Source organism: Pseudomonas sp. PHC1, from assembly GCF_046487845.1.
Classification (GTDB): domain Bacteria; phylum Pseudomonadota; class Gammaproteobacteria; order Pseudomonadales; family Pseudomonadaceae; genus Aquipseudomonas; species Aquipseudomonas sputi.
Genome location: NZ_JBJXHJ010000020.1, coordinates 1 through 57495, shown reverse-complemented (window position 1 = coordinate 57495; position 57495 = coordinate 1). Strand labels below are relative to the sequence as shown.

The following is a 57495-nucleotide window of genomic DNA, read 5'->3' as shown; positions in this document are numbered from 1 at the left end:
TCATGCCAGGCGTCAGCCGTGACGAAGCCATCCTCGGCAAGGACAGTGACACCAGCGTGACCACGCCTGCTGAAAACGTCGAGCAGCCGAAACCGGAAAAACCGGCCAAGCCTGGCTCCTTGCTGGATCAGATCCAGAAGGACGTCGATGGTGTGGAAACCGTTCCGGTTCCAACGCCAGAACCGCTGGACACCTCGCCGCAATAATGTGCGACGCAATAAAAAACCCGGAAATTCCGGGTTTTTTATTGCCTGCTGTTTGACCAGCCTACTGATTTCGCGCCTTGGCTTCGGCAGCCTTGGCGGCACGCAGACGGCGCACCTCTTTCGGATCAGCCAACAACGGTCGATAGATCTCGATGCGATCGCCGTCCTGAACCCGCCGGGCATCAGGATCAGCGATCACTTTGCCGAAGATCCCCAAAGGACAACTCTTCAGATCCAGCTCCGGAAATTCCGCATCAATACCGGACGCCATCAGCGCCGCACGCACCGTCGTACCCTCGGCAACACTGATTACACGCAAAACCTGACGATCAACGGCGGCATACACCACTTCGATTTCGATCACCGGCTCAACCATGCATCTGCTTGGCACGCTGGCAGAACGCGTCCACCAATGTATTGGCTGCCTGATTGAACAAAGGACCGAGCGTCGCGCGGACCAGCGGCCCGGCGTAGTCGAAGGACAGATCCAGACTGATCTTGCAGGCTTTCTCGTTCAGTGCCTTGAACACCCAGACGCCGTGCAGTTGATTGAACGGCCCCTCCTCCAGGTTCATCTCGATCGACTGCCCCGGCACCAGCGTATTGCGCGTCACGAAGTGCTGACTGAGACCACCCTTGGCCACGCCGACACTGGCGCGCATGTGCTCAGGCGAGCTTTCCAGGACTTCAGCAGACGAGCACCACGGCAGAAACTCCGGGTAACGCGCCACGTCATTGACCAGGTCGTAGAGAAATTGCGCCGGATAAGGCAGCAGCGCCGATCGTTGAATATGTGTCGTCATGTAAGCGTCACTTCCAGAGCTGGGCGGCAAACACTACAAGAATGCCGATGGGCGCCACATAGCGCATCAAGAACAGAGACAGGGCAAACAGCGCCGGGCTGCGAATCGACAATTCGTCTCGCACCGCCTCACGCCCCATCACCCAACCGGCAAACAGCACGAAGCACAGCCCGCCGAGCGGCAACATGATTCGCGAGGTGAAGAAGTCAATCACACCAAAGAAGTCCAGACCACCGGCCGCACCCCATTGGTAGAGATGGAACACCCCGCCATCGTTCACGAAAAATTTGGCCTCCTTCCAGATATTGAAGGAAAACACCGTGCCCAGGCCAACGAACCAGCAGGTGAACGCCAGCCAGAATGTCACCCAAGTACGACTGATTTTAGTCCGCTCGACCAGATAGGCGACCATTGGCTCCAGCAGGGAAATCGCCGAGCTCCAGGCCGCAATGGCCACCAGAACGAAGAACACCACGCCCATCAACTGGCCGAAAAGCACATTACCGAAAGCAAACGGCAGGCTGACGAACATCAGCCCCGGGCCTTCACTCGGGTTCAAGCCACCGGCGAACACAATCGGAAACAAGGCCAGACCGGCCACCAGCGAAACAAAAGTATCGAGCAGCGCCACACCGACGACCGTGCCGGACAGCGAAGCTTCCTTGGTCATGTAGGCGCCGTAGATCATGATCGAGCCCACGCCCACGCTCAGGGAGAAGAATGCGTGCCCCATGGCCGGCAGCAAGCCGTCGAGGACTTTCTCGGGGTGGAAGTCGAACATGAAATGCACGCCCTCCATGAAATGCCCGGTGGTCATGCTGTAACCCAGCAAAACCAGCACCATCACGAACAGCAGCGGCATCATGATCCGCAGGCTGCGCTCAAGCCCGGCAACCACGCCTTTGGCGATCACCACCGCCGACAGCAGCATGAAAACCGTGTGCCAAAGTGTCAGGCGCCATGGGTCGGAGATGACATTTCCAAAATAGGCCCCGACCTGATCGGCCGTAGCGCCCTGAAAATCTCCGCGCCCCATATCAATGATGTAATCCAGCGACCAGCCGCCGACCACACTGTAAAAAGACAGAATCAGCAACGCCGTGATCATCCCGGCGAACGCGCCCCACGACCATTTTCCCGAGTGTCCGGCTTCCCGCGCCAGCACCTTCAGGGCATTCGCCGGACTCTGACGGGCACGCCGGCCGATCAGGGTTTCAGCGAGCATTACCGGGATGCCGATCAGCGCGATACACGCCAGAAACATCAGCACGAAGGCGCCGCCACCGTAGACCCCGACCATGTAGGGGAATTTCCAGATGCTGCCCAATCCCACGGCCGAACCGGTCGCGGCGAATATGAAAACCCAGCGGCTAGCCCAACTGCCGTGGACAGAAACCTTGTCTGTCGACATCGTTTATCACGCCCAAGCGTTAGAAAAAGAGGCCGCATTGTCCGGGATTCACTCAACCTGCTCAAGCACGCAGCATCACCGTAGCCGACAGCCGTTTATCTCCATATAATGCCGCCCCTATGGCTAAACAGAAGAAACACCCAACAGGGACCATCGCGCAAAACAAAAAGGCGCGACACGATTACTTCATCGAGCACAAGTTCGAGGCTGGTCTGGTCCTGGCCGGCTGGGAAGTAAAAAGTCTGCGGGCAAGCAAGCTGCAACTGGTCGACAGTTACGTGCTGCTCAAGGATGGCGAGGCCTGGTTGCTCGGCAGCCACATCACGCCTCTGATGACCGCCAGCACCCACGTCATTGCCGACCCGGTGCGTACCCGCAAGTTGCTGCTCAACCGCCGCGAGCTGGACAAGCTCGCCGCCGCCGTGCAGCAGAAGGGTTACGCCTGTGTGTGCCTGTCCTGGTACTGGAGCAAGCACATGGTCAAGTGCGAGATCGCACTGGGCAAGGGCAAGAAGGAATACGACAAGCGTGATACCGAACGCGAACGCGACGCCGGTCGCGAGTTGCAGCGTGCGGTGCGCAACAAGGGCAAGGAAGACTGATTCTTCTGCCTGAATGACCGTTCCCGCGTTCTGCACGGGAACGGTCATTTCTACATTCCTTTGCGTCGCTCGGCGCGAGCCATGCGCTGCACTTCCTGACGCACCTCTTCCAGCACTTCCTGCACATACAGAATGTGTCGGCTGGACACCTCACGCGCCTGTTCCGCGCGCCCCTCGATAATCGCCAGATACAATTCCCGATGCTGCGTGATCAGCATGTCGCGGGTTTCCGTGCGCTGTTTGTACATGCCACCGATGTTGGTCACCACGTTGCGCTTGAGCAGATCGAACAGCCCGCGAATGGTGTGCAGCAACACCGCGTTGTGACTGGCTTCGGCAATCGCCAGGTGGAACTTGGCATCCGCCGCCCCCTCTTCCGCCCGGCTCACTTCGTCGTGACGCGAATAGCAGTCCTGTAACTCGTCAAACGCCGCCGTCAGCCGCTCGCGATCCACATCCGTGGCGCGCAATGCCGCGTAATAGGCACACGATGCCTCCAGCGTGTGGCGAAACTCCAGCAGATCGCGCTGGGCCTCGGGATTGCTTTCCAGCAACTGCAGCAGCGGATCGCTGAACGTCGAACCGAGGCTTTCCACGACATAATTGCCGCCGCCCTGCTTGCTGACCAACAAACCCTTGGCCGCGAGCTTCTGAATTGCCTCGCGCAACGATGGCCGGGAAACACCGAACTGTTCCGCCAGTGTCCGCTCGGCCGGCAGACGTTCGCCGGACTTCAGCGTGCCCTCGAGAATCATCCCTTCCAGTCGCTCGACAATGTCGTCAGACAAACGGCGCTGACGTATCTGATCAAACCCCATCACTCAATTCTCCACCATCCCGACCGCTCGCCGGGCTCTCTATTCTGGCCTATCGAGGCTGCGCCGACACCTGCCAGATGACGCCCATTCAACCGGTGCAAGCCGCCTGGCCGTCCGGTTGTTCGACAAAAGTTTTAGGGCGGCAAATTGACACACCGATATCAAGGCTTTTACCCTAGCCAACAGCACTTGTAAATTGGTCTTACCAATTAACCAAGAACGCTGACAGTGCCTGACCAACAACAATTAGGGGCCACCCCATATGCAAACCTGGCAACAGCTCTACAGCCCGCTCGGCAGTCTCGGCGTGTCCGCACTCGCGGCCGTCATTCCCATCGTTTTCTTCTTTCTCGCCCTGGCGGTGTTCCGCCTCAAAGGTCATGTGGCCGGCAGCATCACGCTTGCCCTGGCCATCGCCGTGGCGATCTTCGCGTTCCAGATGCCGGTCGACATGGCGTTCGCCGCCGCCGGGTATGGCTTCGCCTATGGTCTGTGGCCGATTGCCTGGATCATTGTGGCGGCGGTGTTCCTGTACAAACTGACGGTCAAGAGCGGTCAATTCGAGGTCATCCGCAGCTCGGTGCTGTCGATCACTGACGACCAGCGTCTGCAGGTGCTGCTGATCGGTTTCTGCTTCGGTGCATTTCTGGAAGGTGCCGCCGGGTTCGGCGCGCCGGTGGCGATCACGGCAGCATTGCTGGTCGGACTGGGCTTCAACCCGCTGTACGCCGCCGGCCTGTGCCTGATTGCCAACACCGCACCGGTGGCGTTCGGCGCACTGGGGATTCCGATCATCGTGGCCGGCCAAGTCACCGGCATCGACGCGTTCAAGATCGGCGCCATGACCGGCCGCCAACTGCCGCTGCTGTCGCTGTTCGTACCATTCTGGCTGGTGTTCATGATGGACGGCCTGCGCGGTGTGCGTGAAACCTGGCCGGCGGCGCTGGTCGCCGGCTTGAGCTTCGCCGTGACTCAATACTTCACTTCGAACTTCATCGGCCCGGAACTGCCGGACATCACGTCGGCCCTGGCCAGCCTGATTTCGCTGACGCTGTTCCTGAAGGTCTGGCAGCCAAAACGTGCCGCCGGCCAGCACATTGCCGGCGCCGTTTCCGCTTCGGTGGTCTCCGCCAGCGTCGGCGGTTTCGGCCAGAAGCGCACCACCGTCGCTTCGCCTTACAGCCTCGGGGAAATTTTCAAGGCGTGGTCGCCGTTCCTGATCCTCACCGTGCTGGTGACCATCTGGACCCTCAAGCCTTTCAAGGCCATGTTCGCCGCCGGCGGTTCGATGTACGCCTGGGTGTTCAACTTCGCGATTCCGCACCTTGATCAACTGGTCATCAAGACCGCGCCGATCGTTGCCGCCCCCACCGCAATCCCGGCCGTGTTCAAACTCGACCCGATCTCCGCGACCGGCACGGCGATTTTCTTCTCCGCGCTGATCTCCATGCTGGTGCTCAAGATCAATATCAAAACTGGTCTGACCACTTTTAAAGAGACCTTCTACGAACTGCGCTGGCCAATTCTGTCGATCGGCATGGTGCTGGCGTTTGCCTTCGTCACCAACTATTCCGGCATGTCTTCGACCATGGCCCTGGTGCTGGCCGGTACTGGCGCAGCGTTCCCGTTTTTCTCGCCATTCCTGGGATGGCTGGGCGTGTTCCTGACCGGTTCCGATACGTCGTCCAACGCCCTGTTCAGTTCGCTGCAAGCAACCACCGCACACCAGATCGGAGTCAACGACACCCTGCTGGTGGCCGCCAATACCAGCGGCGGTGTGACCGGCAAGATGATCTCGCCACAATCGATCGCCGTGGCCTGCGCCGCGACCGGGCTGGTGGGCAAGGAATCCGACCTGTTCCGCTTCACCCTCAAGCACAGCCTATTCTTTGCCACGATCGTCGGCCTGATCACTTTGGCCCAGGCCTATTGGTTCACCGGCATGCTGGTGCATTAAACCGACAGGCAACATGGAAATAACCGACGCCGGTTCGTGATTCCGGCGTCAGCAATTCACAACCCGGTCTGTAAGGCTGCTGAAAGCAACGCGCTCTATATTCGGCAGCCTCAACAGACGGATAACCGGGCCCACCCGGAGACACGCCTGATGAGCGAGCTTTTTTACAACGCTGTGCCCAACGCCACTCGCGTCGCACCGCCCCTGCCCGAACCCCGGCAATACCCCAGCGAAAAACCGTCGCGGGTCTACCTGTTCGGCACCTGCGTGGTCGACCTGTTCTACCCGGAAGCCGGGATGGACGCGATCCACTTGCTGGAGCGCGAGGGCATCCGGGTCGACTACCCGCAAGGGCAGAGCTGCTGCGGACAACCGGCCTACACCTCGGGTTACACCGAGCAGGCACGGACGGTGGCGCGCTCGCAACTGGCGCTGTTTGCCGGGGACTATCCGGTGGTGGTGCCGTCGGGTTCCTGCGCCGGGATGATCCGCGAGCATTACACCGACTTGTTCAAGGACGAGCCGGAAACGTTGAAACAGGTTCAGGCCCTCGCGGCCCGTACCTATGAGCTGGCCGAGTTTCTGCTGTTCGTCTGCAAGGTGCAGCTCAAGGACAGCGGCGAGCCGGTCAAAGTGGCGCTGCACACCTCGTGTTCGGCGCGACGGGAAATGAACACCCACCTGCACGGCCGCGAGTTGTTGGCGCAGTTGAGCAACGTGGAACGGGTCAACCACGATCACGAAAGCGAATGCTGTGGCTTCGGTGGGACATTCAGCGTCCGTATGCCAGACATTTCCGGCGCGATGGTGGCTGACAAGACCCGGGCGTTGAAGGAATCCGGCGCGCATCAGGTACTCAGTGCAGACTGCGGCTGTCTGATGAACATCAACGGCTCGCTGGAAAAACAGCAGGAAGCACTGCGCGGGCAACACCTGGCGAGCTTTCTCTGGCAACGAACCGGAGGTGCCCGATGAGCACTTCCACGATTATTCCTACGGTTGCCGTAGAAGAAGATTTCCGCACCCGGGCGCACAACGCCCTGGGCGATTCGCAGTTGCGGAACAACTTCCGCACCGCGATGGATTCATTGATGACCAAGCGGGCAGCGGCGTTCAGCGATGCCCACGAAAGAGAACACTTGCGCGCCCTGGGCAACTCGATCAGGGCGCGTGCGCTCTCCAAGTTGCCCGACCTGCTCGAGCAACTGGAACAGAACCTGACCCGCAACGGTGTGACAGTGCACTGGGCGGAAACGGTGGACGAGGCCAATGGCATCGTCCTTTCGATCATCCGCGCTCACGAGGCGCGGCAAGTGATCAAGGGCAAATCGATGGTCAGCGAAGAGATGGAGATGAACCATTTCCTCGAGGCTCGGGACATTGAATGTCTGGAGTCCGACATGGGGGAGTACATCGTCCAGCTCGACCACGAGAAGCCTTCTCACATAATCATGCCGGCAATCCACAAGAATGCCGGTCAGGTCGCGTCCTTGTTCCACGACAAACTTGGCGTGGAATACACCAAGGACGTTGACCAACTCATTCAGATCGGTCGCCGGGTCCTGCGGCAGAAATTCTTCGAAGCGGACATCGGCGTCTCCGGCGTCAACTTCGCCGTGGCCGAAACCGGCACCCTGCTGCTGGTGGAAAACGAAGGCAACGGCCGCATGACCACCTCCGTGCCACCGGTGCACATCGCCGTCACCGGCATCGAAAAAGTCGTGGAAAACCTGCGCGACGTGGTGCCGCTGCTGTCATTGCTGACCCGCTCGGCGCTGGGCATTCCGATCACCACCTACGTCAACATGATCTCAGGCCCGCGCAAGGAACATGAACTCGACGGCCCGCAGGAAGTGCATCTGGTGCTGCTCGACAACGGTCGCAGCCAGGCCTTCGCCGACAGTGAGTTGCGCCAGACCCTGAACTGCATCCGCTGCGGCGCCTGCATGAACCATTGCCCGGTTTACACCCGCGTCGGCGGCCATACCTACGGCGAGGTCTACCCCGGCCCGATCGGCAAAATCATCACCCCGCACATGGTCGGCCTGGCGAAAGTCCCGGATCACCCAAGCGCGTCTTCGCTGTGCGGCGCCTGCGGTGAAGTGTGCCCGGTAAAAATTCCGATCCCCGCACTGCTGCGCCGCCTGCGCGAAGAGAACGTCAAAGCTCCGGACGCACCGCATCAAGTGATGCGCGGTCAGGGCAGCAAATATTCGCGCAAGGAACGCTTCATCTGGAACGCCTGGGCGAAGCTCAACAGCTCGCCGACCTTGTATCGACTGTTTGCGTTTTTCGCCACACGCCTGCGCGCCCTGGCGCCGAACAATGTCGGCCCGTGGACGCAGAATCACAGCGCACCGAAACCCGCCGCCCGCTCATTGCATGACATGGCTCGCGAACACCTGGCCAAACAAGGAGACCGTTGATGAGCGCCAAGCAAAACATCCTCGGCAAGTTACGGAAAAGCCTGACCGGCACCACGCCGATTGCCGACAACTTCGACGTCGATCTGGTGACCCAGCCTTACACCTACAGCGCCGAACAACGGATCCCGCAACTGCGCAAACTGATGGAAGCGGTGCACACCGAAATCCACCTGACGTCCGCTGATGGATGGCCGGCGCTGCTGGCGCAATTGCTGCGCGACCGCCAGTTGCCGAGCCTGCTGATCGCACCGACTACGCCCCACGGGCAGCGCATCACACAACACTGGGCGAACAATCCTGATTTGCCGGCGCTGAAATCCTACGACCGGCCGATGGAAGAGTGGAAAGCCGAGTTGTTCAACGACACCCCGGCCAGCCTCACCGGCACCCTCGGCGCCATTGCCGCCACCGGCAGCCTGATTCTGTGGCCGACCCGCGAAGAACCACGGCTGATGAGCCTCGTGCCGCCGGTGCATTTCGCCCTGCTCAAGGCCAGCCAGATCCGCGACAACTTCTATCAGGTGCAGCAGGAATTCGAGTGGGCACAAGGCATGCCGACTAACGCGCTGCTGGTCTCCGGCCCCTCGAAGACCGCCGACATCGAACAAGTCCTGGCTTACGGCGCCCACGGCCCGAAAGACCTGGTGGTGTTGATCCTGGAGGACCAATGACCTTACCGGCGACTTTCCTGCGCGATGCGCAGCAATTGATTCCTGCCGAACGGCGTTTCGACGATCCGCTGTCGACCCTGGCTTTCGGCACCGATGCCAGCTTCTACCGGTTGATTCCGCAACTGGTGATCCGCGTCGAATCCGAAGATGAAGTGGTAGCGCTGCTGAAACTGGCCCAGCGCGATCAGGTCCCGGTGACCTTCCGCGCCGCCGGCACCAGCCTGTCCGGACAGGCGATCAGCGATTCGGTGCTGATCGTGCTTGGAGATAACTGGAACGCTCGCGAAATCCGAGGCCAAGGCACACAAATCCGCCTGCAACCGGGCGTGATCGGTGCCCAGGCCAACGCATGGCTCGCACCATTCGGGCGCAAGATCGGTCCGGATCCGGCGTCGATCAATGCCTGCAAAATCGGTGGCATCGTCGCCAACAACGCCAGCGGGATGTGCTGCGGCACGGCACAAAACACCTATCACACACTGGCCGGGATTCGTCTGGTGCTGGCCGACGGCACACGTCTCGACACCGAAGATGCCGCCAGCGTCGAGGCGTTTCGAGTCAGCCACGGTGACTTGCTGGAACGTCTGGCGAGCTTGGGCCGCGAGACCCGCGCCAATGCCGAACTGGCCGCGCGAATCCGCCACAAATACCGTCTGAAAAATACCACCGGCCTGTCGCTCAACGCCCTGGTGGATTTCGATGAGCCTGTGGATATCTTGAGCCACTTGCTGGTCGGCTCCGAAGGCACCCTCGGCTTCATCAGCGCGGTGACCTACGACACGGTGATCGACCACCCGAACAAGGCCTCGGCGCTGATCGTTTTCCCGGACGTCGAGACCTGCTGCAACGCCGTCACCGTGCTGAAAAGCCAACCGGTGTCCGCCGTGGAACTGCTCGACCGCCGCAGCCTGCGCTCGGTGCAGGACAAACCCGGCATGCCGGCTTTCGTACAGCAGCTGTCGAACAATGCCTGCGCGCTGTTGATCGAATCCCGCGCCGCGTCTTCCACTTTGCTGCAGGAGCAACTGACGCAAATCATGGCGTCGCTCAGCGCCTTCCCGGTTGAAAAACAGGTCGACTTCACCGAAGACCCGGTCGAAAACGCCCGCCTCTGGGCGATCCGCAAGGACACCTTCCCTGCCGTTGGCGCGGTGCGCAAAACCGGCACCACGGTGATCATCGAAGACGTGACCTTCCCGGTCGAGCAACTGGCCATCGGCGTAAACCGCTTGATCGAGTTGTTCGACAAACACTCCTACGACGAAGCGATCCTTTTCGGACACGCGCTGGAAGGCAATCTGCACTTCGTCTTTACCCAAGGCTTCAACAGCGCGGAAGAAGTCGCACGCTATCAGGCGTTCATGGACGACGTGGCGCAACTGGTGGCCGTGGAGTTCGGCGGTTCGCTGAAGGCGGAACACGGCACCGGACGCAACATGGCGCCCTTCGTCGAACTGGAATGGGGCAGCGACGCCTATCAGTTGATGTGGCAGCTCAAACGCCTGCTCGACCCCAACGGCATTCTCAATCCGGACGTGGTGCTCAGCGAAGATCCGCAGATCCACCTCAAGCACCTGAAACCGCTGCCGGCGGCCGACGAGATTGTGGATAAATGCATCGAGTGCGGTTTCTGCGAACCGGTCTGCCCTTCGAAAGGCCTGACCCTGAGCCCGCGCCAGCGCATCGTGATCTGGCGCGATATTCAGGCGCGAAAGCGCGCCGGTATCGACACCACCGAACTGGAAAAAGCCTACGAGTACCAGGGCATCGATACCTGCGCCGCGACCGGTTTGTGTGCGCAACGCTGCCCTGTAGGCATCAACACCGGCGAGCTGGTGAAAAAGCTTCGCGGCCGTCACGCCACGCATACGAAAACCGCCAACTTGATCGAAGGAAATTTCGCCACCACCCTGCAAGGTGCGCGTTTCACCCTGCATGTGGCCAACGGTGCACGGATGTTGTTAGGGGCACCGCGGCTTGCGAAGCTTTCAGCGACCCTGACGCGGCTGTCCAAAGGTCAGGTGCCGCTGTGGACCCACGCGATGCCGCAGCCGGAAAAAGCCATTCGCTTCAGCCCGGCCGTGTCGGACGAACGCCCGCGCGTTGTGTACTTGGCGGCCTGCGTCTCGCGGGTGATGGGACCGGCGGCGGGCGACAAGGAGCAGATGTCGCTGTACGACAAAACCCGTGGTCTGCTGGAAAAGGCCGGTTATCAGGTGGTATTCCCGGACAACCTGGACAACCTCTGCTGCGGCCAGCCCTTTGCGTCCAAGGGCTACGCCGAACAGGCCGAGCACAAGCGTCAGGAGCTGATCGGCGCATTGCTCCAGGCCAGTCGCGGCGGGCTCGACCCAATCTATTGCGACACCAGCCCCTGCACGTTGCGACTGGTGCAGGATGTGGGAAATGTTCGTCTGGATCTGTATGACCCTGTGCGATTCATCCGTACGCACCTGATGGACCGGCTCGAGTTCACGCCGCAGGAAGCACCGATTGCCGTTCACGTGACCTGCAGCACTCAACACCTTGGGGAAAGTCAGGCGCTGATCGAACTGGCGCGCCAATGCAGCAAGAACGTGGTGATCCCGGAAGGCATTCACTGCTGCGGTTTCGCTGGCGACAAGGGTTTCACCACACCGGAGCTCAACAGCCACTCACTGCGAACACTCAAGGATGCGGTGCAACAGTGCAGCGAAGGGATTTCCACCAGCCGCACCTGTGAGATCGGTCTGACACAGCACGGCGGCATCGACTACCACGGTCTGGTGTATCTGGTGGACCGGGTGACCCGAGCCAAAGCCCCCGCAACCGCCGTCTGAAGAAAAATAGAACCCTTGCGAGCGACCGCAGTCCACAGAACAAGCCCCGAATAATCGGGGCTTTTCCTCCATTCGGTTGCCCGTCCTGACGGCCAGCGAAGTCTGGATCCCTCAGTTCAAGGAGATTCACATGAAACGTTCTGTACTGTTAGGTCTGTTCGTTACTGCCTCGATGATGGCGTCGGCTTCGTTCGCTGCCGACAAGCCCGCTGACCTGTGTGATGCCAATCTGCAAACCCTCAACAACGCCAAGGCGCAGGCAATGGCCTCACCCGACCTGAATCAACGGGTAGAAGCCAGTGTGCAAAAAGCCCAGGCACTCAAGGCCCAGGGCAAGATCGACGAATGCGTGGCTGAAACCCAGCAAACCATTCTGGAAATCCGCAAAACCAGCGGAACCAACAACTGATCGACGCTCAGGCCAACCTTCGGGTTGGCCTTGTGAGCCGTTTGGCGTACACTGCGCAGGCTTGTTGCTCATAAGCCACACAGAGCGCCAGGCTCGGGGCCGTTTAGGATTCGACGCCGGTTGCGAAACTCTAGGTGCATGCCGACTTGGTAACAGAAGTCGTAAATCCACTGTTGCAACTACTTATAGTTGCCAATGACGACCAATACGGTGCTGCTCTCGCTGCTTAATTGCAGCTGACATGCACTCCTGGTACCTTCGGGTCCAGCAATCATCAGGGGATGTCTGTAAACCCAAAATGATTGTCATATAGAACAGAATCGCCGTGCAGTACGTTGTGGACGAAGCGGCTAAAACTTACACAACTCGCCCAAAGCACCCTGCCCGTCGGGTCGCTGAGGGTTAACTTAATAGACACGGCTACGCATGTAGTACCGACAGCGGAGTACTGGCGGACGGGGGTTCAAATCCCCCCGGCTCCACCAAATGATCAATCAAAGACGTCCACGGACGTCTTTTTTTGTGCCTGAAATCCAGCAAAATCAAGGGTTTGGACGCCACTGAAATCCGCAGATACTTTTGAGTTCCGGTCGCCTGGGTATACCCAATGGTATTCCCAATCTCCCGCTGATAATTTTGGGAATACCAAAAACAGCACGGAGCCCTGCCTATGTGCGCCTACACCACCCGCCTCTCTGACCGCCAACTCAAAGCCATCAAATCAACAGACAAGGATTATGTCCTCACCGACGGGGACGGCCTGCAACTGCGAGTGAGGGTAAATCGCTCGATGCAGTGGAATTTCAATTACAGGCATCCCCTGACGAAAAATCGAATCAACATGGCTCTTGGCCCTTATCCGGATCTTTCTCTCGCGAATGCCAGGAAGAAGGCAATTGAAGCGAGGGAGCTGCTTGCTCAGGGCATAGATCCCAAAGCTCACCGCGATGAGGTGAAACAGATCAAGCTGGCTGAAACCGAACACACTTTCGAGAAAGTGGCATCGGCCTGGTTTGAGCTAAAGAAAGATTCAGTCACGCCGGATTACGCTGAAGACATCTGGCGATCCCTCACACTGCACGTATTCCCAAGCTTAAAAGCAACTGCCCTCTCTGATATCTCCGCCCCAATGATCATCAAACTCCTTCGGCCTCTTGAGGCCAAAGGAAGCCTGGAAACAGTGAAGCGACTGTCCCAACGCCTCAACGAGATCATGACCTACGGCGTGAACTCGGGAATGATCTTCGCCAATCCCTTGAGCGGCATCCGCGCCGTTTTCAAAAAACCGAAAAAGCAGCACATGCCCGCCCTTCGACCTGAAGAACTGCCAGAGCTAATGGTCGCCATCGCTAACGCGAGCATCAAGAGAACGACGCGTTGCCTGATCGAATGGCAACTCCACACCATGACCCGCCCTGCTGAAGCGGCGACCACATGCTGGGCAGATATCGACCTCGACAAGAAAATCTGGACGATTCCAGCAGAGCGGATGAAAAAAAGACGTGCTCACGTCATACCACTGACAGAACACGCGCTCGCCCTGCTACAAACGATCAAGCCCTACAGCGGCCATCGAGAGCACGTATTCCCCGCCGACCGAAATCCGCGAACTCATTGCAATAGCCAAACGGCAAACATGGCGTTGAAGCGAATGGGATTTGAAGGTCGATTGGTGAGTCATGGCATGCGCTCCATGGCCAGCACCATCCTGAATGAACACGGGTGGGATGCGGAGCTGATCGAAGTCGCGCTCGCGCACGTGGACAAAGACGAAGTCCGTAGCGCCTACAACCGGGCGGACTACATAGAGCGAAGACGCCCGATGATGGCTTGGTGGAGTGAGCATATCCAGCAAGCGGCCACCGGGAGCTTGTCGGTCTCAGCCGCTCAGAGTGCCAGGGGATTTAACGTAGTCTCGATGAGATAGACGCAATAACGCTCCTCTCGTATTCATCCCTGAGGCATTCGTGCCGAATCACCCGGGATCATTAACACAGCGTTCCAGATCACTCCCCAGGGCCCCATCGTTCCAAAGGCCAAACAATGCGTCCGTAGCAGAGATCGCATTGTTGGCTGATAAACGGAACAGTCCCATATGAGATGTCGAGTAACAGGCCGACGTGGCCCAGACCTCGGAGACACCTCATGACCAACCAACACTCCTCCCATACCTTGCAGACTCAAGACGCTCCGCGCTCTACGGTCCTATCGCTCATGGTCGATAACCGCCTGACACCTCTGGATCGCAATTGCTGGCACGTGATGCACTCGCTACGATCTGCCGGAGGTCTGTACACCCTGGCAGGAATGGGTCAATTACGCTCATACCTCGCGTGCGCCCCGCTGGCAAAACGAGCCTCCTACGAAACCGCCTCGCGAGCGCTAACCGTTCTGCGCTTAACAGGCTGGATAAGCTTGGTCGGCCAGAATAGCGACCTCATGACGGGCAACGTTCTGAACGAGCTCTACCAGATCAACGAGAGTGCCCTGAGCTTCCGCGAAGCCTGCGATTTAGACACCACCCTGCCAGCGCTACTCGAGAACTGCATCGGCCATAAGCACACCCACCTCGATTGCATCGCGAGGCACATCGAAGCTACGCGGGAGCAAACGTCCAAAGACAATCCCTCACACACGCCATCACAACGCGACGAGGACGATGAGCCGCCACCCTCACGGAAACGCCCCCCCTCCACCAGAAAGCCTGTACCGAGTCATCCGGCAACAAGAACCTCCGTCACGCAGCAGACCGACCAGAAACACCTCAGCACCGGCGACAGTACGTATAAAAACAAATATAAAAAAATACGTACGTACCGCACACGCGCACGTGAGGAACGCCATTTGACACTAGGGCCAGTGACGCTGCCGCAATGCCTGGCAAACGCCAAAGCGGATCAGCAACAAGACGTGCTGGCAGCCCTGACTCGACTGCCACCCCAGCATCGCCAGCAAGTGCTCGACGAACTCCAGGCGCGCAGTCAGCGCGGGACGGTGCGTAACGTCGTCGCCTATTTTTTCGGGTTGATAAATCGAGCATTAGCCGGCGAATTTCGACCGTGGGCAGGTCGTAAAAAAGAACAGAAAGCTGTCGATCCCATTACGCATCCCCAGGCGGTCTCGGTTGCCGTTGAGATCAGACAAAAGCCCGCCAAAAAATCGAAGACAACTCAGCAGGGCCGGCCGCACTTTGCCGAGATGCGCAAGATAATGATGGGGCCAAGGATTGCAGACGACTTGGCTGCACAGATCATGAAAAGCTTGGCCCGCCAGCCGCTACCTGCCTAAAGACCGCGTCAGTAATCCCTGCGCAACTGGTTATCAGAACACGGCGGAACATTAGGAAATCCCGAATAACCGGTTTCGGATTTACAGCGAACACCGGAGGGAGCAACGTCACATCTCGTCTCGCTGAAGTGATCAGCACCCAAAAGCCGCCAGGATCTGCGAGACGGCGCTGCGGTTTCCCGCAGGATCCTCCCAATGACCGCATCGCTTCCGGCAGCGCGGACAGTCGACATCATTGTCGATGGAAGCATGTTACTCACCCCCACCCACGACGGGCCTTTCCCGTCCGGGCAAGGCCTTTCTTGTTTATTCGGAGGCCTTAATGAACATTCGACTGGCACTGTATCAAGCACTGAAAGCGATCGACGTGCCTGAGCCAAAAATCGACGCTGTAATCCAAGCCATGGAGACTGCGTTGCAGTCATCTCCTATCGTTAAACCCGATCCAGACGTAGAACACTTTCGGACAGAGCTATCCCGCGTCGTATCTGACGTCACTCTCAACATTGGCACGATGATGTTCCCAGTGGTGGCAGTGGTCTTCGTCTTGATGGTGATGATTCATTAACGATCTACCTTGTCGGTAGTAGCAAGAACCACCTGCCCTCTGGCAGGTGGTTTTTCTTGTGAATCAGAAAGCTGAAAGCGTGTGGCGCTGCGCAAGCGAGTGAGCGACAGCACTCGCCTTTGACTTCAACCAAAGGTAGAGGGATACCCGGTTAAATCGGGCACATCAAAAATAGTCGTTCATGACATCTGCAATTACTTAATGGGCTTGCTGACTGATGGCCACTCGAAGGGATTGGGCTATGTCCATGAGAGGGACTTGCGCTGCTTCCCCTAATCGTGGTGTTCACGACATAGCTCATCTTTATCAGCGCCCTATAACCGATGCTGGGCATGGTTGGCTTCTACGGGTGACGACGGGCAGAAATCGGACAGAAGTAGCCTGTCGATGACACATGACCAGAACGCTCTCTTCACAACCCAATGCTTCTAGACGGCGAACAGGTGTACTGCCTTCAGTTTCTCCATCAAACAGCTTTCACCTTTTTAGGATTTTATTTCTTCGCAAACAATCTTGCCGTCCCCCTTTAAAGATGGAGGGTAGATCTCTATACCGCCATTAGTTTTGATTACGTGTTCGTGCTGGGCCCGTACAAAATCACGAACCTCACTCTTGGAGAATTCAGTATGGAGCCAATATTTTACCGGCCTCACATTTTGGGGCTCCAGTGTTGGATCGTAATAATTATCATCTATTTTAATTACGGCATGCCCCAGCTTTTCCCCACTCTCTATCTCCACATAGCAAAGCACATACTTCTCTGCTAACAGGTGATTGGTAACTGCGGACAAACAATTCGCATAGCACTGTTTTGGTGTAGTACACCCCGCCATAATAAGCTTCCCCAGCAAATCCTTGGGTAAAGAGGAAATTTCTAGCTGGGTAAGCTTATTTTTTTTTGAACCGAAGAGCGTCTTAAATAATTTCATATATTATCTGACAAAGAGAATAGTGGGCGAAACGTTCGGACAAAGGCTATTTTGGAAGCACTTTGCAGCAGCTATGCTGGAACATATGTCTTGAGAAATCCGTGCAGAAGGCCGTTCACCCTGATGCTGCAATCGCTGAACGCGTCGGCCGCGTTTTCGAGATCTTCTATTTCAAGAACTTTCTTAGAGCTCAAACGAGCTTCTCCATTCGGCCCGGTGCAAGGTTTGCCATGAAGAATGTCATTTCGAACTTGCACCAAACCTACAAATTCCTGGGCGACAGTGGTGAGTTCATCACGCGCCGCCGACCTAGGCATATTGCGTACTAGATCGATGAAGCGCTTCGCAATTCGTCCCGCAGTGAGCTCCTCGTTAACGATCTTCCCTAGTGCCCCAGGCTTGATTTTTTCACAGCTCCAAACTACGTTCCATTCACAGATCGAGAAACAAAATGCAGCTTGCCCTAAGGCATACGTGTAGTCCTGCTTTATGGGCTGGCGGTTTCGATCACCTTTCATAAGCGCTCAATCCTTGCTGTCTAAGAAAAATTTTGGCCGCACCTGTGAGTGGCGTTAGCTTGCATAATTTGTATGACATCCCCACGGAGCAGCCAGCCCGGAAGAGAAGTCATTGTACATTGACAATGGCACACGGCCACCATTCAGCTTTACGGACTGCTTTCAGGTGGCTGTACCCCTGAGGGGCACCCGTACCTCATGAGCAGGAGCACACCTCTTCCTTCAAGACTGTGCGAATTGCTGGGCAAGGAAACGAAGCACAGCGTGGAGATTTTCAAGCCCTTGCGGTGAGAAGATATCTTCGCCCGTCTCTGCTTTATGATAGCGCTCCGCCAGGAACAGCCCGTATTGATCCTTGCTGGGTAATGTACTCAGACCCAGCTTCCTCTGTGCGACCTCAAAGCTATCCCGGCCCAGCAAGGCTTCCAGCGCCCAAGACTCATAGGTCGCGTCGATATCTGAAAAGGTGATTACGGACGAGTCGGGTAAGAGCCATTTCTTGCGGTATCGATCACGTGCGTCTCGACCCGCCCTATCGTCATCCAAAAGGACTATAAATTTTTCGCCCCGCCCCATGAGCAAACTGATCAAGTTCCCGGACGAGCTCGAGCCGACGCCTGGGACGATGGTGAAGTTAACCGGGACGTCACACGTGGCCGATGCCGCCTTGAACGCGTAGTAGTCCGAGATCCCCTCCACGATGACGAAGGGCGACGTGCCAACGATCTCAGGAACCACATACTGCAGCCTCTCTATTACCGGCTGGAAGTGATGGCTTCTAGTCGGATACTTATCTAAAAATTGTTTGTACTTTATTGCGGCGATTTCAGCCGGTAAAAACTCAAGATCATACCCGTCAACGTCATCGTGCTTGGCAGCGCGGTTCTCCACGATGTAGGCGCCTGAGAGCCACCTGGGATCGACCATGTGATGACTGTGTGTGGAGTAAATGATCTTGTCCCCATTGCCGATCATTTTCTCAAAATACGTCAACAGCTCAACCTGGGCGCGAGAGTGCAGGTTGGCAGCAGGTTCGTCGAACACATAAATGGTTTTGCGCTCACTGCCTTCTGGCTTGAAGCCGGTGAGGAGCAAAAAGGTGAAAAACCACCTAAAGCCGATGGAGCGTTCACTGATCTTGTAGTCAGAGTCACCGTTACTGACAGCAAAGGACACCATGGCAGTGGGTGTATCAGCCCCAGTAACAGACCACTGCAGCTCGACCCGCCTGGCTGTCGTCTCCCGCGAGAATACTCGCCGCCAGCCGCCAATCACCTCGCTCGTCAGTGCTTGGGAAACCTTCTTGAACACCGCATCAATCTGACTCTTTTCATGGCTTCGATAAAAAGTATCGAGCCACTGAGCACCATGTTTCTCACTGTACTGCGCAATGCGTCTATTGATGTGTTCTTCTACATCATGACCTGCATACGCAATAATTTTTTCCACGATTTCCCGGTAGTGACGCTGCTCGTAACTCTCCCCCTGAAATGAGTCCAGCTCAATTTCCTCGGGTACGTTAATCAGAAATGTAGGGAAGTAGGCGACTGTTGGTACGCCTTCCACCACCAACTCTGCGATCCGCGCCCACATATCCACCTCAGGATTATCTGGATATGCGAAAGGCTCAAACTCCTCCTCCCAAGGTAGCTTGACGTTTAACTCCAAGCCGAGACTTCCACTACTTTCACCGCTCGGATCATTTGCAAAATTGATTTCTTTTGCAATCCGGAACTTCTTGCCCAAGGCCTCGACATCCACCTCAAACCCGAGCGTCTCTGCCAGCTTCTTGATCGCCATTATTTCTGCTTCGTCCAGCTGCACCGTGGCGGCGACGGACACTACGCCCTTGAATGACCCCTTCTGGCTGGCAGGAATGAACGTAAACTCTTTGTTATTTTCTGGACTGAAGGTGTACAGACTTGAGACCGACTTATCGCTACTTACAAATTGCGATATCGCTTCGAGAATAGTGGTTTTACCACTTTCGTTAAGCCCAATGAGCATCACGATCGACGTATCGATCTTGCCTGAAAGCTCAATGCGCGTACTGACAATGCCTTTGTAATTCTTAATCTCAAAATCGAGGATTTTCGACATCAGCAAACACTACCCTGTGTTAGCACGAACTGAGCCACGCTAGCGTTAACCGCTAAACTTGGCATGCTTGAGCCCTGTACATGACGCCAACAGCCCTCGGCTACCTATTGGCAAATTGGATCCGGCGGGGTTAGAGTGCCGGCACTCTAGCATTAGCCTAACTGCTGTCAACAGACATCGATTTGGCGCCAAGAAAGCGCTGCGTTGTTTCACATAGGGATATTGGGGAACGTAATGTCAGGTTCAGATGGCAAGCTTTTCCGGGACTACACTGCGGGAGTTCCCACAGAGATCGCCTGTGACAGGCTCTACCTACAAACTCATCTCGCCTCTCCGAAGGCCGGTGTAGTTGAGCAGTTCGATGTCGGTGATACCTTGCAAATGACCGTGGGATACGCCGGTACTGAGCTTTCCGCACTCGCTGTCTGGAACGGCCAGACTGCAGGAGGCATCGCATCGCCAAAAGCGATCCGGTTGATCACATGTATCGAGAACGGTACGGCCTATGTGGCGCTGGTGACGGCCAAGATTGGCGGCCAGGTGGCGCTCAAGATCTCTCCGGTCAAGCAGGAGTGATTTGATGATCAGCGTATCTGGCGGCGTCTACTACGAACAATGCATGTGCCCCACGTGGCAGGAGCTTTTCGGCTCGGGTGGTCGAGCCGCTACAGCGATCGCGCGCCTGGGCGGGACGGTAAACCTTACGACCTACTCGGACAGCACGGCAGAACCGATCCTTCGCATGAGAGCGGCGCTGGAGGGCTTCACCCTGGAGCCGCAGACCATCGATCAAAGCCTGCAGTTCCGCTACAGCCACGGACTGTCCAAACCGTCCATTCACCCAGCGCCCAAGCGCCAAACAAGTCTGCAGGTGACGGCCAGAAACGTAGTGCGTTTCGGCTTTCTGGAGGGTGATTGCGTGGTCGACGCCCAAAAGGCGGTTTACGACCCGCAGAGTTCCTGCTATCCCGCACCCTTTCATGAGAACGGCTCCAGGGCTGCGCAGTTGGCACTCATCCTGAACAGGAGCGAAGCTGAAGCCCTGCATGGCAGCAGCGTGACGCACGCAGCTGATCTGGCACGCGCATTATCCACATCCCAGCATGCCGAAATCGTCATCATCAAGATGGGCCCAGCCGGCGCGCTCCTCTTCCACGAAGATCGCATACACCACATCCCCTCTTTTGTAACCCCCAAGGTCTGGAAGGTGGGCTCAGGGGATGTGTTCGTCGCCACCTTTGCCTACTTCTGGATTGAGGATGCCCTGACGCCACTGGACGCGGCCATGCATGCCTCACGGGCGACCGCCTACTACTGCGAATCTCAGGGCTTTGCCTCCAGGGTAGAGCTCAGCACTTACAACCCTGATGCGGCCAGCGTTCCGAAAAAGTCGAAGAGCGGCAAAGCGCCCTTGGTATACCTGGCAGGCCCTTTCTTCTCGTTGTCACAGCTCTGGTTGATTGAAGAGGCGCGCGGCGAGCTGCTGGAGATGGGCCTGAACGTATTCTCTCCAGTACACGATGTCGGCCATGGCTCGGCAGAGGATGTAGTGCACAAGGATCTCGACGCCATCCATGAGTGCGATCTGATGCTGGCCATCGGTGATGGCCTGGATGCAGGGACGATCTATGAGATCGGCTACGCGCGGGCACTCAAGAAGCCAGTCATCATGTACGTGGAAAATGAGTCCGAGGAAGATCAGAAAATGATGGTCGGCTCAGGCTGCATCATTACCGATGACTTCGTCACGGCCATTTACCAGACCGCCTGGAAGGCAGCAGACCTATGAAGCGCGCTCTTCTCCTTTCAGGGGGTATGGATTCCCTCGCCCTCGCCTGGTGGCTACGTCCCGAAGTCGGTATCACGCTCGATTACGGACAGCTGGCTGCAGAGGCGGAAATATCTGCCTCCACTACCCTCTGCAAACAGCTCGGTATTGAGCACCATGTCATCTCGATCGATTGCCGCGCTGTCGGTTCCGGTGATATGGCCGGTGGCAAGGCCGATGCACACGCACCGGCCAGTGACTGGTGGCCCTACCGCAACCAGATGCTCGTCACCCTGGCGGCCATGAAGGCAATCAGCCTAGGCGTAAAAAAGCTCTATCTGGGTACCGTGAAGTCCGATGGCTCGCACCGCGACGGCACACCGGAGTTCATCGCCGCCATCAATCAGCTGATGGTCATTCAGGAGGGTGAGATGACCGTTGAGGCGCCTGCGATCAAGATGAGCACCACCGAGCTGGTAAGGACGTCAGGGGTTCCCTCTTCCGTGCTGGCCTGGGCTCACAGCTGCCACAAATCCAACGTCCCATGCGGTAACTGTCGTGGTTGCTTCAAATACTTTGAGGTTTGGCATGAGATCGAAGATGGACTGGATCAATCTCTGTAGCCCTACGGTTAAAGCACAGCCAGGACACTATCAGCCATTCACCTGGCCGTTTGGCTCATTCCACGCGCTGCGTGAAATAGAGGATGCCGAGGACAAAGGCGTCCTAAACCTCCTCGATCACAGGCGAACCCGTCGCACGTTCCACGCGTTGAGTGTTGATCAGTTGGGCCAGCTGCTGTGGTACAGCATGCGTACGCAGGCTATTGCCGAATCGGACTACGGCTTTGACCTGGAACTGCGGCCCACGCCCTCAGCCGGCGCCATCCACCCAATTCACATTTTGGCCCACCTCCCTGGCACTCCAAATTGGCGCCGCTACGACAGTCGTCGGCACGGCCTTGTTGAGCTACCCGGTACAGTGGAAGCCTTCGCGGGATTGGTGGAGCAATGCCAGCAAACCCTGCCCAGCGAGCAGGCGACGCGGTTACTGCTGGTGGCCGAACCCGGGAAGACTGCTACCAAGTATCAGCACGGCGAAAGTCTGATCTGGCGAGACGCCGGAGCGCTCCTGGCAATTATGGCGGTGACAGCTGAGGCCCTGAACTACGCGTTCTGCCCGCTGGGAATTACGGGTGAACCTTGGGCCGGTCAACTCGCCCCTTCAGGTGTGCTCGCTGGCGTAGGCGTTGCGATGGTCGGTGGACCCGTATCTAAGACCTAGGCGGCCTTCAAAACGGCCTGATTCAGCAGACTGCGAACGACGGTAGGCGCAGACATCATCTGGTACCACATCAGCGCGTCAAGCTTGGATGGCCGAACCTCAATCGCTTTGCTGAGCGCAAGAAACTCCGCTTCCAACTGCAGGTAGTGCCGCTCAACCGTGAGGCCAGGCGAGAAAAAGCCAGCCAATGCCCCAGCGCGCAAAATGTGGATATCGAGGATCGCGACATCATCAGCATCAAGCCAGTTACGCGCAATCCAGGACGCGGTTTTATAGCCGATGCCAGGCAGCTCCAGCAGCCAGTCTCGAAGGGCTCGGCCAGATTGAGGTGGAACACACCCTGATGCCAGGGCTGCGAGCGCCGAATGAAGGTAACGCGCCTTCTGTTTGGCAAAGCGGTAGCGTACTGAGCGGCTACCGATTTTCAATGGGTTGGTCAGCCACTCCTGAAGTAGCGCCTCACTGGGCACCTCACCTTCAAAAGCGCCCAGTTTTTTCAGGTGGGCGAATGCCGCCAATCCGACGTTTGCAGGAATACCGTGACCACCCAGCAGGCACGCCCCGATCTCTTCCGCCAACGTGGCACCGAGCTTGTAGTTGAGCGGCTCGGGCTCTTGGTCATTTGCCCAAACCTGATAGGCCCAGTATGCGGGGGTCGGAAATGCTTCGATCAAACCCCAGGGAACGCCGGGCAGCACTTCGCTCAAGGCATCAGGGAAATCACGGCTGTAAAGCTTGGCATCTACGAAAACAACACCGTTTTGCATTACCGGGCCTCCTGAACGGAGCCATAGGTCTGCATGATCCAGCGCAGGAAATCGTTGCGCTCTACCGGATCCATCGCTGAGATACGATCGCGGAGCCGGGATTGGCGCCGGCCAATGGTCTGCCGCTCGCGGAACGTGTCACCTAAATAACGACTGTCATGAAGCTCTTCTGGGGCGGAATAGTTCATCCAGACGCATTCTTCCCTGACGTCCGTGTGCGTCTTGGCCATAAACGTCACCTTCCTCCATCCTTGGAGCGCTTCGTTGTACAGGGCACTGTCGTAGCCGGAGATCATCACCTTGCATGGCACACGGCGCAGCGTAGCAAGCAACTGCTCATGCTGACCCTGGTCATATTCGAAACGGTAGATCTTAGCGCGACGGCGCGTCTGCGTGACATACGGAGGATCAGCATAGATCAGCTCGCTACCGTCGTACATGAAACGGCTCAAGTAGCTCGAAGCATCCCCCTGAATGAGTTCAAGCCCCTTCACCGAGTGATCAGTCCAGGCGCCATGAACGGCGGGATCGACGTCCACGCCAATATTGCGGGCCGCAGGTTTCTTGTGGCGCATAACAGCGCCCGCACCCAAGTGCGTTTCGATATAGGTCTGATGCGGAGGCATCAGATTGATCAAGCGCTGGTAGCACTTGCCTTTCCCGCCTGGATATCTCATGCACAAATCATCGCCAAAAGTGACGATGATGTCAATGAAAGCTACCGATGAGTGCGCTCAGTGAGCGACAACTCCAGGGGGTGTCATACGCTCATTGTTCTGCTGGCTTGGCAGGTTCTAGTTCCAGACGGGCGTAACTGGGCTCACGTCGAGTCCATCTTCTGCATAGGTCTGAATCGCCTCCAGCTTCATAGATGCCTTCAAGCCTCAAGGATGGCCTGCTCCCCCTTAAGGCGCTGTCGAATTAAGCCTCTCACATGGCAGCAAATTCACGAATATGCAGGCGTCGGTTACGAGAAACGATTCCAAACTAACGGCCATCGTTGCCCGTAAGCTGCCTGTGCAGACGTGGTATGGGAACCATGCCGCTTCTGCACAGGCAGCCGACAAGGCCGAAGGCCGCGTCAGTGCCACAGACATACCTCTGCTGTAGCACCCTGCTTGAAATGGGCCGTCACTGCAGCCGCAGTGACGGCCCCGCCGACGCCCCAAACATCACGGGTAAATCCTGAATCCTAAAGCGTGCGGCATACATGATGATGCCCCCGCACACTAGCCTTGCAAAAACCAAGGACGGCATATTCGAACGTCGTCCTCCCAATCGCGCAAAACTCCTGCAAGCGCGAATCCAGCAGGATGGAGTTATCCAGGTACGCAAGGCTCCAAAAGCGTACCACCCCTACCCATGGGGCGGAGCCATTTTTGTCTATCGGATTATTCCGCTATGTGCAGCTAATGCTGCCGTCCAATACAGCAATGTCATGCGCGATGCCCCCCCTTTGCCCCATTAACAATCCTATCCATACCCTTGGAGTACTCATCAACGCCAAAAGCTCGTTCATCCCGCTCCATCTCCGTATGAACTTCCAGCAGGAAGTAAGACGGACGTCTCAGTCGAGACACCGGTGTTGCCTGAACACCATGCCCCTGCCCTCCGGGGATCTCGCCTAGCGAGTTGGCACCAACACTTACCAATGATTTTCAGGACAGCGCAATAACTCGGACCAAACCTGTGAGCGTGAATGGGATATGGACGATTTGACCTACACCCTGCGACAACTTTGCCGACGAAACCGCGACGGCAGTCACAACACTCAGGCCGACCGCATTCGGTCGCTAGGGCTGATCGCCCGCCAACTGCGCGAGGCCGGCTTTCGGCAACTGAAAGCCTCGTCGCTCAAAGGCAAACATGTCCATGTGCTGCTGGATCGCTGGCAAGCTGAAAGCCTCTCACCTGGCACCATCAAAAATCGACTTGCGCACCTTCGATGGTGGGCTGAAAAAGTCGGCAAGGCTGGAATTCTCCCAGCGGACAACACGCAACTGGGTGTGGCCGACCGACGCTTCGTTACCAACGTCAGCAAAGCCACAGATTTGGGAACAGGCCTTTTAAAGATAACCGACGCCCATGTCCACATGAGCCTCCAGCTTCAATCTGCGTTTGGACTACGCCGTGAGGAAGCCATCAAATTTCAACCAAGGTATGCGGATCAAGGCGATCACATTCTCCTTAAGGGCTCATGGACGAAGGGTGGTCGTGATCGAACAGTTCCGATTACTACCTCGCAACAACGCGCGGCACTCAATGCCGCACATAATCTAGCGGGGGCCGGCTCATTAATCCCGGCACACAAGACATACATTCAGCAGCGCAATACATACGACGGACAGTGCAAAGCAGCAGGCCTGAGCCACATGCACGGGTTACGACATCAATATGCACAAAGCCGCTACGTAGCTTTGACAGGCTGGAATGCACCGGCAGCAGGAGGAATCTCCTCCAAAGAACTGACCCCAGTACAACGCTCTCAAGACGCTATCGCTCGGCAAATTATCAGTCGTGAACTGGGGCATGAGAGAACACAAATTACCGCAACGTACTTGGGCCGATAACTCAGTCCGCGCGACGTCAATGAGCCGAAAACATCGCCACCACCACGCACCGGAACCCAGAACTCTGAGTAGTCAGTAAGTCCAAATCTGACGAATGTCACTTCGAATGCTCGATCAACCATTACGACCACATTCGCCACTCTCTGGCTAGATGCCAGCTCACCATTGCGCAATTCTTCAACGCCAACCTGACCAAGCGCATTTCCAGTCAAACCGGGTAAGCGCAATAACGCGTTGAATCTTTCTGCACTTGCCGGCTGCGAGTCATATGAGCACGACACATCGAATGCCTCCCCGGCCCAACGAATGTGAGTGATCGTCAGGAGAATTGTTCATGCCCCACAACGACGAGCAGCCATCAGCCAAGCCGGAACTACGAATCCTCCGGCGCGCGGATGTTGAGAAAAAAACCGGGTTGAAACGCGCCTTCATTTACAAGCTGATGAGTGAAGGAAAATTCCCTGCCTCAGTGCAGCTCGGCATCCGCGCAGTCGGCTGGGATGCCGCAGAAATTGACCAATGGATTTCGGAACGCTTGAAAAAAACGTCAATAAAGAATGGGCCAGCATTATGAGCGTAGCTTTGATCGATCATCGTGGCAGCTCAGCACAAATGCTCCGATTCTCCCTGCTGCCACAAAAATTCAGAGACATCCGATCAGTCTCCAATCCAACTACAGCATTCCTCTCTCAGGAGGTGCTATGACAACTCCGCACCCAATCAATCAAGCCGTCATTGCCCAAGCTCTGCAAGACTTGCGCAGTGGTCAATTGCGGCGGTGCAAGGCGATGGGCTTTGCAATTGAAGACCTGGCGGCACTCAAGGAGCCACTGTTGCTCAGCGCACTCCTCAATACCCGAGTGCTTTGGTGCACGGTTCAGATAAACCGCAACGTGCTGCAAAGAATTCTGAAACAGGCGGGTGAAGTGGAACACGAAACCGTCATGATCGATCGCATGCTTCGCTTAGGAGCGAGCACAGAAATGGTGGCCCGCTTTCATGGTTTGACACACCAAGAAATTGCTCTTCGTCGAAACGTACTCGGACTGCCAAAACGCAAAGGTCGTCGCCCCGTACTTACCGAGGAACAAGACATACTGCTATGGCACCGGCTGCAACCCCATCTGAGAACGGCAGGGGTGTCGACCGGTGATGAGAGCGCCATGTTGGAAGTGACGCTGGACTTGGCTGAGGATCTTTTAATGCCGGCATCAGTCGTCTGGTCAACCCTGCAAGCATGGATAGCTGAGGGGCTAATCTGATTTTGCGAGATAACCTGAGATCCCTCCCCCGACTCGCTCATACGCACCCGGGCTTCTCCAGTAGAACGGCGGGATTGGCTTTTCAAACTCAAGCATCGAGCAGCCATTTGTCACGTCTACTCATGGCGGACAATATGAAGCGGAATTGAGCGTTGGTAGCACTAAGCTCCAATGGCCATTTACTCAATTGTAAACCGCCAAATCTCAGATCGAGCGACCGCCCTTAACACCGAGAGTCCAGCAAGTTGCTTTGCTGGGAGCTCGGTTGCATCCCGAATCTGAAGGTAGTAACACCAGGCAGCCAGACGGTGAATTTCCAAAAAATACGGAAACACTCAATAACTCTTTTCCGGATTGACAGCAAACGTGCTCAGGGGCATTTTGGCAATGCACCTCGCTGACTCGTTCAGTACCAGCCGCCAGGATCTTCAAGACGGCGCTGCGGTTCTCCGCAGGATCCTCCCAATGACCGCATCGCTTCCGGCAGCGCGGACAGTCGACTTGAATGTCGATGGAAGCATGACTTTCCCACCCACGACGGGCCTTTCCCGTCGTGGGGAAGGCCTTTTTTTGTTTCAGGAGGCCTTAATGAAAATGGAACTGGCGATGTATCAGGCACTGCGCGCAATCGACGTACCTGAGCTCAAAGCCGAAGCTGTTATCCAAGCATTGGAATCTGACATGCTCACACTACTTGCGACGAAAAGTGATCTCACAAACCTTGACCAGCGGTTGACTGCCGAGATCGCTAGAACAACTGCGGAAATTGGCAAGGCGACTGCTGAGATCGCAAATACAAATCATCGGCTGACTGCAGAGATCGCTAAATCTGATCTCAAGTTGTCCATTCACATGGCTTCCATGCTCGCCGTGACGATCGGCATCTTGATCGGGGCGATGAAAGTCTTCTTATAGTTTTCTTAGCGATTACTGAAACAACGAAAATCACCTGTCGTTCGACAGGTGATTTTTTTGCGGCTCTTGGCGTTGAAAAAGACTGTAAGCTTGACTCCCCCCACACTCAGGCACTCTCTTATTAAGCATAAGGGCCTCGCTTAACTTCCGTTGTTCAAGGGCTGAAATCCCAGCCAAACCGAAATATGGCGCATGCTGCATGGAGACTGGCTATGCAACTGCCAGAGTCCAAGAACCAACGCGCCCCTTTCTGACAAACACGCAACGCCCTACCACACCAATCGCGGCGCAGAGCGATCTGTGAGCTCCGACAACCGAGACTGCTCAGTGCTGAGCTTGGATTGGGATACAATCCCCGGCATTTAGTCCATCAGGGTCGGCATCTGCTCCCTGAGTGCCCACAAGAGATTCCGCAATGCCCCTCACGCTGCAACAACTGGAACGACATCTGTTCAAGGCTGCCGATATTCTGCGCGGCAAGATGGATGCCTCGGAGTTCAAGGAATACATTTTTGGCATGCTGTTCCTCAAGCGCTGCTCCGACGTATTCGAGGAGCGCTATGAGCAGATCGTTGCCGATGAGATAACTGCAGGCAAGAGTAAATCCGAGGCATGTGCCATGGCGGAAAATCCGCGCTGGTACAAACTCCATGGCAATTTCTGGGTACCCATCCATTCGCGATTCTGGTACGTGCTCAACGAAGCGCACATCAATGTCGGCGATCTGTTGAACAAGGCGCTGGCCGGCATCGAGGAAAACAATGCAGCCTTGGATGGAGTGCTCGAGCACATCGACTTCACCCGCAAGGTGGGCCAGAGCAAGATTCCCGATCAGAAGCTGCGCCAACTCATCACCCACTTCGGTGAGGTGCGCTTGCGTAACAGTGACTTCGAGTTTCCTGACCTGCTCGGGGCAGCTTACGAGTACCTGATCGCCGAGTTCGCTGACTCGGCCGGTAAGAAAGGCGGTGAGTTTTATACACCGCGTTCGGTGGTGCGGCTAATGGTGCACTTGCTCAAGCCGACCCTAGACCACGATATTTATGACCCGTGCTGCGGCTCGGGCGGCATGTTGATTGCCGCCAAGGAATATATCGACGAGCACGGCGAGGACGGGCGCAAGGCCAACCTGTTCGGCCAGGAATTCAACGGCACCGTCTGGTCCATCGCACAGATGAACATGCTGCTACACGGCATCAGCAACGCCTGGCTAGAGAACGAAGACACCCTGGCCGACCCTCGGCATATCGAGGGTGGCGAACTGCGCCGCTTCGATCGCATCCTCACCAACCCGCCGTTCTCCATCAACTGGGGCCATACCGAGAAAAGCCCGGATGGCAGCTTGGCCTGGAACCCTACATTCCGCGAGCAGCGCTTCCGCTTCGGCGAGGTGCCGCTGGGCTCAAAAAAGGCCGACCTGATGTTCCTGCAGCACATGCTCGCCGTGACCCGCGATGAGGGCATGATTGCCACCGTACTGCCTCATGGCGTCCTTTTCCGGAGCGGTGAGGAACGCAGCATCCGCGCTGGAATTATCGAGAACGACCTACTCGAAGCCGTGATTGGCCTGCCTGCCAACCTGTTCTATGGCACCGGCATTCCCGCCTGCATCCTTATCCTGCGCCAACAAAAGCAGGAAGGCGCCAACCGTGTCAGTGCCAAGCCTGCCGAGCGCCAGGGAAAAGTGATTTTTATCAACGCCGACCGAGAGTACTTCGAGGGCCGTGCACAGAACTATCTGCTGGCCGAGCACATCGAGAAGATCAGCACTGCCTTCGACGAATTTCGCCAGATTGACGGCCTCAGTGATGTAGTGGACATCGCGACCCTGCGCGACAACGATTACAACCTGAATATCCGCCGCTATGTGGACAATGCACCGCCGCCCGAGCCCCATGATGTACGCGCTCATCTGCTGGGTGGTGTGCCCAAGTCCGAAGTTGAAGCAAAAGCCCCGATGCTCGCCGCGCACGGCATCGACCCGCACGACCTGTTCGTGGCGCGCGATGCAAATTATTTCGACTTTCGCGGTGAGCTAATATGTCGTGCCGATCTCAAGCCGGCCATCGAGGGTAATTTTAGCCTGCAGGCCAAGGAAGCCGCGCTGCGTGAGGCATTCGAGAGTTGGTGGAACGAACACAGCCCGCGCATTACCGCCTTGGCCGGCAAGCTCGATAACAGCGCCGCGCTAGTCCATCTGCGCGCAGAACTGCTGGCCAGCTTTAGCCATAGCCTGGAGCATATCGGCCTGCTCGACCCCTTCCAAGTCAGGGGCATCGTTGCCGGCTTTTGGTACCAGAGCAAATATGACTTCCTCGGTTTGATGGCGCGCGGCAACCGAGGTGTGATCGATGCTTGGCGCACCAGCATCATCACCGCCCTGGAAGACAAAGCCAGCAAGCAAAGCCCTCTGGAGCACAAGCTGGTTAAGTTTCTACTCGGCGATTTCGTTGCCGAGTTGGCCGAGCTGGAAGCGAAAAAGGTCGAGCTGGATAGCCAGCTCAAGGCCGCCGCCCCAACCAAGGGGGACGACTCGGACGAAGCCGATATCGAGGCGGGTGCCGATAACGAGGAAAACCCCATCGATGAAGCCCAGCTCAAAATCTGGAAAGCCGAGCTGACCAAGGTAAAGAAGCAGCTCAAAACCCAGCAGGAAAAATTCGCAAGCCACCTGAATCAGGGCGTCGACGGGCTGGATGAGCCACGAGCCGCTGAGCTGCTACTGACCATCCTGCACAACGATATGCAGGCCATTCTTGAGCGCTATGTCTCAGTCCAGCGAAAACAGATCGTAATGGCTTTCGAGAACTGGTGGGACAAGTACCGGGTGACGTTAAATGAAATCGAGCACAAGCGCGATGCGGCAGCGGTGGCGTTGCAGGGGTTCCTGAAGGGGTTGGGGTATGTCTGAGAACGCTACTTGGGAAACTTGCACTGTCAGAGACGTTATCGAACATCACTTTTGTGGGCCAAGCCCTGATTGTGAGGAGCGGCAGATTTTCGCATCCGAAGAATGGGGTGTTTTGAAAACTACGGCGATCACATGGGCAGGATGGAACGAATCAGCTCATAAGGTTTTGCCAAAAGCATTTTGGGAACAGCCCCAAATCCAAGTTCATGCAGGTGATGTGCTGGTTACAAAGGCAGGTCCGCGGCATCGAGTAGGTGTTGTATGCCATGTTCCAAGCGTTCGCAGTCAACTGGTTGTTTCTGGAAAAATGATCGGGCTCCGACCCAGGCCGGAAGTAGTGAACGCGCGTTTCCTGGCAGGGTTTCTAGGAACGAAAGGGCCGCAGAAGTACATCCATGACCACACGACCGGAATGGCAGAATCACAGGTAAACTTCGCCAACAGAGTCCTCTTGGATGCTCCCTTAAGGTTACCGCCAGTCTCCCAGCAGCACTTAATTGCACAGATACTCGACACCCTAGACACCGCAATCCGCGAATCCATTACGCTGGTCGACAAGCTCAAATCCATCAAGCAGGGCCTGCTACATGACCTGTTGACTCGCGGAATTGGCGCCAACGGCCAACTGCGCCCCCCACAGAGCGAAGCGCCGCAACTTTACAGGGAGTCAACGTTGGGGTGGATTCCGAGGAAATGGGAGGTGGTTCCACTGAGTTGTTGTGCAGCTATCACAAGTGGTGTAACCCTCGGCCGCATCCTAAACAGTCCTGCCGCGATTGAGCTGCCATATTTGCGAGTGGCTAATGTCCAAGATGGCTACCTTGCACTGGGAGAAATAAAGACTGTCTCGATCCTGCCTTCAGAGCTGAACCGCTTTGCTCTGAAAGTAGGTGATGTGCTGATGAACGAGGGTGGAGACTTCGACAAGCTGGGTAGGGGAGCCGTATGGGAGGGGCAGATTGAACCCTGCCTTCACCAGAATCATGTTTTCCGCGTACGCTGTGATGACTCAAAGCTGTTGCCTGCGTTTCTGGCAGCCTACTCTAGCTCTGTCCGTGGTAAGGCCTACTTTGTCCAAGCATCGAAGCAGACAACCAATCTGGCCTCAATCAATTCAACGCAGCTAAAAGCATTTGGTATTTCTTGCCCATCAGTCGCTGAACAGCTGCTTATTACCCAACGTCTGTCGACCTTCGATAAGAAAATGGCAGTCGAGCAGGAGGCACTGGAAAAGTTGCGCCAGCAGAAGATCGGCCTGATGGGCGACTTACTTACCGGCCGCGTCCGCGTCACCCCGCTACTGGAATCTATGCAACAAGCTGCTGCACAAACGGAAGCCTGATATGCCACAGCGCCTGCCACCTCGCGAATCCCTGACCGTCGAATTCAAGAGCGACCGCAGCAAGCTCCCCGACCGCGAACTAATCGAAGCGCTGGTCTGCTTGGCAAATGCCGAAGGCGGCGAGCTATGGCTAGGTGTCGAGGACGACGGTACGCCCACCGGCCTGCATGCGGAGCATCGCCTGCTGGAGGGCTTGGCCGGCATGGTCGCAGCACGCACCTCGCCGTCGCTGAACGTACAGGCCGAGGCGCTCGACTTGGATGGCGTGACCGTGGCGCGTATCCATGTACCCAAAACCCAGGGCGAGGTGGCCACCACCAGCGGCGTCTACCTGCGCCGTCGTTTGAAACACGACGGCACGCCCGAATGCATAGCCATGCTGCCCCATGAGCGCAGCAGCCGCGCAAGCAGCTTCGGCCTGCTCGATGTTTCCGCCCAGCCGGTGGCCGGTGCCACTCTCGCCGACCTCGACCCGCTGGAGCGCGAACGCCTGCGCCAGGCGGTGCAGCAATACGGCGGCGACCGAGTGCTGCTGGAATTGGACGACGAAGCCCTGGACGGCGCACTGCTGCTCACTGCGCGCCAGCCGGACGGTATGCGCGTGCCGACCCTTACCGGCCTGCTACTGATCGGCCGGGAAACCTCCCTGCGCCAACTGGTGCCCACCCACGAGTTCGCTTTCCAGGTGCTGGCCCAGCAGGCAGTGCGCTTCAATGAGTTTCGCCGCTTCCCATTGCTCAAGGCACTAGACTGGCTGGAAACCAACTTCCGTCCATACAACCCAGAGGAAGAACTACAGGTCGGCCTGTTCCGCGTGCCAGTGCCCAAGGTCGACCTAGGCGCCTTCCGTGAAGCCGTAGCCAACGCCCTGGTCCATCGCGATTACCACGGCAGGGGCGCGGTGCATGTGCGCCTGGAGGACGATGCCCTGGTGGTCAGCAACCCCGGTGGCCTAGTCGATGGCGTGACCCTGGCCAACCTGTTGGTGACCGAACCGCGCCCGCGCAACCCGGCCCTGGCCGATGCCATGAAGCGCGTCGGCGTGGTCGAACGCTCTGGGCGAGGTGTGGACAAGATTTTCCGCGGCATGCTCAAGTTCGGCCGGCCGGCCCCGGACTACAGCTACACCACCGCCCAAAGCGTGGTGCTGCGCCTACCCACCGCGGAGGCCGACCTGGACTTCCGCCGCCTGGTAGTCGAACACGAGCGCGCCACCAACGCCGAACTGCCCATCGACAGCCTGATCGCCCTGGCCGCCCTGCGTGAGACCAAGCGCGTCACGGCCGACGAACTGGCCGTACAGATCCAGCGCGACACCGCCAGTGCCAAACGCACCCTGGAAGCCCTGACCGAAGCCGGCTTGGTCGAGGCCCACGGTTCTACCCGAGGGCGCAGCTACACTCTTTCAGCCAGTCTGTACCAGGCCGTGGGCGACAAGGCCGGTTATACCCGCCAGGCAGGCTTCACACCCATTCAACATGAGCAGATGGTGTTGAACTACGTGCAGCAGCATGGGCAGATTCAGCGCGCTGAAGTAATGGATCTTTGTCGGCTCTCGCCTGATCAAGCGGCAAAACTGCTCAAGCGCATGAAAGACAGGGGCGCACTGATACAGCAAGGGGAACGACGCTGGTCGGTCTATAAGCTCGGCTAAAAAATCTATGAGCCGCTATAAGCCGCTATGAGCCTGTATGAGCCCATACACGCCTGAACTGGATTAAAGGAGTAACCCGTGGGCTGGGAATTGGAAGACGTCGAAAAACCCTTTGTGGCTCAGTTACAGGGGCTGAACTGGAAGCATATCGAGGGCAGCCTCGACGACCCGGCCATCACTGGTCGCAGCAGTTTCAGTGAAGTGATTCAGCGAGCTGCACTGGCCGAGCGCTTGCTTGCCATCAACCTGCGCGACGGTCAGCCCTGGCTGGATGAGCAGCGCATTGCCGAAGCACTGGCGGCCATTACCCGCGTGGGCGCCGGCAAGCTGATGGAAGCCAACCAGACAGTCACTGAGCTGCTGCTCAAAGGCATCACGGTCGATGGCCTTCAGGGCTGGGAAGGCGGACGTGGTCAGACCATCCAGTACATCGACTGGGACACCCCGGCCAATAACCACTTCAGTGTGATCAACCAGTTCCGAGTGGATTGCCCGCCAGGGTATAACAGCGGCAAGAAATTTATTGTCCCGGATCTGGTGCTGTTGGTGAACGGCATCCCGCTGGTGCTGGTGGAGTGCAAGAGCCCCTCCATTCCAGAACCGCTTGCCGAGGCTGTCGATCAATTACGTCGTTACAGCAACCAGCGCAAGGCGGCCTTCGAGGTCGAGGAGAACGAGGGCAACGAGACTCTGTTCGCCAGTGTGCAGCTATTGGTCGCCAGTAGCTACGACGAAGCACGGGTGGGCTGCATTGGTGCTGGCTTCGGGCATTTCTCCCAATGGAAGACCGTGGTTGGCCCGGATGGCAACGGCAGCGAACAGTCAGTTGCCGAGCAGTTGGGCAAAGCCAAACTGTCCGAACAGGAGCGCCTGGTGGCAGGCATGCTCACGCCAGCCCACCTGCTCGATCTGATCCGACATTTCATGCTATTTATGCAGGTTGGCGGGCAGACCATCAAGACGGTCTGCCGCTACCAGCAATACCGCGCGGTGAACCGCACAGTGACCCGCATGAAACGCGGGCAGACACGTCTTGAGCATGGCGAGAGTGACCAACGAGGCGGCATCGTTTGGCACACTCAAGGCTCGGGCAAAAGCCTGACCATGGTATTTCTGGTGCGCAAGATGCGTACGGATACACAGCTGCGCCGCTTCAAGATCATCGTGGTCACTGACCGAAAAGATCTGCAAAACCAGCTCGCCGTCACTGCGACACTTAGTGGTGAACTACCGGAGGTGGCCTCCAATATCGAAGGTGTTAAAGCCTTGGCACGCCGCCAGGGCCCCGGCCTGATATTCGCCACTATCCAGAAGTATCGCAATCCCGAGCAAGAAGAAAACGGGAATGCCCCCATCTCCGTGGACACTGCGTCATTCCTCAAAGCCGCAGAAAAGCGAGCGCCCTATCTGGTAAACAAACCATTCGAGGTGCTCAACCACGACGAGAGCATTTTGGTGTTGATCGATGAGGCTCACCGCACCCAAGCCGGCGATCTGCAGGCGAACCTGCTGGCGGGCCTGCCAAACTGCGTGCGCATTGGCTTTACAGGTACACCGATCATCATGGGCGATAAGAAACGCACCCACGAAATTTTCGGCGCATTCATCGACAAATACACCATCAAGGAAGCCGAGGCAGATGGCGCGACAGTGCCGGTGCTATACGAAGGACGCACTGCCAAGGGCGCATTGAAAGATGGGGCGAACCTGGATGAACTGTTCGAGGATTTGTTCCGCGAACACAGTCAGGACGAACTGGAGCTGATCAAGAAAAAGTACGCCACCAAGGGCCATATCTTTGAGGCCCCCGCGCTGATCGCAGATAAGGCGCGCGACATCCTCAGACATTACGTCACCAATATCCTGCCCAATGGCTACAAGGCGCAGGTGGTAGCCTACAGCCGGATTGCGGCAATCCGCTATTTCCATGCGCTGCAGGTAGCCCGTGATGAGTTGCTGATCGAGTCCGAAGCACTGCCGGCAGCCGACAAGGACCTCGATGATGAAGCACTGTGCCAGCGTCCGCCCAAGCTGCAGGCGCGTGTGCAGGCATGGCGCTATCGAGACAAACTACGCAGCCTGGAATTCGCACCGATTATTTCCGGCTCAAATAACGATCCGGCCGAGTGGAAAACCTGGACGGATGGTAGCAAGCACGAGCAACTGATCCAGCGTTTCAAGAAGCCGCTGAATCATGAGCAGCCGGGCAAGGCCGATCCACTGGCTTTCCTGATCGTTAAATCTATGTTGCTCACCGGCTTTGACGCCCCCATCGAAGGGGTGATGTACCTTGACCGACCGATCAAGGAAGCTGAGCTGCTGCAAGCTATTGCGCGGGTCAACCGTACTGGTTTTGGCAAGCGCTGCGGTATCGTGGTCGACTACTACGGAGTCGCCAACCACCTGCGCGAAGCCCTGGCAGCCTATGCCGACGAGGATATTGAAGGTGCGCTGAGCAGCATCAAGGACGAGGTGCCTGTACTGCGCGACCGTCATCTGCGCGTGGTGGATGTGCTGCGTCGCCAGGGCATCGAGTCTCTGGAAGATGCCGAAACCTGCATTGCCGCACTGGAGTCGGAAAAAGTGCGCGCTGAATTTTCGGTAAAACTCAAAGCGTTCCTCGACTCTTTGGACACCGTACTGCCACGCCCCGAAGGCCTCCCCTTCGTCAAGGACGCCAAGCGTCTGGCCTATATCCATGCACGTGCGCGCGGGCGTTACAAGGACCTGCCGCAACTGGGCAAGGATGTCGGCGCCAAAGTGCGCAAGCTAATCGACGATCACGTTATTTCTTTGGGCATCGACCCGAAAATTCCGCCTATCCAACTCACCGATGCAGACTTCGAGAAGCAGTTGTCGCGTAGCGTCAACGACCGCGCCAAGGCCTCAGAGATGGAGCATGCCATTCGCTCGCATGTGCGCAAGCATACTGATGAAGATCCGGTGCTCTATCGCAAGCTGTCCGAACGCCTGAACGAGCTGCTCAAGTCGCTGGGCGAGCAGTGGGATCAGTTGGTTGAACAGATGCAGAAGATCATCAACGATCTGCGCAGCGGTCAAATGAGCGATGACTACAGCCCCCTGGATTTACCCGAACACTACGCCCCCTTCCTTCGCACCCTGCTGGATATGGTGTGTGCCGGCGTCAATCCGCAGCCCGCCGAGCTGCTGCGTTTGAAGGATGTGACAGTGGAAGTAGTCGATCTGTTGGTAGGCGAGATCCAAAGCCACCGCGATATCTGGAGCCCGCGCAAGCGAGCGGCACAGGAGGAGTTGGCCGGGCAGCTATTCGATTACTTGATGCGACTGCGTCCGCCCTTGATGGATAGCGATAAGGCCGGGATATTGTCTGACCGCCTGATGGATCAAGCGAGAGCCAGTCATGAAAGGTTGATGCAACTGTGAGCAATCACACCCTCACGGTAGACGATCTGCAATTTACACTGCGCCGTAGCGCGCGCCGAAAAACACTGCAGATCACTGTGGAACGCGACGGCGCGCTTATCCTTTCTGCCCCGCCCGAGGTAGAAGAGCAAATGTTGCGGCAGTTCGTGGCAGAAAAAAGCTTCTGGATTTACTCACGTCTTGCAGAAAAGGAACGCCTGCAACGTTCGATCCCAAACAAGGAATTTCTCGACGGAGAGGGTTTTCTATATTTGGGACGAAGTTATCGCCTTAAACTGGTTGATGAGCAGGATGTGCCGCTGAAACTTTCTGCCGGTCGATTCCGCCTGCTGCGTAGCGAACTGCCACAAGCCCGCGAACATTTCATCCGTTGGTACAGCGAACATGCCCGCAGCTGGTTAGCCTTACGCGTCAAAAACCACCAAGCCCGCATGGACCTGATCCCCAGCGGTGTGCGTGTGCAGGATCTAGGTTATCGCTGGGGCTCCTGTGGCAAAGGTGCACAACTCTATTTTCATTGGAAAACAATCCTGCTGCCCAAGCCCATTGCGGAGTATGTGGTTGTGCATGAGATGGTGCACCTGCAAGAGCCACATCACACCCCAGAATTTTGGCTCCGCCTTGAACGCGTCATGCCTGACTACGCACAGCGCAAGACATGGCTGGCAGAACATGGAATTGATGTTGAAGGCCTCTGAGTACCATGGCTGACTATTTCATCAGCACCCGCGGCATAGGTACTGGTCAGAACCAACCAACTTGACTCTGAGGATGGCTTACAAGCACCAGGATTCCAGCGATCGGATAAATTTCTGCATTTAACCTTCGAGCCAGACATTAGGATCACCACGCGCCTAGAACTCTTTGAACAACCATACCCTGCAGAAAATCAATAAAATAATTCACGGCTGCCCTGGCGTCGCCCCACCAGAGTTGTCTCTACTAATCATAGGCTTTATGTAACCTTTGAATACCTCAGCTGCGGCACCCAGTACACTTTCTATCTTCTTATAATGACCCGGACGCAATTTACTTTCCTTATCCAAATAGTTCAAAACGAGCAGAACCTGTTCACGATCTAGCATTGCAAGCGTTTGCTCAGCTACCCCGTACAGAAGGACCAACGCACCATTCTTTAGCGTTTCCGGACGCTCAAGCGCACCGAGCACCCGGCCAAAGCCCGCAGTCATGTCGCCGCCCTGATCATCACGAAGCCAATCCAGCAGCGATGAATGATTTAACTTATCTGGCTTTTTGTTTGGTAGCTTACTCGGCACTGCCCGTTTCGTCCTACCCAAAATTAACTCAGGCCACCGCTCAACATCCGAGCGATCATCATAATCAGGAAGAGATATAGCATTATATGAATATGCAATGGGAACGCCAAGTTCCTCATAAGCAAGGCAGCTTTTGAATTGCTCGCCATCAAACTGGTCAAAAACCCCGCTTTTACAATTAAGCTCTTTAATTTCCAAAAGCAGTATTTTAGCGTTTCCCAACATAGCGACTAGATCACCACAATACAGCCGCATTCCGTCGCCTTGCTGGACAGCATATGGGGGGAAGGTTTTGAGCGAAGTCCGACTATCTCTGCAGTAGGCTTCCAATGCACCAGTAATTGCAGCTTGAATTACGTTTTCCTGCCTAGTTTTCTTCATACAACCCACGCCATAGATTAGTAGCATAAATGTATCACCACTAAAGGATCATTAGAAGCAATATCGGACTATCTACTTGACGCTGCCCCAGCAGGCAATGCAGGCTCTACGCAGTAAGCAGCACACGATCTAAGGACCCAGTCTAATCAGATAGGAGTTAGGTAAATCACAATGCCCACACATACCCTACATTTCATAAAGCCTTGCCGCAAAACCGACAGTTCCCCGCGGCTCACCCCAAGCATGGTGGCCGAAAACAAGCGGAACGGCATAGAAACGACCTTGGTTCTCGACCTTAACATTCTGGTGAGAATGGAAGATGTAATTCTTCGCCGCCACAGCCCGAACGATTTTGACTTAACTAGACTTATAAACTTCATAAATTCTTGCCCACCACAAAGTCTGTGCATAACGCCTGGGCTTGCCCTTAACGAGGTCCACCCGAAATTCAAGAAGCTAAGCTTTGAGATGTATGAATTGTTTCTTTCGATATTCTGCCCGCAGATGGTCGATCATCCAACCACGACACGAAACACCCCAAATGAAGCGGAAAGAACCCGACCGTATGAGTTTTCAGAACTCAGCATAGAAGAGCAGCACCTCTACAGCGTGCCGTTTTTTTCGCTCATGCAGATACATATTATCAACGCCACGAAGCCGAACTTGACAGGCATTGAAAAATTCAAAACATATATGAGCCGTGTCTGTGATGACATTGATATGCTCAGTGCTGTTGAAGCCGAAATTGCCAAGTACTGCTTCTGTGAGAAAAAGCCCAACTATTCCGACGAGCTTAACGCCAAAATCGAAGACATCAAGAACAACTTCATGAGTGGGAGCAACAAGCCAGCGCAGCGCTTCAAAAATATCTTCAATGGCGTTCAAGACCTTAAATACATAAAAGGCGCCCTGGAGTTTTCCAAAGAGCTCTTTTATGGCAAGCTTCAGGACACATGGATAGCCACATTGGACTCCAAGTTATACTGGCTGAGTGAGTCCATTCATCATTACCCAGTCGCAGGTGAGCGAGACGGAAAATACTTCAGCATCAATCGATCACATGATCAGCAGACATGCAACTATTGGCTATCAGTGGATAAACTGCAAGAGCAACTCCAGCACGAGAGAAGCCGAAATGGCAAAGGAACCGCCCCTTTAGATGAAACAGGATTGCCACGCATACATAACACATTAACCACAAAGGGCTTCAAGGAATTTTTCGCCGTTTTCAAGCCCATATAGTCCGCCGAGCAGGGTACAAGTACAAGATACTGCTCAACCACGCACCTGTACTCTTAGTACCCGGATGCTAACGATGAGTAATCAAAGCCAATTAGATCCCTTCATTTAAAGCTGATACCTGTACCCTATCCTCATCCAACACAGGAAAGAAAAAGGGGCTGACAACCACGTGATTGGCCACAGCGAAATGACTCCTGGCAATTGACTCAGGAGGAACACGCTTCAGCATTCCGCCTCAATCCTGTGCAGCGCATTCCAAATAGTATTCCACGAAGAAAGCTCAACTAACCAACTTCATATTTTTCATAGGTTTAGCAAATCATTTCAGCTCACCCCGGCCCACCAACTCTCAACGACAAGGCCCGCCCAGTGCGGGCCTTGTCGCATCTGGAGATTCACCCCGGGAGACCTCATGCGCCAGGCACTGCTGATCATCGACGCCCAACCCTGCTTCTCCCCGCCGCCATGGCTTGTCGAAGGCATCCGGTCGCTCATCTGCGCGCTGCCCAGCGTCGCCACGGTTGAACGTCACGACGAAACCGCACGCCTTTCCAGCGCCAACTCAGCAGGCACCTCGCGACGGACGACGACGGCCTGATCGCGGCAGATCGCATTTTCATCAAACACGGTTATGTGCCGTTTGCGGACTCGATCGACTATCTGAAAAGACTGAAACTGGATCGCGTGCTGGTTTGTGGCCTGCAGACCGAGAATTGCTGCCTCACCGCCGGTTTTGCGCTGTTCGATGCCGGGTTGCAGCCAACGTTGCTCACCGACCTGACGGTGGGTTCGTCGCTGGATCGTTCGGCTGAGGAAGAAGCTAAGGAAAAGCGGCGCCCTGGACAGATTGCTCAATTGCAAGCAGAGCAAGCCCGAGCGGATCAGTGAAAGCGTTTCAAATCATCCCAGTGCCAGTTCTGGTTACAACAGTACAGCTAGACCCCAACACAGCGAACTGCACAGAAGAAGATAGAAGCATGTGTAGACTGATAAACAGGCTCGAAGGTGTCAAATCATAAAAATAAATCCTCACTTCCAAAATCAAAGATCCATTATAAAAATCAAAAAAACAAGCCTTGAGAAAGAGACAAAAATGGGAAGGATAGGAATTGCAAAATTCCTCACAAACTGAATACTCCTATTAACATCAGCATACTTAAATCAAAGAGATTCAGCAGAATAGGTATGGCTATTCTTTAATAGACGCCAACTCCGCAGTGGCTCAATAAGAACTCAATACAATTCGTAATTAAGATTCACCTCCTTCAGAACCAAAGTAAATTCGAGGTTGTCTTTTAAATAACTGGAAGGATGACACTCTATAAATTGGACGCTCATCATGATTAATCTGAGCAGGGAGAAGTCTGTAAAATTTATCAGAGTCAGAAAGTGAGAACGTCGATCTTCTACTGCAAACCCATTAGTATCACTTAGCTTTTCCGATATGAGCTTGACCATATTGTAAAAAGTTCTCTCCAATCCAAAAATCTGGTCTGTCGGGTCAATTTCATTTAAGTAAGCAGACACTATTGATTCGTCGATTTCTGAGTTTCGCATTTCCTCTACACGATCTTCAATCCAGTTAATCGCTGCGACCCCTAACTTCTCGTTTAAACCCTCATCAATAGTTATTCTAAATGAACTAAAAAGCTCACGCTGCGAGCTAATCATACTGAAAAGCTGAGATTCAAAAGAGCGGATTTTTTCAGTTTTTCTCGCTCCTTCTACTTCGTCCCGGAGGCTGATATTAGCTTCATTTTGGAGACTTAAGGATTTGATCAGCAGTACTATTGAGATGAAGCTCAGCATAGGATTCAACAGCCCGCCTATATAATCTCCTAGCTGCCCCCAGACTTCAGGCTTTTCTGAGAAAGGATAGCCTAGCTTTATGTAGAAAAAGTATATATAGGACAGGCAGACTATTGCCGCAAGAAGCCCTGCAGCTAGTATGTATTTATAGGTCTTCATCGTGGAAGCCTTTAATTATGTATTTTATAACTCTGCCATCAGGGAGCTTTATGGGGTTTGCTTTAATGTCTAGATACTTCCAGTTATCGATATCGATCCCATTATTGCGATCTAGATTTTCAGAGAATTTTTTCTTTGTAGCAAAGTCAACATCGCTGTATCTACTGCGAAAGCCAAAAGCCACCGTCTCATCAGCTCCTTCTAGTTGGAGGCGACCATTTCCAGTATTGGTATTTAGGCGGCGAATACTTGCTTTAAAATTGAGGCTTTCGTCCGTTCTCTTCGCGAGTATCGCTTGACTGGTCTGTTGATCAAAGCTTGCGAGCGAAACCATGTTATCGTAGTTCTTTCTGTGCCTGAGCGTTACGTTATATCCAAATTTTGTTGATATTTCGTGAACATTTCTAAGTGGCGATTTTCTTAATAGTCTAACCAGCAAGTCAGCAGTGTCACCGAGGTTTTCTACAATTCTTTGTGATTTTTCAGATAGATCCTCTTGCTCTATGTAGAGGGCTTCATTGATGAAGTAAGAAATTAGCTCGGTGAAGGCCGTACTTCCTATTTTCCGATATTCTTTTTTTAAATCCTCATCCAATATATCAAGCCGGAAAATTTGCCCATAGGAGCCTTTGAAGCTTCGCCGCAGAGTAGTTCGAACGCTACTTTTATAGGTCCTTCGCTCTGGAACATGTCCAGTTAGAAGCGTTTCGGAAATTATGCGCGTGGTGTCTGAAGCCCCTTGTAATGTGTCTAACCCTGCCTTCATATCCATTTCATATTCAGGACTTCCAACCACGACATCAAGACTAATCGGCATACACTTTCATCCCCATCAGGCAGCTAACCTTTAGCTAATTCCTATTCCAAATCCTTGGTTACCTTCACCATAAGGAGGCTTCCGGGCACCTAGGCAATCTTCATGGCCATGGGCCAGCATTTGGCTTATACCTGATAGTGGAAAGATTGCATAGCTAGCAGTTAGTCGGTGGGGCCGGCCAAGCTAAGAGGGGGTAGTCAGATTTCAAGAAAGGTGCAGGCAGTGTTGAAAAGATGTCGAAATTGTTTGCTGAGACACTCCATTTCTATCCAATGCAACACCAGTAGAACTCGCGAATTTGCTTGCAGCCGAAGTTGCTCATGGATCTGACGGAGGGTTCGTCGCTGGATCGTTCTGGCGGTCTAGGTGTGGCGGTTATGGGAACATCACTTCAAGCAAACGCTGACATCGGACGAACTTCACTCCAGCCTGCACGCATCCTAGGAAATTTCCCGCAACCCGCGTCGACTACCATGAACTGGTTCAAAATGCGTCCAAACGCTAGTCTTCGCGCTCCGCTGCAACCCGGCAGATGGTTTACCAAAGGGATTCGCCGGGAGCCTGAAACCATGGAGCCTCGTCATGAAAAAAGACACCAGAAGCCTGCCTGATCAAACACCGTCTCACGAAACCGAATCGAAAGAACCGGCTGTGCTTACCCAGCCTCAGGAATACGTGAGAAAGCCGCGTCGCACCCTGCCGTTCAACGAGATTTTCTCCGTGCGCACCGATGTGGATACGGCCACTCTGCTGACCCATGCCTGTGAAACCCTGGCGGCGCTCAACATGATGACGGCCAACATCGCGGATGATTTCACGGGTTCTCAGCGCAGCCGGTTGCTGGCGATCCGGCAGCTGTCGATCATGACCGAAATGCTGGTCAATCGCGCCGTGGAGAATCTTGATCCGGTGAATCTGGTGCCCCGTACGACGGCGCCTGTCGTGCACTGAAAAACGAGCGCTCGTCGATGACGCAAGTCGTTCATCGACATGAACTTTTCTTCACCCCGGCGGCGGTGATGGCCGTGTACATTGGCCTCGCTCATTCAAGAAACTACGGTTCGCCCGCGCTCCTGCGGGCTTTTTTTCGCCCGGAATCTGGCGGCGATTTGTGTTTTCCTGCCCACCGGGCAATCCTGTCGATCAACCCCAGATCCGGAGCCCCCCGATGCCGCTGCTGACCCTGCCCTGTCAACGCCTGACGCTCGCGGTACTCGACCCGGATCAAGCGCCGCTGGAAAGCGCGTTCTACCAGCGCAATCAACGCCACCTCGCGCCGTGGTCGCCGATTCGTACCACCGATTACTTTTCCACTGAGCAGATCCGCCGACGTCTTGAAATACAGGCCAGCGCCTTCGAAGCCGGGCTGGCGGTGCATATGGCGTTGCTGACCCCGGATGGCGAGCAGATGATCGGCGCCTGCAATTTCAGCGGGATCATTCGCGGTGCGTTTCAGGCGTGTTATCTGGGTTATCACATCGACGAGGCGCATCAGGGCAAGGGGTTGATGCAGGAAGCGCTGGAAGCGGCCATCGCCTACATGTTCGAGACCCAGAACCTGCACCGGATCATGGCCAACTACATTCCCGGCAATGAACGCAGCGCCCGGTTGCTGGAGCGCCTCGGGTTTGAACGTGAAGGCTATGCCAAGGCGTATCTGAACATTGCCGGGCGCTGGCAGGATCATGTGCTGACAGCGCGGGTCAATTCGCGTTTCGAAACGCTGGATCAGCGCTGGTCGCGACCGCTGTCGTGACGTTCACAAATTATTAAGGATTGGCCGCGTAAGCTCGGGTTTCCGCTCACTTCCGGTTGCCTGAACCCATGTCGCGTGCCGCCTCTTCCCTGCTTCTGCTTGCCGCCCTGCTGTTCTTTTTCGCCCTCGGCAGCCATCAACTGCAAGGCTCCACCGAGGCCCGGGTTGCGGGCATTGCGATGGAGATGCACCTGGACAACGACTGGGTGACACCGCGTCTGTTCGGCGAGCCCTTTCTGGAAAAGCCTCCCCTGAGCCTGTGGCTGGACGCCGGCGCCCTGCGGGTTTTCGGCGTCTCGCCCTGGGCGGTGCGACTGGCGTCGGCGGTGGCCGGGTTGCTCAGTGTGATGCTGCTGTACGCCCTGTTGCGCCGCTTCGAACGCCCGAAGGCCATCGCCTGGACAGCGGGGATTTTGCTGGCGACCATGGCCAGTTACTGGAGCAACGTGCGTGGGGTCGGCGAGGATGCGCTGCTTGCCCTCGGCGTGACCATGGCGTTGCTGGCGTTTTTTCAGGCGCAGCGAGCATCGACCACGGGCAATTCGTTGCTGTTTGTGGTCGGGATTGCGATCGCCACGCTGAGTAAAGGCGTGCTCGGGCTGGCGATGCCGGGTGTGGTGATTTTCGCTTTTCTGCTGGCCGACAACCTGATGGACAAGCGCTTCAAGCTGACGGACTGGCTGCGTCCGGGTTTGCTGACCCTGGTCGGTCTGATCCCGCTGATGATCTGGCTCACCGTGCTCTATCAGCGTGGCGGCGTCCAGGCGGTCAGCGAAGTGTTGCTGACCAACAGCGTAGGACGCTTCAGCGGATCGTTCGTCGAAGCCGGGCACTACGAGCCGTTTTACTACTACCTCGCCAAGCTGCCGCAGGCGTTCCTGCCCTGGAACATTCTGGTGTACCTGGGCCTGTGGCATTTTCGCAAGGCGCTGAAGGCCAACCGTTACCTGCTGTTTTTCAGCCTGTGGATCATCGCGCAGTTCATCCTGCTGACCCTGGCCTCGAGCAAACGCACGGTGTACCTGATGTCGATGACACCGGCCGCCGCCGTCATCGCGGCGGAATACGCAAACGTGCTGTTCGAGAAACTGAAGCCACATAAAGGCTGGATAGCCCGCCATCATCAAACATTGGCAATGGGCGTGTTGACCGTGGTGATGGGCAGTTACCTGGCCGCCGCGCAGTGGTACCTGCCCCACGCCGATCGCAGGTTGTCATTCCTGCCGCTGACCGAAGAGATCCAGACCCTGCAGACCGAAGGTCACGACGTTGCCCTGTATCAGGCGAATGAACGGGTGGGCGGCGCCAGCGTGTTCTACACCCGCAGCGTGCTCAAGGGATTGGACACCGAGGCACAGCTGCGGGCGTTTCTGGAACAGTCATCAGCGAACGTGGCGGTGCTGTCGGGCGACCAGCCGCCCGTCGCGCCGTTGAAGATCATCAAGACCATGAAGGTGGGGCGTCAGGCGTACTACTTTGTAAGCCTGTGACCGATGCTGCTTGTTTCTGCCGCACGGGTTGCGCCAGTCGCTCCCGTCCGTAGAACGCCAGCGCCGTCAGCAAACATGCCAGCCACACAAAGATCCCGGCCCAGAACGTGTGGGACATGTAGTGCCAGCCCTGTAGGACCCGCGTAGTGCCGTAGACAAAACCGAGCAGCAGCGAGCCCCACAACAACGCGCTGGAAAAGCGCCATTGATAACGACGCGCCACGAAATACAGCGCCAGCATGGTGAAGCCACCCGAGGCATGGCCGCCCGGCCAGCAACGCCCTTCACCTGCTTCGTGGAACAGCTGGAAATTGTTGTACCACTCGATGTGCGGCATCTTTCCGCCGTACAGCGTGGTCTCGATCGGGCAGTAGACGCTGGTGTGCGCCTTGAGGAAATGGATCACCCCGGTGCAGACCGCGAAAGCCACCACCACGAACAGAAAATCCCTACGGTGCTCGGCAGCAAAGCGCAGCACCGGCGCGACTTTGCAGCGCTCGAGAAACCCGCCCAGACGCGGATGCTGTTGCGGTTTCAGCAGTGGCCAGACAAACGACAACATGGCGCCGATCAAAGCAATTTCGGCAGTCCAGTTCGGAATGATCCGCGCCCACTTGTGGGTCAGTTTTTCAAAGAAGTGAATCTTGTCGAGCGGAAAGGTGTGGGTCAGTGGATCGAACAGCAAATTGCTGAACGCGATGTCGATGTTGGTCATGTCGAACATCAGAAAAACCACGGCTGCACACAGCAGCGGGATGCCGAAGTTGTAAGCGTAAAAGCGGGATTTCATTGGGTGGTCACCGTGCGCCAGTCCGAGGCTTCAATGAAGCCGAGCATTTGAGGGGCCGCCGGGCTGGCGGCGGAAACAAACAGCGATGCGCCGTACCCGAGGGTCGAGGCCGGCACCTTGAGGTCTTTTTCCAGCTGCGCCATGCATTCGCTGTGGGTCACCAGAATCAGGTTGCGTCCCGGGACCTTGTGCGCGAGCGCGTCCTGCAGCATCCGGCCCTTGCAACTGATCAGCCAGTCTTCGCCGGCCGTCGCCTTGTTGAACATGTAGCCGGCGGTCTGCACGGTGCGCATCATCGGGCTGTTGTAGACGTCGGCCTGGTCCAGGCCCAACTGCTCGAACTGCGCGCCGACGCTCACCGCGACACTGCGCGAGCGATCCGTGATGCCATCGTGGCCGCTCAGGCACGCCGCTTTCGAGTGGTCGCAGCGCTCGACGTGGCGCACCAGCACGATGATGTCGCCTTTGCTCCAGCCCTCCTTCAGCGCCTGCGCCCCGGCCACATTGCCGTGGGCAAGGTCAGGCACCGCCGCCGGGGCCAGCAGCCAGAGGGTCAAAGGGATTACCAGCGCCGAGGCCGCCAATACCACCCAGGTGTTTCGAAAACGGGCCAGACCGCGCAGATCAATCGAGCGCTTGACGCCGAACAGACTCAGTCGCAATTCCACAAAAAGCCGCCATCACTTGTGATTCGATGCGGCGAGGTTAGAGAGCACGGCGTGGGCAGCCAGTGAAACCCATGTGAAAAAAGTCTTGTGAGTGCCTGTTACAAATTCCGTAGGACAAAATCCTTTCAGCTCTCGGATTTGCGGCCGATACAGTGCTGCTTACACCCTTGCTGGCGCAAAAAAACAACAATCTTCCAGCCTGACCGACGATCAAGACGCACAACGTTTTTCTGGAGGATTTTTGATGAATAGCTGGTTCGGCAACATCAGCGTGAACCTGAAACTGGGGCTCGGATTCGGCCTCGTCCTGGCCCTGACCTGCATCCTGGCGCTCACTGGCTGGACCAGCCTGGGCGGCCTGATTGACCGCAGCAACTGGATGAGCGACATCACCCAGCTCAACGCTGGCCTGACCAAACTGCGCGTGGTGCGCCTGCAATACATGCTGACCAACGGCGATGAAACCGCCGCGCAGAACGTGCAGACCACCCTCGATGGGTTCGCCGCCCAACAGCAGAAGCTGATCAGCAGCTTCAAGAGCCCGGAAAACGTCAAACTGCTCAAGGAGCAGGCGGCGACCATCGCCGAATACCAGACGTCCCTGAATAAAATGCGTAACGCCTACCGCACCGGCAACACGGCGCGCGACACCATGGCCGCCAATGCCGAGACCGCGTACAACCTGATCCAGTCGATCAGCACCCGCGTCCAGCAGATGGAGATGAGCGAACAGCGTTTCGAGCAGTTCCAGGCCATCACCGCCGCCAAGGAAGCGTTCATCCTGGCGCGCTACGAAGTGCGCGGTTACACCGCCACCGCCAACGCCGAGACCGAGCAGAAAGCCGTCGGCCAACTGGATGCGGCCATCGCCAGCCTCAAGCCACTGAACGTGTATTTCGCCAGCACCCAACAGGACGCCCTGCGTCAGCTGGAAACCGCACTGATCAACTACCGCAGCGCCTTGCAGGCCTTCAAGAACGCCAACACCGATGCGGTGCAGGCGCGCAAGGAAATGACCGATCAGGGCGCGACCATCGTGAGCCTGAGCGAGCAGCTGTATCAGATCCAGCTCGATCGCCGTGACGCGGAAAGCGCCCAGGCCCGCACCCTGCAACTGATCAGCACCCTGCTGGCGTTGCTGGTGGGCGTGATTGCTGCCGTGATCATCACCCGTCAGATCACCCGTCCGCTGCAGGAAACCATGGCCGTGGTCGACCGCATCGCCAGCGGCGACCTGAGCCAGAACGTGATCGTCACCCGCCGCGACGAACTCGGCGTGCTGCAACAAGGCATCGCCCGCATGGGCGTGACCCTGCGCGACCTGATCAGCGGCATCCGCGACGGCGTGACCCAGATCGCCAGCGCCGCCGAAGAACTGTCGGCCGTGACCGAACAGACCAGCGCCGGCGTGAACAGTCAGAAGGTCGAGACCGATCAGGTCGCCACCGCCATGCACGAGATGACTGCCACTGTGCAGGAAGTCGCGCGCAACGCCGAAGAAGCCTCGCAAGCCGCAGCCGCCGCTGACGGCGAAGCCCGTGAAGGCGACAAAGTGGTGAACGAAGCCATCGCCCAGATCGAACGTCTGGCCAGCGAAGTGGTGCGTTCCACCGAAGCCATGAGCGTGCTGCAACAGGAAAGCGACAAGATCGGCAGCGTCATGGACGTGATCAAGGCTGTGGCCGAACAGACCAACCTGCTGGCCCTCAACGCCGCCATCGAAGCCGCCCGTGCCGGTGAGGCCGGTCGCGGTTTTGCCGTGGTTGCCGACGAAGTCCGTGGCCTGGCCCAGCGCACCCAGAAATCCACCGAGGAAATCGAAGGCCTGGTGGCCGGTCTGCAGAACGGCACGCAGCAAGTGGCCGCCGTGATGAACAACAGCCGCGCCCTGACCGACAGCAGCGTGGCGCTGACCCGCAAGGCTGGCGACTCGCTGGAAACCATCACCCGCACGGTGTCGAACATCCAGTCGATGAACCAGCAGATCGCCGCAGCCGCCGAACAGCAAAGCGCCGTGGCCGAGGAAATCAGCCGCAGCATCATCAACGTCCGTGACGTGTCGGAACAGACCGCAGCGGCGAGTGATGAGACGGCCAAGTCCAGCGTTGAACTGGCGCGGTTGGGTGGGCAGTTGCAGCAGATGGTGAGCCATTTCCGCGTGTAAACCCTGCACACGAAAGCCGATGTAAAAAGAAGGGCAGCTGAAAAGCTGCCCTTCTTTTTTGCCCGGAAATTGCCAACTTCAGGAAGTGGATGACGGGTTCTGAAACGCAATTACACACGGTTGGCGATGAGTGTTTAAGGACACGCCGTGATACGTCCCGAAGCCCACAAAACCTTGCGCCGTTGCCTACGGCTACGCCAGAATCCGCCGGCTTGTGCGCCTTGGGCTGGCTGCGTAATTTGATTGCGTCACTGATTTCCAGTGATCGAACTTAGCGGTTCGGAATGTCCCCCAACGGTTGCACATGTCGAATCCAGTCAGGCGCAAGCCTGCACTTGATGGTGGCTGTGCGCATGGCACCTTCGGGTGCGCCGGGTTTTGGGTGACTTACCGGTCCGCTAACTTGCGCACAGCTGCCACCCTTTTGCTTAGCGGCGAAAAGGTGCGGCCTCAACCAAGAGGTAAATCACCCATGTTCAAGGTAACGCCAAACCCACCGCTCACCGAGCCCACAACCCTCCCGGATCCGGCATCTCCCTACGAATGCCCCGGCTCAAAGAAATTCAACGAAGCCGCCGAACGCGCCCTCGATTATCACCTGGGCCCACTCAGCGCCCACGTCATGGCCGCGCCCTACAAACCCAACACCCTCTACCAGGCTCACCCCGAAGCCGACACCGAATCCCTGCTGGTGGACGCCAGCGAATCCCTCGGCTCCGCCACCGTCATGCTCAACAATCATGTGGCACTGGTCGAAGGCAGCCACCGCAAGACCCTGCAAGGCATCGCCCAGATCGTGATGATCGCCGAACTGGCCGTTAACCGTGCGCTGGACAAGGTCGTGCCGACGGATTGATGCGGGAGATGGCGAGTGCGGTGCACTCGCCATTTTTTTGAGCGGTGTTTATCAACCGCTGAGGTTTTCTGAACGTGATGGCAGATCAAGTTCGACGCCACTCATGGCGCCGAATCGATTTCGTATCCGAGTACCTAATCCGCCGGCTCGATCAACCGTAGCCAACGCGTTCTCCAGAATCTGCCGCGCTTCGTCTTCCATGGAATGACAGTTTTGGGCGGCAGCGATACGCAATTGCTCTGTCACCTGCTCATCGAGTCGAATAGTAATGCTGGTCATAAGGCTTCCCCTGCAATCTTTGAAATGAGTGATCGCAGACTAACAAACCAGTTCGAAGATCTCTGCATGGTCCCAAGGCCAGCCATTTACTTTATTCGCGGATTCAAATTACCTTTCAGAGCGCTCATCCGCCCACGGCGGCCTCGATCAAGAGGATTCGGTCATGCAATCGCTCGGCTTCACCTCCGTCCCACCGCTGCTCAAGTACCTGCGCCATGCCGAACATCTGGGCATGGCCATCGAGCCTGCATTGGCGGCGGCCGGGTTGCAGGCGCAGCAGTTGAGCGACAACAGCCTGCGCCTGCCGGGTGAAACCCATGAGCGGTTGCTCGATTACTTTTGCGAGCACTCGGGCGATCCGCTGTTCGGCCTCAACGCGGCGAATTTCGTCCTGCCCAACTCGTGGAGCGTGTTGGGTTACATCACCATGAATTGCGCGACATTGGGCGATGCCATGAACCGCATCATGCCGTTCGAAAAACTGGTGGGCGACATGGGCGTCAGCCGCGCCGAGGTGCAGGAAAACCACGTACACCTGATCTGGAACTGCCGCTTTGAGCGCCCGCGGATTCGCCGGCATCTGGTGGAAAACGTGCTCGGCTCATGGCTGCAATACGCACGCTGGATCGCCGACACCCGACTGTCGCCGGCCGCGGTGTGGCTGGAACATTCACTCCCGGCGAACACAACGCTGGCGCAGTACGAACAGTTTTTTGAATGCCCGGTACTGTTCGATCAGGCGTATTCAGCGCTGATCGTGCCGCTACCGTATTTGCAGTTGCCGTTGCGCCAGGCCGATGCGCATTTGCTGCGCACCCTGGAGGAACACGCACAAAGTCTGATGGCGACGCTGGAGGATGCGTCGCTGGAGCAGCGGGTCAAAAGCATCCTGCGCCGGTTGCTCAAGGAAGGCCTGCCGCGCAAGGAACAAGTGGCCGAACATCTCGCCGTGTCGGTGCGCACGCTACAACGCCAGTTGCATCAGGCCGGCACGTCGTATCAGCAGATTCTCGATGAACTGCGCCAGGAACTGGCCGAGCATTACCTGCTCAACAGCACCCTGCCGATTCAGGACATCGCCCAGTATCTGGGCTTCAGCGAATCACGCTCCTTTCACCGCGCCTTCAAGAGGCGACGCGGCATGCCGCCCGGTGAGTTTCGGCAGACTCACCGGGTAGCGAACGACAGTTAGAGACTGATCGCGTTGGTGAACACCAGACGATTGCCGAACGGGTCGGCGATGGTCATGTCCTGGCTGCCCCACGGCATGGCCTGAATCTGTGGATGCGAAAACTTGTATTCCTTGGCCAGCAACTGCTGCTGAAACGCCTCCAGTTCATCGGTCTCGATCCGCAGGGCCGAACCCGGTGTCGCATCGCCGTGGTGTTCGGACAGATGCAGCACACACTCGCCACGCGAAACCTGCAGGTACAACGGGAAACCGGGTTCGAAACGATGCTGCCAGTCGATCTTGAAGCCGAGGAAGTCGACGTAGAACTCCACGGCTTTGGCTTCATCGAAAATCCGCAGGATCGGGGTGGTTTTGCCGAAGCTCATGGGTTGCTCCCTGACTGATTGGCCCCAGAGTGTAGCCGGGGTGGATGTCAGCAATTCGGCTTGGTGATGGCTTTCTTTAATTGCAATGTGCCACTACCGTGACCCAGTCAGCAAAAATCAACGAAAGCCGTCGCGCAGATCGCCTTGGCGCGCCAAAAACCGCCCTGCTGTTTGCCCGTTGGCCTGGCCGTCGCGATAACTCAACACGCCATTGATCCACACCCCGTCGATGCCTTGCGCAGCACGTTGCGGGTCGTTGAAATCCGCCACGTCGCGCACGGTCGCCGGATCGAACAACACCAGATCGGCCCAGTGTCCTTCACGAATTTCGCCCCTTTCCTTCAGGCCGAAACGCGCGGCCGACAGACCGGTCATCTTGTGCACGGCGGTGTGCAGCGGAAACAGCCCGACGTCACGACTGAAATGTCCGAGCACCCGTGGGAAAGCGCCCCACAGACGCGGGTGCGGGAACGGGTCTTCCGGCAAGCCATCGGAGCCGACCATCGACAGCGGATGAGCGAGAATCCGGCGCACGTCGTTCTCGTCCATGCCGTAATACACCGCGCCCGCCGGTTGCAGGCGTTTGGCGGCGTCGAGCAAGGACAGGTTCCATTCGGTGGCAATGTCCATCAGGTCGTGACCGCCCATGTCCGGATGCGGCGTCGACCAGGTGATGGTGATGCGGTGAGCGTCGGTGACCTGCTTCAAATCCAGGGTCGAAGAACTCGCCGCATACGGATAGCAATCGCAACCGACCGGGTGAGTTTTCGCCGCGGCTTCCAGCGAGGCAAGCAACTGCGGACTGCGGCCCCAGTTACCGGCGCCGGCACATTTGAGGTGGGAAATGATCACCGGTGATTGAGCATGGCGGCCGATGCGGAAGGCCTCGTCCATCGCCTCCAGCACCGGTTCGAACTCACTGCGCAGGTGGGTGGTGTACACCGCGCCGAACGCATTCAATTCTTCGGTCAGTTGCATGACTTCATCGGTGGATGCCGAAAACGCACTCGCATACGCCAGACCTGTGGATAAACCGAGGGCGCCCGCCTCCAGGCTTTCACGCAACTGCTCGCGCATCGCGGCGATTTCATCGTCAGTCGCGGTGCGAAACAGATCATCGAGGTGATTGCTGCGCAGCGCCGTGTGCCCGACCAGCGCCGCCACGTTCAACGTGGTGTTGGCCGCTTCCACCGCTGCGCGGTAATCGCTGAAACGTGGGTAAACGAACGCCGCCGCCGAGCCGAGCAGGTTCATCGGATCCGGCGGATCGCCGCGCAAGCTGACCGGCGCCGCACTGATCCCGCAGTTGCCGACAATCACCGTGGTCACGCCCTGACTGAGCTTGGGCAGCATCTGCGGCTGACGGATCACCACGGTGTCGTCGTGGGTGTGTACGTCGATGAAACCCGGTGCCAGCACACGGCCGGCGGCGTCGATTTCGTCGCTGGCGCCGGTGTCATGCAAGTCGCCGATCTGCGCGATGCGGCCGTCGAGGATCGCCACGTCGGCGGCGTAACCGGGGCTGTTGCTGCCGTCGATGACCAGTGCGTTGCGAATCAGGGTGTCGTACAGCATGTCAGTCTCCCAGCGGCAGGTGATCGTCGCCGCCACGGTATTCGTCGAGGGCGAGTTTGATCCGCCGCAGACGTTCTTGATTGTCTTCAGGATTGGCCAGCGCCAGCTCGGTGGCCAGCACGTCGATGGCGAGCAGCATGCCGTAGCGCGCCGCCGTCGGTTTGTAGATGAACGAGGTCTCGGCGCCTTGCAGCGGCAGGACGATGTCGGCCAGTTCCGCCAGCGGTGAGTCGGCGCGGGTGATGGCGAGAATCCGGGCGCCGTAGTTGCGCGCCAGCGCCACGGTCTCCAGCAACTCCGGGGTGATGCCGGTCAGCGAACAGACGATCACCACCTGCTCGGCGCTGAGGCTGGCGGCGGTGACGCGCATCATCACCACGTCGTGGCACACCGCAATCGGGTAGCCGAGGCGCACCAGCCGCACCTGCAATTCGTCACTGCACAGGGTCGAGCAACCGCCAATGCCGAAGGCGTGGATCATCCGCGCCTGGCCCAGCAGTTTCACCGCATCGGCGAAGCGCGATTCGTCGAACGCCGCCAGATGCTGGCGCAGGGTGGTTTCGATATCGCCGACGATCTGCCGATAAAACGCCGACTGCTCGGGCGTACCTGCCGGGTCGAGGAAACGGCTGCCGACGCCACTGGCCTGGGCCAGTTGCAGACGCAGGTCGCGCAGGTCGCGACAACCGACGGTGCGGGCGAAGCGTGACAGCGTGGCGGTGCTGACTTCGGCCCGCAGCGCCAGTTCTTCGAGGCTGGCGGAGGCGGCAAATCCTACGTCGTCGAGCATCAGACGGGCGATGCGTCCTTCACCGGCGCTGAAGGAATCCTGACGGGCGCGGATCTGATAGAGGATGTCCATGGCGGATAACTCCGACTACAGCAGGTAAGAAAGACCGACGGTCAGGGCGAAAGCGACAATCGAGATCAGGGTTTCCAGCACCGTCCAGGTCTTGAACGTCTGGGCCACGGTCATGTTGAAGTATTCCTTGATCAACCAGAAGCCGCCGTCGTTGACGTGGGAAAAGATAACCGAGCCCGCGCCGGTCGCCAGCACCAGCAGTTCCGGGTGGGGATAACCCAGACCGATGGCCACCGGCGCGACCACGCCGGAAGCCGTGGTCATCGCCACGGTCGCCGATCCGGTGGCAATGCGCATCAGCGCGGCGAACAGCCAGCCCATGATCAGCGGCGACAGGTGAAATTCGTGGGCCAGGCCGACGATCTGATCGGTGACGCCGGCGTCCACCAGAATCCGGTTCAGACCGCCACCGGCGCCCACCAGCAAGGTGATGCTGGCGGTCGGTGCCAGGCATTCGTTGGTGAATTTGAGGATCGATTCGCGGTTGAAACCCTGGGCAATGCCGAGGGTCCAGAAACTCAACAGCGTCGCCAGCAACAGCGCAATCACCGAGTTGCCGATGAACAACAGGAACTGGTTGAAGCCGCTGCCCGGCGTGGAAATCAGGTTGGCCCAGCCGCCGATCAGCATCAGCACCACCGGCAACAGAATGGTCGCCATGGTGATGCCGAAACCCGGCAGGCTGTCACGGGGTTCGCGTTCGAGGAATTGTTTTTCCAGCGGGTTATCCGCCGGCAACTGAATGCGCGGCACGATGAATTTGGCGTACAGGGGGCCGGCAATGATTGCCGTCGGAATGCCGATGGCAATCGCATACAGCAAGGTCTGCCCGACCGACGCCTGATACGCCTGCACCGCCAGCATCGCCGCCGGGTGCGGCGGCACCAGCGCATGCACCACCGACAGCCCCGCGACCATCGGCAAACCGACCATCAGGATCGACACGCCGACCCGCCGCGCCACGGTAAAGGCAATCGGCACCAGCAGCACGAAACCGACTTCGAAAAACAGCGGCAGCCCCACCAGAAACGCAATGCACACCATCGCCCAGTGCGCGTTCTTTTCGCCAAAGCGCTCGATCAACGTGCGCGCCATCTGCTCGGCGCCGCCGGACTCGGCCATCATTTTGCCGAGCATCGTCCCCAGCGCCACCACCAGCGCAATGTGGCCCAGCGTCTTGCCCACCCCGGCCTCGTACGCCCCCACCACCCCGGACGGCGGCATCCCCGCCACCAGCGCCAGGCCAATGGAAATCAGGGTGATGACAATGAACGGATTGAGCCGGTAACGGGCGATCAGAACGATCAGGGCGATGATGGCAACGGCGGCGTACACCAGCAGCCAATAGCCGAAGGACGGTGTCATGCGGTACTCCTCGAAAGGGTCACGTTCGAATGGGTTGTGAAACTCATAAATCATTTCGAGATCGAGTTTTCAAACCAAGTGAAAGTAATTTTCGTGGAGGGATAAGGGTTGTCGTTTTTGGGTATGTCTTGTCGCGAATAATGAAAATCGCGGGGTGGGATTTTCATGAACCGGCTGAAGGTTTCGCCCAGACCACAAGGTTTTCAACATCAGTCCAGGCGCTATACTCGGCAGACGCTTTCTATAGAGTTCCTGCCATGACTGCTCCGCGCCGCCGCCCCAAAAAGCTCACTGCCGAAGCGTTGATACGTGCGATTGCCAGTTCGACAGCCATCGAAACGGGTCAGAGCGTTGAATCGATTGAACGCAAGCTGAAGCTCAAGGACAGCAAGTTTCTGCATCTCTCTCTGGCCAAATGAGATCGTCACTCAAGTCCACAATGCCTGCCGAACCCAATACTCCATGGGTTCGTAATTGCAATTCAGCCCTTGGTTGATTGCCGCAAAATAAGCCTCTTTGTTTCGCTCCCAAATGCTGTAGTCGAGCGGTACATACCCCGCCTGCACCGCCATGACATCCGCCAACAATCGCGACAGACGCCCATTACCCTCGCGAAATGGATGAATCAGGATGAACTCCACGTGCGTGACAGCGATGGCGTGGATCAGGTTTTCATCCAGATCAGGCTTGCAAGGTGTGTACTTGCCAAGACAGTCCCTCTCGAAACCATCAAGCAGTCGGGGAATCTGCGGTGCTGCGGCAAAGAAAAAGCCGTCCTTCCCCATATTCACCGCACGCACGTCGCCGGCCCATGAATAGAGATTGCCCAACCAGTGTCGGTGCCACTCTTTCAGGTCCTGAACGGTTAATGGCCGATTTGGCAAATGCTCAATGAGCACGAACTGGTACAATTTTTCCAACAGGATGAGCTCTGCGTCATCCATGTCTTCAGGATCGGTTATCCCTAATTTATGGTTCTTCACGGAATCCCGGGAAACATAGAAACAAGAACGCCGATTTGGTTGATGATGTTCGTGCGAGCAAA

General features: G+C 56.8%; 52 protein-coding genes, 1 other RNA gene and 3 pseudogenes (1 of these 56 only partly in view). 36 read left to right on the top strand and 20 right to left on the bottom strand.

Features of this window, described 5'->3' with window-relative positions; translation table 11 throughout:
* Positions 1-206, top strand: the end of a protein-coding gene (locus ACKJSM_RS21975) for an outer membrane protein assembly factor BamE (RefSeq protein ID WP_236181451.1). Its footprint begins 322 nt before the window's first position; 206 of the gene's 528 nt are visible here — the last part of the coding sequence; its start codon lies beyond the left edge, outside the window; it ends in the stop codon at positions 204-206.
* Positions 207-267: 61 nt separating this feature from the next.
* Here ACKJSM_RS21975 and ACKJSM_RS21970 read toward each other — a convergent pair whose 3' ends face one another.
* Genes ACKJSM_RS21970 through ACKJSM_RS21960 form a run of 3 tightly spaced genes read right to left on the bottom strand, consistent with a single transcriptional unit; the run spans position 268 to position 2420 of the window.
* Positions 268-582, bottom strand: coding sequence for an RnfH family protein (locus ACKJSM_RS21970; RefSeq protein ID WP_410238839.1), 315 nt, complete (start codon positions 580-582; stop codon positions 268-270).
* Positions 575-1009, bottom strand: a complete 435-nt coding sequence (locus tag ACKJSM_RS21965; RefSeq protein WP_003221509.1) for a type II toxin-antitoxin system RatA family toxin — start codon at positions 1007-1009, stop codon at positions 575-577. The genes ACKJSM_RS21970 and ACKJSM_RS21965 overlap by 8 nt, the downstream gene beginning before the upstream one ends.
* Before the next feature lie 7 nt (positions 1010-1016).
* The gene (locus tag ACKJSM_RS21960; RefSeq protein WP_085654572.1) at positions 1017-2420 is read right to left on the bottom strand and encodes a sodium-dependent transporter; all 1404 of its coding nucleotides are present in this window, start codon (positions 2418-2420) and stop codon (positions 1017-1019) included.
* Positions 2421-2539: 119 nt separating this feature from the next.
* Between ACKJSM_RS21960 and smpB the strand changes: the two genes are divergently transcribed.
* Positions 2540-3022 (top strand): SsrA-binding protein SmpB, encoded by a 483-nt coding sequence (gene smpB, locus ACKJSM_RS21955; protein WP_007953781.1) that lies wholly within the window; start codon positions 2540-2542, stop codon positions 3020-3022.
* 50 nt (positions 3023-3072) lie between these two features.
* On the opposite strand, the gene ACKJSM_RS21950 is transcribed toward smpB, so the two are convergent.
* Entirely contained in the window at positions 3073-3840 is a 768-nt protein-coding gene (locus tag ACKJSM_RS21950; protein ID WP_323151040.1) for an FCD domain-containing protein, read from the bottom strand.
* Positions 3841-4102: 262 nt separating this feature from the next.
* On the opposite strand from ACKJSM_RS21950, the gene ACKJSM_RS21945 reads away from it, so the two are divergent.
* The 10 genes from ACKJSM_RS21945 to ACKJSM_RS21900 all read left to right on the top strand — a co-directional run bounded on the left by ACKJSM_RS21945 (position 4103) and on the right by ACKJSM_RS21900 (position 15978).
* Positions 4103-5797, top strand: a complete 1695-nt coding sequence (locus ACKJSM_RS21945; RefSeq protein WP_236181447.1) for a lactate permease LctP family transporter — start codon at positions 4103-4105, stop codon at positions 5795-5797.
* Positions 5798-5947: 150 nt separating this feature from the next.
* Complete coding sequence (locus ACKJSM_RS21940) at positions 5948-6772, top strand: (Fe-S)-binding protein (RefSeq protein WP_410238838.1); 825 nt, start codon at positions 5948-5950, stop codon at positions 6770-6772.
* Positions 6769-8223, top strand: coding sequence for a LutB/LldF family L-lactate oxidation iron-sulfur protein (locus ACKJSM_RS21935; RefSeq protein WP_410238837.1), 1455 nt, complete (start codon positions 6769-6771; stop codon positions 8221-8223). Before ACKJSM_RS21940 ends, ACKJSM_RS21935 begins: the two co-directional genes overlap by 4 nt.
* The gene (locus ACKJSM_RS21930) at positions 8223-8894 is read left to right on the top strand and encodes a lactate utilization protein C (RefSeq protein WP_011332385.1); all 672 of its coding nucleotides are present in this window, start codon (positions 8223-8225) and stop codon (positions 8892-8894) included. Before ACKJSM_RS21935 ends, ACKJSM_RS21930 begins: the two co-directional genes overlap by 1 nt.
* On the top strand, positions 8891-11713 hold the full coding sequence (locus tag ACKJSM_RS21925) for an FAD-binding and (Fe-S)-binding domain-containing protein (protein ID WP_410238836.1): 2823 nt from the start codon (positions 8891-8893) through the stop codon (positions 11711-11713). The genes ACKJSM_RS21930 and ACKJSM_RS21925 overlap by 4 nt, the downstream gene beginning before the upstream one ends.
* 130 nt (positions 11714-11843) lie before the next feature.
* Positions 11844-12122, top strand: coding sequence for a hypothetical protein (locus ACKJSM_RS21920; protein ID WP_236181443.1), 279 nt, complete (start codon positions 11844-11846; stop codon positions 12120-12122).
* 95 nt (positions 12123-12217) lie between these two features.
* Positions 12218-12607, top strand: a transfer-messenger RNA (tmRNA) gene (gene ssrA, locus ACKJSM_RS21915).
* 185 nt (positions 12608-12792) lie between these two features.
* The gene (locus ACKJSM_RS21910) at positions 12793-14049 is read left to right on the top strand and encodes an integrase domain-containing protein (protein ID WP_410238834.1); all 1257 of its coding nucleotides are present in this window, start codon (positions 12793-12795) and stop codon (positions 14047-14049) included.
* Positions 14050-14267: 218 nt separating this feature from the next.
* Positions 14268-15410, top strand: a complete 1143-nt coding sequence (locus tag ACKJSM_RS21905) for an STY4528 family pathogenicity island replication protein (protein WP_410238833.1) — start codon at positions 14268-14270, stop codon at positions 15408-15410.
* Between the two features lie 322 nt (positions 15411-15732).
* Positions 15733-15978 carry a hypothetical protein gene (locus ACKJSM_RS21900; RefSeq protein WP_410238832.1) on the top strand — a complete coding sequence of 82 codons (246 nt, stop codon included), beginning with the start codon at positions 15733-15735 and terminating at the stop codon, positions 15976-15978.
* A gap of 485 nt (positions 15979-16463) precedes the next feature.
* On the opposite strand, the gene ACKJSM_RS21895 is transcribed toward ACKJSM_RS21900, so the two are convergent.
* From ACKJSM_RS21895 to ACKJSM_RS21885, 3 genes are all read right to left on the bottom strand, one after another.
* On the bottom strand, positions 16464-16907 hold the full coding sequence (locus ACKJSM_RS21895) for a hypothetical protein (RefSeq protein WP_410238830.1): 444 nt from the start codon (positions 16905-16907) through the stop codon (positions 16464-16466).
* Between the two features lie 71 nt (positions 16908-16978).
* Positions 16979-17425 (bottom strand): hypothetical protein, encoded by a 447-nt coding sequence (locus ACKJSM_RS21890; protein ID WP_410238829.1) that lies wholly within the window; start codon positions 17423-17425, stop codon positions 16979-16981.
* Between the two features lie 222 nt (positions 17426-17647).
* A complete protein-coding gene (locus ACKJSM_RS21885) occupies positions 17648-19525 on the bottom strand; it encodes an AAA family ATPase (RefSeq protein ID WP_410238828.1) in 1878 nt (625 codons plus the stop codon).
* A 234-nt stretch (positions 19526-19759) separates the two neighbouring features.
* Between ACKJSM_RS21885 and ACKJSM_RS21880 the strand changes: the two genes are divergently transcribed.
* The 4 genes from ACKJSM_RS21880 to ACKJSM_RS21865 are packed head-to-tail and all read left to right on the top strand — an operon-like array spanning position 19760 to position 22577.
* Positions 19760-20101: a hypothetical protein gene (locus ACKJSM_RS21880; RefSeq protein ID WP_410238827.1), complete on the top strand. Its 342-nt coding sequence runs from the start codon at positions 19760-19762 to the stop codon at positions 20099-20101.
* Between the two features lie 4 nt (positions 20102-20105).
* Positions 20106-21314 carry a PfkB family carbohydrate kinase gene (locus ACKJSM_RS21875; RefSeq protein WP_410238826.1) on the top strand — a complete coding sequence of 403 codons (1209 nt, stop codon included), beginning with the start codon at positions 20106-20108 and terminating at the stop codon, positions 21312-21314.
* Complete coding sequence (locus ACKJSM_RS21870; protein WP_410238825.1) at positions 21311-21916, top strand: 7-cyano-7-deazaguanine synthase; 606 nt, start codon at positions 21311-21313, stop codon at positions 21914-21916. The genes ACKJSM_RS21875 and ACKJSM_RS21870 overlap by 4 nt, the downstream gene beginning before the upstream one ends.
* On the top strand, positions 21894-22577 hold the full coding sequence (locus ACKJSM_RS21865) for a hypothetical protein (RefSeq protein WP_410238824.1): 684 nt from the start codon (positions 21894-21896) through the stop codon (positions 22575-22577). Before ACKJSM_RS21870 ends, ACKJSM_RS21865 begins: the two co-directional genes overlap by 23 nt.
* Here ACKJSM_RS21865 and ACKJSM_RS21860 read toward each other — a convergent pair.
* Positions 22574-23344, bottom strand: a complete 771-nt coding sequence (locus ACKJSM_RS21860; protein WP_410238823.1) for an 8-oxoguanine DNA glycosylase — start codon at positions 23342-23344, stop codon at positions 22574-22576. The two genes, ACKJSM_RS21865 and ACKJSM_RS21860, sit on opposite strands and share 4 nt — an antisense overlap.
* Entirely contained in the window at positions 23344-23982 is a 639-nt protein-coding gene (locus tag ACKJSM_RS21855; protein WP_410238822.1) for a DNA adenine methylase, read from the bottom strand. Before ACKJSM_RS21855 ends, ACKJSM_RS21860 begins: the two co-directional genes overlap by 1 nt.
* A 1068-nt stretch (positions 23983-25050) precedes the next feature.
* Between ACKJSM_RS21855 and ACKJSM_RS21850 the strand changes: the two genes are divergently transcribed.
* From ACKJSM_RS21850 to ACKJSM_RS21810, 9 genes are all read left to right on the top strand, one after another.
* Complete coding sequence (locus ACKJSM_RS21850; RefSeq protein WP_410238821.1) at positions 25051-25914, top strand: integrase domain-containing protein; 864 nt, start codon at positions 25051-25053, stop codon at positions 25912-25914.
* Positions 25915-26248: 334 nt separating this feature from the next.
* Positions 26249-26488, top strand: coding sequence for an AlpA family transcriptional regulator (locus ACKJSM_RS21845; RefSeq protein WP_410238820.1), 240 nt, complete (start codon positions 26249-26251; stop codon positions 26486-26488).
* A gap of 127 nt (positions 26489-26615) precedes the next feature.
* Positions 26616-27176, top strand: coding sequence for a DUF2857 domain-containing protein (locus ACKJSM_RS21840; RefSeq protein WP_410238819.1), 561 nt, complete (start codon positions 26616-26618; stop codon positions 27174-27176).
* A 465-nt stretch (positions 27177-27641) separates the two neighbouring features.
* Complete coding sequence (locus tag ACKJSM_RS21835) at positions 27642-28091, top strand: hypothetical protein (protein ID WP_410238818.1); 450 nt, start codon at positions 27642-27644, stop codon at positions 28089-28091.
* A 415-nt stretch (positions 28092-28506) separates the two neighbouring features.
* On the top strand, positions 28507-31002 hold the full coding sequence (locus ACKJSM_RS21830) for an N-6 DNA methylase (protein WP_410238817.1): 2496 nt from the start codon (positions 28507-28509) through the stop codon (positions 31000-31002).
* Positions 30995-32344, top strand: coding sequence for a restriction endonuclease subunit S (locus tag ACKJSM_RS21825; RefSeq protein ID WP_410238816.1), 1350 nt, complete (start codon positions 30995-30997; stop codon positions 32342-32344). The genes ACKJSM_RS21830 and ACKJSM_RS21825 overlap by 8 nt, the downstream gene beginning before the upstream one ends.
* Before the next feature lies 1 nt (position 32345).
* The gene (locus ACKJSM_RS21820) at positions 32346-33998 is read left to right on the top strand and encodes an ATP-binding protein (RefSeq protein WP_410238815.1); all 1653 of its coding nucleotides are present in this window, start codon (positions 32346-32348) and stop codon (positions 33996-33998) included.
* Positions 33999-34076: 78 nt separating this feature from the next.
* Positions 34077-37403, top strand: coding sequence for a type I restriction endonuclease subunit R (locus ACKJSM_RS21815; protein ID WP_410238814.1), 3327 nt, complete (start codon positions 34077-34079; stop codon positions 37401-37403).
* Entirely contained in the window at positions 37400-38101 is a 702-nt protein-coding gene (locus ACKJSM_RS21810; protein ID WP_410238813.1) for a M48 family metallopeptidase, read from the top strand. Before ACKJSM_RS21815 ends, ACKJSM_RS21810 begins: the two co-directional genes overlap by 4 nt.
* 204 nt (positions 38102-38305) lie before the next feature.
* On the opposite strand, the gene ACKJSM_RS21805 is transcribed toward ACKJSM_RS21810, so the two are convergent.
* Positions 38306-39088 (bottom strand): hypothetical protein, encoded by a 783-nt coding sequence (locus ACKJSM_RS21805; protein WP_273902722.1) that lies wholly within the window; start codon positions 39086-39088, stop codon positions 38306-38308.
* 144 nt (positions 39089-39232) lie between these two features.
* Here ACKJSM_RS21805 and ACKJSM_RS21800 point away from each other — a divergent pair, with 144 nt between their 5' ends.
* Together ACKJSM_RS21800 and ACKJSM_RS21795 are read left to right on the top strand one after the other, a co-directional pair.
* On the top strand, positions 39233-40303 hold the full coding sequence (locus ACKJSM_RS21800; protein WP_410238812.1) for a hypothetical protein: 1071 nt from the start codon (positions 39233-39235) through the stop codon (positions 40301-40303).
* Positions 40304-40715: 412 nt separating this feature from the next.
* Positions 40716-41191 (top strand): annotated as a pseudogene (locus ACKJSM_RS21795) (isochorismatase family protein).
* Positions 41192-41536: 345 nt separating this feature from the next.
* Here ACKJSM_RS21795 and ACKJSM_RS21790 read toward each other — a convergent pair.
* Together ACKJSM_RS21790 and ACKJSM_RS21785 are read right to left on the bottom strand one after the other, a co-directional pair.
* The gene (locus ACKJSM_RS21790) at positions 41537-42271 is read right to left on the bottom strand and encodes a hypothetical protein (protein ID WP_134334106.1); all 735 of its coding nucleotides are present in this window, start codon (positions 42269-42271) and stop codon (positions 41537-41539) included.
* Entirely contained in the window at positions 42258-43088 is an 831-nt protein-coding gene (locus ACKJSM_RS21785; RefSeq protein ID WP_134334107.1) for a hypothetical protein, read from the bottom strand. The genes ACKJSM_RS21790 and ACKJSM_RS21785 overlap by 14 nt, the downstream gene beginning before the upstream one ends.
* A gap of 302 nt (positions 43089-43390) precedes the next feature.
* On the opposite strand from ACKJSM_RS21785, the pseudogene ACKJSM_RS21780 reads away from it, so the two are divergent.
* From ACKJSM_RS21780 to ACKJSM_RS21765, 4 genes and pseudogenes are all read left to right on the top strand, one after another.
* Positions 43391-43532 (top strand): annotated as a pseudogene (locus tag ACKJSM_RS21780) (hydrolase); the annotation flags it as partial.
* A 138-nt stretch (positions 43533-43670) separates the two neighbouring features.
* Positions 43671-44039: a DUF6124 family protein gene (locus tag ACKJSM_RS21775; RefSeq protein ID WP_410238811.1), complete on the top strand. Its 369-nt coding sequence runs from the start codon at positions 43671-43673 to the stop codon at positions 44037-44039.
* 217 nt (positions 44040-44256) lie between these two features.
* Complete coding sequence (gene rimJ, locus ACKJSM_RS21770) at positions 44257-44844, top strand: ribosomal protein S5-alanine N-acetyltransferase (RefSeq protein ID WP_410238810.1); 588 nt, start codon at positions 44257-44259, stop codon at positions 44842-44844.
* A 68-nt stretch (positions 44845-44912) separates the two neighbouring features.
* Positions 44913-46334, top strand: a complete 1422-nt coding sequence (locus ACKJSM_RS21765; protein WP_410238809.1) for an ArnT family glycosyltransferase — start codon at positions 44913-44915, stop codon at positions 46332-46334.
* Here the strand turns inward: ACKJSM_RS21765 and ACKJSM_RS21760 are convergent.
* Positions 46285-47124, bottom strand: a complete 840-nt coding sequence (locus ACKJSM_RS21760; RefSeq protein WP_410238808.1) for a phosphatase PAP2 family protein — start codon at positions 47122-47124, stop codon at positions 46285-46287. The two genes, ACKJSM_RS21765 and ACKJSM_RS21760, sit on opposite strands and share 50 nt — an antisense overlap.
* Positions 47121-47792, bottom strand: a complete 672-nt coding sequence (locus ACKJSM_RS21755; RefSeq protein WP_410238806.1) for a histidine phosphatase family protein — start codon at positions 47790-47792, stop codon at positions 47121-47123. The genes ACKJSM_RS21760 and ACKJSM_RS21755 overlap by 4 nt, the downstream gene beginning before the upstream one ends.
* A 244-nt stretch (positions 47793-48036) precedes the next feature.
* Here ACKJSM_RS21755 and ACKJSM_RS21750 point away from each other — a divergent pair.
* The 3 genes and pseudogenes from ACKJSM_RS21750 to ACKJSM_RS21740 all read left to right on the top strand — a co-directional run.
* Positions 48037-49098: pseudogene (locus tag ACKJSM_RS21750) on the top strand (methyl-accepting chemotaxis protein); the annotation flags it as partial.
* Positions 49093-49956, top strand: a complete 864-nt coding sequence (locus tag ACKJSM_RS21745) for a methyl-accepting chemotaxis protein (protein ID WP_410238862.1) — start codon at positions 49093-49095, stop codon at positions 49954-49956. The pseudogene ACKJSM_RS21750 and the gene ACKJSM_RS21745, both read left to right, overlap by 6 nt.
* A gap of 472 nt (positions 49957-50428) precedes the next feature.
* Positions 50429-50812 carry a DUF6124 family protein gene (locus tag ACKJSM_RS21740; protein WP_236181434.1) on the top strand — a complete coding sequence of 128 codons (384 nt, stop codon included), beginning with the start codon at positions 50429-50431 and terminating at the stop codon, positions 50810-50812.
* Positions 50813-50863: 51 nt separating this feature from the next.
* Here the strand turns inward: ACKJSM_RS21740 and ACKJSM_RS21735 are convergent, their stop codons facing one another.
* Positions 50864-51091: a FitA-like ribbon-helix-helix domain-containing protein gene (locus ACKJSM_RS21735; protein ID WP_410238805.1), complete on the bottom strand. Its 228-nt coding sequence runs from the start codon at positions 51089-51091 to the stop codon at positions 50864-50866.
* 163 nt (positions 51092-51254) lie between these two features.
* Here ACKJSM_RS21735 and ACKJSM_RS21730 point away from each other — a divergent pair, with 163 nt between their 5' ends.
* On the top strand, positions 51255-52283 hold the full coding sequence (locus ACKJSM_RS21730) for an AraC family transcriptional regulator (RefSeq protein WP_410238803.1): 1029 nt from the start codon (positions 51255-51257) through the stop codon (positions 52281-52283).
* Here the strand turns inward: ACKJSM_RS21730 and ACKJSM_RS21725 are convergent.
* From ACKJSM_RS21725 to ACKJSM_RS21710, 4 genes are all read right to left on the bottom strand, one after another.
* Complete coding sequence (locus ACKJSM_RS21725) at positions 52280-52648, bottom strand: glyoxalase superfamily protein (RefSeq protein WP_011332360.1); 369 nt, start codon at positions 52646-52648, stop codon at positions 52280-52282. The genes ACKJSM_RS21730 and ACKJSM_RS21725 overlap by 4 nt on opposite strands.
* Positions 52649-52765: 117 nt before the next feature.
* A complete protein-coding gene (locus ACKJSM_RS21720; protein ID WP_410238802.1) occupies positions 52766-54223 on the bottom strand; it encodes a D-aminoacylase in 1458 nt (485 codons plus the stop codon).
* A gap of 1 nt (position 54224) precedes the next feature.
* The gene (locus ACKJSM_RS21715; RefSeq protein WP_410238801.1) at positions 54225-55085 is read right to left on the bottom strand and encodes a MurR/RpiR family transcriptional regulator; all 861 of its coding nucleotides are present in this window, start codon (positions 55083-55085) and stop codon (positions 54225-54227) included.
* Between the two features lie 15 nt (positions 55086-55100).
* Positions 55101-56450 carry a GntP family permease gene (locus tag ACKJSM_RS21710; protein ID WP_085701359.1) on the bottom strand — a complete coding sequence of 450 codons (1350 nt, stop codon included), beginning with the start codon at positions 56448-56450 and terminating at the stop codon, positions 55101-55103.
* A gap of 257 nt (positions 56451-56707) precedes the next feature.
* On the opposite strand from ACKJSM_RS21710, the gene ACKJSM_RS21705 reads away from it, so the two are divergent.
* Positions 56708-56869 (top strand): hypothetical protein, encoded by a 162-nt coding sequence (locus ACKJSM_RS21705; RefSeq protein ID WP_236182735.1) that lies wholly within the window; start codon positions 56708-56710, stop codon positions 56867-56869.
* Positions 56870-56878: 9 nt separating this feature from the next.
* Here the strand turns inward: ACKJSM_RS21705 and ACKJSM_RS21700 are convergent.
* Positions 56879-57495, bottom strand: a 617-nt coding sequence (locus tag ACKJSM_RS21700) for a Fic/DOC family protein (protein ID WP_410238800.1), incomplete at its 5' end; no start/stop codon positions are given.

Excerpts from the sequence above, each read along its gene's own strand:
- ACKJSM_RS21970 (WP_410238839.1), bottom strand. The coding sequence starts at position 582 with ATGGTTGAGCCGGTGATCGAAATCGAAGTGGTGTATGCCGCCGTTGAT.
- ACKJSM_RS21965 (WP_003221509.1), bottom strand. The coding sequence starts at position 1,009 with ATGACGACACATATTCAACGATCGGCGCTGCTGCCTTATCCGGCGCAA.
- ACKJSM_RS21960 (WP_085654572.1), bottom strand. The coding sequence starts at position 2,420 with ATGTCGACAGACAAGGTTTCTGTCCACGGCAGTTGGGCTAGCCGCTGG.
- smpB (WP_007953781.1), top strand. The coding sequence starts at position 2,540 with ATGGCTAAACAGAAGAAACACCCAACAGGGACCATCGCGCAAAACAAA.
- ACKJSM_RS21950 (WP_323151040.1), bottom strand. The coding sequence starts at position 3,840 with ATGGGGTTTGATCAGATACGTCAGCGCCGTTTGTCTGACGACATTGTC.
- ACKJSM_RS21945 (WP_236181447.1), top strand. The coding sequence starts at position 4,103 with ATGCAAACCTGGCAACAGCTCTACAGCCCGCTCGGCAGTCTCGGCGTG.
- ACKJSM_RS21940 (WP_410238838.1), top strand. The coding sequence starts at position 5,948 with ATGAGCGAGCTTTTTTACAACGCTGTGCCCAACGCCACTCGCGTCGCA.
- ACKJSM_RS21935 (WP_410238837.1), top strand. The coding sequence starts at position 6,769 with ATGAGCACTTCCACGATTATTCCTACGGTTGCCGTAGAAGAAGATTTC.
- ACKJSM_RS21930 (WP_011332385.1), top strand. The coding sequence starts at position 8,223 with ATGAGCGCCAAGCAAAACATCCTCGGCAAGTTACGGAAAAGCCTGACC.
- ACKJSM_RS21925 (WP_410238836.1), top strand. The coding sequence starts at position 8,891 with ATGACCTTACCGGCGACTTTCCTGCGCGATGCGCAGCAATTGATTCCT.
- ACKJSM_RS21920 (WP_236181443.1), top strand. The coding sequence starts at position 11,844 with ATGAAACGTTCTGTACTGTTAGGTCTGTTCGTTACTGCCTCGATGATG.
- ACKJSM_RS21910 (WP_410238834.1), top strand. The coding sequence starts at position 12,793 with ATGTGCGCCTACACCACCCGCCTCTCTGACCGCCAACTCAAAGCCATC.
- ACKJSM_RS21905 (WP_410238833.1), top strand. The coding sequence starts at position 14,268 with ATGACCAACCAACACTCCTCCCATACCTTGCAGACTCAAGACGCTCCG.
- ACKJSM_RS21900 (WP_410238832.1), top strand. The coding sequence starts at position 15,733 with ATGAACATTCGACTGGCACTGTATCAAGCACTGAAAGCGATCGACGTG.
- ACKJSM_RS21895 (WP_410238830.1), bottom strand. The coding sequence starts at position 16,907 with ATGAAATTATTTAAGACGCTCTTCGGTTCAAAAAAAAATAAGCTTACC.
- ACKJSM_RS21890 (WP_410238829.1), bottom strand. The coding sequence starts at position 17,425 with ATGAAAGGTGATCGAAACCGCCAGCCCATAAAGCAGGACTACACGTAT.
- ACKJSM_RS21885 (WP_410238828.1), bottom strand. The coding sequence starts at position 19,525 with ATGTCGAAAATCCTCGATTTTGAGATTAAGAATTACAAAGGCATTGTC.
- ACKJSM_RS21880 (WP_410238827.1), top strand. The coding sequence starts at position 19,760 with ATGTCAGGTTCAGATGGCAAGCTTTTCCGGGACTACACTGCGGGAGTT.
- ACKJSM_RS21875 (WP_410238826.1), top strand. The coding sequence starts at position 20,106 with ATGATCAGCGTATCTGGCGGCGTCTACTACGAACAATGCATGTGCCCC.
- ACKJSM_RS21870 (WP_410238825.1), top strand. The coding sequence starts at position 21,311 with ATGAAGCGCGCTCTTCTCCTTTCAGGGGGTATGGATTCCCTCGCCCTC.
- ACKJSM_RS21865 (WP_410238824.1), top strand. The coding sequence starts at position 21,894 with ATGGACTGGATCAATCTCTGTAGCCCTACGGTTAAAGCACAGCCAGGA.
- ACKJSM_RS21860 (WP_410238823.1), bottom strand. The coding sequence starts at position 23,344 with ATGCAAAACGGTGTTGTTTTCGTAGATGCCAAGCTTTACAGCCGTGAT.
- ACKJSM_RS21850 (WP_410238821.1), top strand. The coding sequence starts at position 25,051 with ATGGACGATTTGACCTACACCCTGCGACAACTTTGCCGACGAAACCGC.
- ACKJSM_RS21845 (WP_410238820.1), top strand. The coding sequence starts at position 26,249 with ATGCCCCACAACGACGAGCAGCCATCAGCCAAGCCGGAACTACGAATC.
- ACKJSM_RS21840 (WP_410238819.1), top strand. The coding sequence starts at position 26,616 with ATGACAACTCCGCACCCAATCAATCAAGCCGTCATTGCCCAAGCTCTG.
- ACKJSM_RS21835 (WP_410238818.1), top strand. The coding sequence starts at position 27,642 with ATGACCGCATCGCTTCCGGCAGCGCGGACAGTCGACTTGAATGTCGAT.
- ACKJSM_RS21830 (WP_410238817.1), top strand. The coding sequence starts at position 28,507 with ATGCCCCTCACGCTGCAACAACTGGAACGACATCTGTTCAAGGCTGCC.
- ACKJSM_RS21825 (WP_410238816.1), top strand. The coding sequence starts at position 30,995 with ATGTCTGAGAACGCTACTTGGGAAACTTGCACTGTCAGAGACGTTATC.
- ACKJSM_RS21820 (WP_410238815.1), top strand. The coding sequence starts at position 32,346 with ATGCCACAGCGCCTGCCACCTCGCGAATCCCTGACCGTCGAATTCAAG.
- ACKJSM_RS21805 (WP_273902722.1), bottom strand. The coding sequence starts at position 39,088 with ATGCTACTAATCTATGGCGTGGGTTGTATGAAGAAAACTAGGCAGGAA.
- ACKJSM_RS21800 (WP_410238812.1), top strand. The coding sequence starts at position 39,233 with ATGCCCACACATACCCTACATTTCATAAAGCCTTGCCGCAAAACCGAC.
- ACKJSM_RS21790 (WP_134334106.1), bottom strand. The coding sequence starts at position 42,271 with ATGAAGACCTATAAATACATACTAGCTGCAGGGCTTCTTGCGGCAATA.
- ACKJSM_RS21785 (WP_134334107.1), bottom strand. The coding sequence starts at position 43,088 with ATGCCGATTAGTCTTGATGTCGTGGTTGGAAGTCCTGAATATGAAATG.
- ACKJSM_RS21775 (WP_410238811.1), top strand. The coding sequence starts at position 43,671 with ATGAAAAAAGACACCAGAAGCCTGCCTGATCAAACACCGTCTCACGAA.
- rimJ (WP_410238810.1), top strand. The coding sequence starts at position 44,257 with ATGCCGCTGCTGACCCTGCCCTGTCAACGCCTGACGCTCGCGGTACTC.
- ACKJSM_RS21765 (WP_410238809.1), top strand. The coding sequence starts at position 44,913 with ATGTCGCGTGCCGCCTCTTCCCTGCTTCTGCTTGCCGCCCTGCTGTTC.
- ACKJSM_RS21760 (WP_410238808.1), bottom strand. The coding sequence starts at position 47,124 with ATGAAATCCCGCTTTTACGCTTACAACTTCGGCATCCCGCTGCTGTGT.
- ACKJSM_RS21745 (WP_410238862.1), top strand. The coding sequence starts at position 49,093 with ATGGGCGTGACCCTGCGCGACCTGATCAGCGGCATCCGCGACGGCGTG.
- ACKJSM_RS21740 (WP_236181434.1), top strand. The coding sequence starts at position 50,429 with ATGTTCAAGGTAACGCCAAACCCACCGCTCACCGAGCCCACAACCCTC.
- ACKJSM_RS21735 (WP_410238805.1), bottom strand. The coding sequence starts at position 51,091 with ATGACCAGCATTACTATTCGACTCGATGAGCAGGTGACAGAGCAATTG.
- ACKJSM_RS21730 (WP_410238803.1), top strand. The coding sequence starts at position 51,255 with ATGCAATCGCTCGGCTTCACCTCCGTCCCACCGCTGCTCAAGTACCTG.
- ACKJSM_RS21725 (WP_011332360.1), bottom strand. The coding sequence starts at position 52,648 with ATGAGCTTCGGCAAAACCACCCCGATCCTGCGGATTTTCGATGAAGCC.
- ACKJSM_RS21720 (WP_410238802.1), bottom strand. The coding sequence starts at position 54,223 with ATGCTGTACGACACCCTGATTCGCAACGCACTGGTCATCGACGGCAGC.
- ACKJSM_RS21715 (WP_410238801.1), bottom strand. The coding sequence starts at position 55,085 with ATGGACATCCTCTATCAGATCCGCGCCCGTCAGGATTCCTTCAGCGCC.
- ACKJSM_RS21710 (WP_085701359.1), bottom strand. The coding sequence starts at position 56,450 with ATGACACCGTCCTTCGGCTATTGGCTGCTGGTGTACGCCGCCGTTGCC.
- ACKJSM_RS21705 (WP_236182735.1), top strand. The coding sequence starts at position 56,708 with ATGACTGCTCCGCGCCGCCGCCCCAAAAAGCTCACTGCCGAAGCGTTG.